General features: G+C 30.8%; 39 protein-coding genes and 1 CRISPR repeat array (2 of these 40 running past the window's edge). Of the genes, 14 read left to right on the forward strand and 25 right to left on the reverse strand.

The window, feature by feature from the left end:
* Positions 1–1278, forward strand: the 3' portion of a protein-coding gene (locus tag ACMHJW_RS04250; protein ID WP_413532177.1) for a hypothetical protein. The gene continues 2364 nt to the left of window position 1, outside the view; the window shows 1278 of its 3642 coding nt (coding positions 2365–3642); the start codon falls outside the window, past its left edge; its stop codon occupies positions 1276–1278.
* A gap of 227 nt (positions 1279–1505) precedes the next feature.
* Positions 1506–3287 carry an aminopeptidase P family protein gene (locus ACMHJW_RS04255; RefSeq protein WP_413532178.1) on the forward strand — a complete coding sequence of 594 codons (1782 nt, stop codon included), beginning with the start codon at positions 1506–1508 and terminating at the stop codon, positions 3285–3287.
* Between the two features lie 150 nt (positions 3288–3437).
* Here ACMHJW_RS04255 and ACMHJW_RS04260 read toward each other — a convergent pair whose 3' ends face one another.
* The gene (locus tag ACMHJW_RS04260) at positions 3438–4262 is read right to left on the reverse strand and encodes a mechanosensitive ion channel family protein (protein ID WP_413532179.1); all 825 of its coding nucleotides are present in this window, start codon (positions 4260–4262) and stop codon (positions 3438–3440) included.
* Between the two features lie 569 nt (positions 4263–4831).
* On the opposite strand from ACMHJW_RS04260, the gene ACMHJW_RS04265 reads away from it, so the two are divergent.
* Both ACMHJW_RS04265 and ACMHJW_RS04270 read left to right on the forward strand, forming a co-directional pair.
* Positions 4832–5749, forward strand: coding sequence for a bestrophin family protein (locus ACMHJW_RS04265; protein WP_413532180.1), 918 nt, complete (start codon positions 4832–4834; stop codon positions 5747–5749).
* 21 nt (positions 5750–5770) lie between these two features.
* The gene (locus tag ACMHJW_RS04270; protein ID WP_413532181.1) at positions 5771–6313 is read left to right on the forward strand and encodes a DUF488 family protein; all 543 of its coding nucleotides are present in this window, start codon (positions 5771–5773) and stop codon (positions 6311–6313) included.
* A gap of 25 nt (positions 6314–6338) precedes the next feature.
* On the opposite strand, the gene ACMHJW_RS04275 is transcribed toward ACMHJW_RS04270, so the two are convergent.
* On the reverse strand, positions 6339–6635 hold the full coding sequence (locus tag ACMHJW_RS04275; RefSeq protein ID WP_413532182.1) for a hypothetical protein: 297 nt from the start codon (positions 6633–6635) through the stop codon (positions 6339–6341).
* 116 nt (positions 6636–6751) lie between these two features.
* On the opposite strand from ACMHJW_RS04275, the gene ACMHJW_RS04280 reads away from it, so the two are divergent.
* The gene (locus ACMHJW_RS04280) at positions 6752–6964 is read left to right on the forward strand and encodes a DUF2945 domain-containing protein (protein ID WP_413532183.1); all 213 of its coding nucleotides are present in this window, start codon (positions 6752–6754) and stop codon (positions 6962–6964) included.
* Here ACMHJW_RS04280 and ACMHJW_RS04285 read toward each other — a convergent pair whose 3' ends face one another.
* The 5 genes from ACMHJW_RS04285 to ACMHJW_RS04305 form a co-directional block, all read right to left on the reverse strand.
* Entirely contained in the window at positions 6965–7675 is a 711-nt protein-coding gene (locus ACMHJW_RS04285) for an SMUG2 DNA glycosylase family protein (protein WP_413532222.1), read from the reverse strand.
* A 140-nt stretch (positions 7676–7815) separates the two neighbouring features.
* Positions 7816–8334, reverse strand: coding sequence for a hypothetical protein (locus ACMHJW_RS04290; RefSeq protein ID WP_413532184.1), 519 nt, complete (start codon positions 8332–8334; stop codon positions 7816–7818).
* The gene (locus ACMHJW_RS04295) at positions 8334–8759 is read right to left on the reverse strand and encodes a hypothetical protein (RefSeq protein WP_413532185.1); all 426 of its coding nucleotides are present in this window, start codon (positions 8757–8759) and stop codon (positions 8334–8336) included. Before ACMHJW_RS04295 ends, ACMHJW_RS04290 begins: the two co-directional genes overlap by 1 nt.
* A gap of 14 nt (positions 8760–8773) precedes the next feature.
* Complete coding sequence (locus ACMHJW_RS04300; RefSeq protein ID WP_413532186.1) at positions 8774–9943, reverse strand: sigma-54-dependent transcriptional regulator; 1170 nt, start codon at positions 9941–9943, stop codon at positions 8774–8776.
* 96 nt (positions 9944–10039) lie between these two features.
* Positions 10040–11680, reverse strand: coding sequence for an AMP-binding protein (locus ACMHJW_RS04305; RefSeq protein WP_413532187.1), 1641 nt, complete (start codon positions 11678–11680; stop codon positions 10040–10042).
* A gap of 216 nt (positions 11681–11896) precedes the next feature.
* Between ACMHJW_RS04305 and ACMHJW_RS04310 the strand changes: the two genes are divergently transcribed.
* Positions 11897–12388, forward strand: coding sequence for a DinB family protein (locus ACMHJW_RS04310; RefSeq protein WP_413532188.1), 492 nt, complete (start codon positions 11897–11899; stop codon positions 12386–12388).
* Between the two features lie 30 nt (positions 12389–12418).
* On the opposite strand, the gene ACMHJW_RS04315 is transcribed toward ACMHJW_RS04310, so the two are convergent.
* From ACMHJW_RS04315 to ACMHJW_RS04335, 5 genes are all read right to left on the reverse strand, one after another.
* Positions 12419–13948, reverse strand: a complete 1530-nt coding sequence (locus ACMHJW_RS04315) for a SulP family inorganic anion transporter (protein ID WP_413532189.1) — start codon at positions 13946–13948, stop codon at positions 12419–12421.
* Between the two features lie 9 nt (positions 13949–13957).
* On the reverse strand, positions 13958–15016 hold the full coding sequence (locus ACMHJW_RS04320) for a 3-oxoacyl-ACP synthase III family protein (RefSeq protein WP_413532190.1): 1059 nt from the start codon (positions 15014–15016) through the stop codon (positions 13958–13960).
* A gap of 658 nt (positions 15017–15674) precedes the next feature.
* Positions 15675–16475, reverse strand: coding sequence for a hypothetical protein (locus tag ACMHJW_RS04325; protein ID WP_413532191.1), 801 nt, complete (start codon positions 16473–16475; stop codon positions 15675–15677).
* 2 nt (positions 16476–16477) lie between these two features.
* A complete protein-coding gene (locus ACMHJW_RS04330) occupies positions 16478–17233 on the reverse strand; it encodes a hypothetical protein (protein ID WP_413532192.1) in 756 nt (251 codons plus the stop codon).
* Between the two features lie 5 nt (positions 17234–17238).
* Positions 17239–17958 carry a hypothetical protein gene (locus ACMHJW_RS04335; RefSeq protein ID WP_413532193.1) on the reverse strand — a complete coding sequence of 240 codons (720 nt, stop codon included), beginning with the start codon at positions 17956–17958 and terminating at the stop codon, positions 17239–17241.
* Between the two features lie 412 nt (positions 17959–18370).
* On the opposite strand from ACMHJW_RS04335, the gene ACMHJW_RS04340 reads away from it, so the two are divergent.
* Together ACMHJW_RS04340 and ACMHJW_RS04345 are read left to right on the forward strand one after the other, a co-directional pair.
* The gene (locus tag ACMHJW_RS04340) at positions 18371–18853 is read left to right on the forward strand and encodes a hypothetical protein (protein ID WP_413532194.1); all 483 of its coding nucleotides are present in this window, start codon (positions 18371–18373) and stop codon (positions 18851–18853) included.
* Positions 18796–22095: an Eco57I restriction-modification methylase domain-containing protein gene (locus tag ACMHJW_RS04345; RefSeq protein ID WP_413532195.1), complete on the forward strand. Its 3300-nt coding sequence runs from the start codon at positions 18796–18798 to the stop codon at positions 22093–22095. Before ACMHJW_RS04340 ends, ACMHJW_RS04345 begins: the two co-directional genes overlap by 58 nt.
* On the opposite strand, the gene ACMHJW_RS04350 is transcribed toward ACMHJW_RS04345, so the two are convergent.
* Complete coding sequence (locus ACMHJW_RS04350) at positions 22082–22720, reverse strand: TaqI-like C-terminal specificity domain-containing protein (RefSeq protein WP_413532223.1); 639 nt, start codon at positions 22718–22720, stop codon at positions 22082–22084. The genes ACMHJW_RS04345 and ACMHJW_RS04350 overlap by 14 nt on opposite strands.
* A 122-nt stretch (positions 22721–22842) precedes the next feature.
* On the opposite strand from ACMHJW_RS04350, the gene ACMHJW_RS04355 reads away from it, so the two are divergent.
* The 3 genes from ACMHJW_RS04355 to ACMHJW_RS04365 all read left to right on the forward strand — a co-directional run bounded on the left by ACMHJW_RS04355 (position 22843) and on the right by ACMHJW_RS04365 (position 26134).
* Positions 22843–23463 (forward strand): master DNA invertase Mpi family serine-type recombinase, encoded by a 621-nt coding sequence (locus ACMHJW_RS04355; protein WP_413532196.1) that lies wholly within the window; start codon positions 22843–22845, stop codon positions 23461–23463.
* Positions 23464–23796: 333 nt separating this feature from the next.
* A complete protein-coding gene (locus tag ACMHJW_RS04360; protein WP_413532197.1) occupies positions 23797–25113 on the forward strand; it encodes an erythromycin esterase family protein in 1317 nt (438 codons plus the stop codon).
* A 52-nt stretch (positions 25114–25165) separates the two neighbouring features.
* Positions 25166–26134, forward strand: coding sequence for a dimethylarginine dimethylaminohydrolase family protein (locus ACMHJW_RS04365; protein ID WP_413532198.1), 969 nt, complete (start codon positions 25166–25168; stop codon positions 26132–26134).
* A 1632-nt stretch (positions 26135–27766) separates the two neighbouring features.
* Here the strand turns inward: ACMHJW_RS04365 and ACMHJW_RS04370 are convergent.
* The 4 genes from ACMHJW_RS04370 to hmpA form a co-directional block, all read right to left on the reverse strand.
* Positions 27767–28369, reverse strand: coding sequence for a Crp/Fnr family transcriptional regulator (locus tag ACMHJW_RS04370; protein ID WP_413532199.1), 603 nt, complete (start codon positions 28367–28369; stop codon positions 27767–27769).
* An 18-nt stretch (positions 28370–28387) separates the two neighbouring features.
* Positions 28388–28975, reverse strand: coding sequence for a uracil-DNA glycosylase family protein (locus ACMHJW_RS04375; protein WP_413532200.1), 588 nt, complete (start codon positions 28973–28975; stop codon positions 28388–28390).
* Complete coding sequence (locus ACMHJW_RS04380; protein WP_413532201.1) at positions 28972–30231, reverse strand: chloride channel protein; 1260 nt, start codon at positions 30229–30231, stop codon at positions 28972–28974. Before ACMHJW_RS04380 ends, ACMHJW_RS04375 begins: the two co-directional genes overlap by 4 nt.
* 61 nt (positions 30232–30292) lie before the next feature.
* A complete protein-coding gene (gene hmpA / locus ACMHJW_RS04385; protein WP_413532202.1) occupies positions 30293–31522 on the reverse strand; it encodes an NO-inducible flavohemoprotein in 1230 nt (409 codons plus the stop codon).
* Positions 31523–33545: 2023 nt separating this feature from the next.
* On the opposite strand from hmpA, the gene ACMHJW_RS04390 reads away from it, so the two are divergent.
* Positions 33546–34883 carry a cytochrome ubiquinol oxidase subunit I gene (locus tag ACMHJW_RS04390; RefSeq protein ID WP_413532203.1) on the forward strand — a complete coding sequence of 446 codons (1338 nt, stop codon included), beginning with the start codon at positions 33546–33548 and terminating at the stop codon, positions 34881–34883.
* 6 nt (positions 34884–34889) lie between these two features.
* The gene (gene cydB / locus ACMHJW_RS04395; RefSeq protein ID WP_413532204.1) at positions 34890–35966 is read left to right on the forward strand and encodes a cytochrome d ubiquinol oxidase subunit II; all 1077 of its coding nucleotides are present in this window, start codon (positions 34890–34892) and stop codon (positions 35964–35966) included.
* A 248-nt stretch (positions 35967–36214) separates the two neighbouring features.
* Here cydB and ACMHJW_RS04400 read toward each other — a convergent pair whose 3' ends face one another.
* From ACMHJW_RS04400 to ACMHJW_RS04415, 4 genes are all read right to left on the reverse strand, one after another.
* Positions 36215–37147: a hypothetical protein gene (locus ACMHJW_RS04400; protein WP_413532205.1), complete on the reverse strand. Its 933-nt coding sequence runs from the start codon at positions 37145–37147 to the stop codon at positions 36215–36217.
* 579 nt (positions 37148–37726) lie between these two features.
* A complete protein-coding gene (locus tag ACMHJW_RS04405) occupies positions 37727–38629 on the reverse strand; it encodes a carbohydrate kinase family protein (protein ID WP_413532206.1) in 903 nt (300 codons plus the stop codon).
* A gap of 137 nt (positions 38630–38766) precedes the next feature.
* Positions 38767–40092 (reverse strand): MFS transporter, encoded by a 1326-nt coding sequence (locus tag ACMHJW_RS04410; protein ID WP_413532207.1) that lies wholly within the window; start codon positions 40090–40092, stop codon positions 38767–38769.
* A gap of 36 nt (positions 40093–40128) precedes the next feature.
* On the reverse strand, positions 40129–41562 hold the full coding sequence (locus ACMHJW_RS04415; RefSeq protein ID WP_413532208.1) for a mannitol dehydrogenase family protein: 1434 nt from the start codon (positions 41560–41562) through the stop codon (positions 40129–40131).
* A gap of 169 nt (positions 41563–41731) precedes the next feature.
* Between ACMHJW_RS04415 and ACMHJW_RS04420 the strand changes: the two genes are divergently transcribed.
* Positions 41732–42739 carry a LacI family DNA-binding transcriptional regulator gene (locus ACMHJW_RS04420; protein WP_413532209.1) on the forward strand — a complete coding sequence of 336 codons (1008 nt, stop codon included), beginning with the start codon at positions 41732–41734 and terminating at the stop codon, positions 42737–42739.
* A gap of 850 nt (positions 42740–43589) precedes the next feature.
* On the opposite strand, the gene ACMHJW_RS04425 is transcribed toward ACMHJW_RS04420, so the two are convergent.
* From ACMHJW_RS04425 to cas9, 4 genes are all read right to left on the reverse strand, one after another.
* Entirely contained in the window at positions 43590–44135 is a 546-nt protein-coding gene (locus tag ACMHJW_RS04425) for a DUF4303 domain-containing protein (protein ID WP_413532210.1), read from the reverse strand.
* Between the two features lie 656 nt (positions 44136–44791).
* Positions 44792–53342: a CRISPR direct-repeat array (repeat unit 48 nt; unit sequence GTTGTGAGTTCCTTTCACTTTTAGTAATTTTACGTAAGTAGTTACAAC).
* 116 nt (positions 53343–53458) lie between these two features.
* Positions 53459–53797 (reverse strand): CRISPR-associated endonuclease Cas2, encoded by a 339-nt coding sequence (gene cas2, locus ACMHJW_RS04430; protein ID WP_413532211.1) that lies wholly within the window; start codon positions 53795–53797, stop codon positions 53459–53461.
* Positions 53794–54684 carry a type II CRISPR-associated endonuclease Cas1 gene (gene cas1 / locus ACMHJW_RS04435; RefSeq protein WP_413532212.1) on the reverse strand — a complete coding sequence of 297 codons (891 nt, stop codon included), beginning with the start codon at positions 54682–54684 and terminating at the stop codon, positions 53794–53796. Before cas1 ends, cas2 begins: the two co-directional genes overlap by 4 nt.
* An 11-nt stretch (positions 54685–54695) precedes the next feature.
* Positions 54696–57671 carry the 3' portion of a type II CRISPR RNA-guided endonuclease Cas9 gene (cas9, locus tag ACMHJW_RS04440; protein ID WP_413532213.1) on the reverse strand. Its footprint extends 1278 nt past the window's final position, so only the last 2976 of its 4254 coding nucleotides appear in the window; its start codon lies beyond the right edge, outside the window; the stop codon is at positions 54696–54698.

The following is a 57671-nucleotide window of genomic DNA, read 5'->3' on the forward strand; positions in this document are numbered from 1 at the left end:
ACAATTTTAAATTCTTCTAATTCTGGAAGTTTTAAAGCTGTTAAAGGAGGTTTATTAGATTTATTAAAAGGTGATAATGTTTTCGAATTTTCTTTTACACCAAAAGATGGATCAGGAAAAGATGTAGAATTCAATGGAGTTCGTGTGCAATTAGGATCATTATTAGGAGTAGCGGATTTGGCAACTGTTTTTCATGCTTATATTGAAGAAGAAGAAAAAACAACAGATCCTAATTTTGTTCCTGGAGGTGATATTTTAGTAACTCCACCTTCTTCTCTTATATATCCAACAGTACAAACAGATGTTGATGGAACGAAGTTGACAGGAATTAAAAATGTTAATATAAAACTAAACGAATTTACGCATGATGTTACATGGGGAAATCGTACTGCAGTATTGAATGTAGCAACAAGTTTATCTTCTGTTGTTCATCCATATTATGCAGTTGATGACAATTATGATAGTTACACACTATTTAATGCCACTGCTGGCGTATTAAATAAACAATTTCTTCGTACTCATTTAAGACAGCAAGCTCGTCCAGGCGATCAAGTTCAAATCACATTGGCTTATCCAAATATGAATATTTTGAATCTTAGTTTATTACAACTTGGTAATTTTAAAATTGTCTATTATTTAGGAGATTCAAAAGTAGGTGAAGAACGATTAGAAAAATTTAGAGTATTAGATATTGGTTTATTTAATTTCAAAGATAAGCGCAGAGCTGTTATTTCAAGACCAATTACCATTCCTTTCGATTCGTTCGAAATAGAACAATTTAATACTGTAAATGTTAACTTAGGAGATGGTTTACATATTCATGATATTCGAATCGCGCCAATGATGTTATTCGAAGGACAAAATGATTCGAAAGATGTTACCACTATATGTGCAGCAGACTTTTTAGCAATCCAGAATCCAGATTATTGTACAACATATGATATTTCATTTGCCAAAGTAATCGAATATGGAGATGCATATAAAAATGAGGATGAAACACCATTGTTAGATGCAGATGGAAATCCAATAAAAACAATTACGAAAGTAGAAGATATTCCAAATTCTGCTCTTCAGTTCAGTCATTATGGTGCAAATTTAATGTATTATTCAATTGATAGATTATACACCGAATATGAAAACGAAGGAATAATCTTGGTCAAAGTACAAACAAAACGCCAAGGAACAAATTATGGAAATCCACAATATTTAAGAGTTAAATTAAAGAATTGTAATGCTGCAATTGTAAATCCGATTATTAAGCAATCTTCAGGTTTATAATTTCAATCTTAAAAATCCAGGTTATTCTCAACCTGGATTTTTTTTTTGTAATAAAAGAGTTTATTTTAAACACTTTATCATCAATCAACATTAATGAGATTAAATAATCAAGATCAATAATGAATAAAAATTATTAGAATATTTTTTAGTTTCTTTCTTCTCCTTCCCTTCTATTCTTCGTACCTTTCGGCTATTAAAGTTTAATTTTTTATAGAACTCGATATAAAATGGAAAAAATAACAGATCGCCTTTCAGCTTTGAGAGACGTAATGAAACAAAATGGTATTAGCGCAACAATTATTCCTGGAACAGATCCTCACGGAAGTGAATATTTACCTAATCGTTGGAAAGAACGTACTTGGATTTCAGGCTTTAATGGATCGGCTGGTACAGCAGTTGTAACATTAGAAAAAGCTGCACTTTGGACAGATTCACGCTATTTTATTCAAGCAGAAGATCAATTGAAGGATACAACTTTTGAATTGATGAAAATGAAAATGCCAGAAACACCTTCTATTAATGAATGGATTATTTCTCAATTGAAAGAAGGCGAAGTTGTTGGACTTAATCCTCAAATGTTTGCACATAATGCTTTTGTAGAGAATTTGAATGAATTTTCATTCAATCAGCTTTCTGTAAAAAGTATTGATTTAATTGATTTAGCTTGGCAAAATAGACCAGCTTTACCACAGAATCAATTCTATATTTATGATGTAAAGTTTGCTGGAAGATCTGCTTCAGAAAAAATTTCGGAAGTACGAAAAGAGATGAAAAAAGCAAAAACGAATGTTTATATCATGAATTCATTAGATGAAATTGCATGGTTATTTAATATTCGTGGAAATGATGTTAATTATAATCCATTAACAATTTCGTACGCTGCTGTAGATACTGAAAATGCCTATTTATTTATAGATGAAGCAAAAGTAACGGCAGAAACAAAAGCTGCTTTAGCAAACGAAGGAATTACGATTAAACCATATTTAGCAATAGATGATTATTTAAAAAATCTGAACGAAAAAGCACATGTTTTAGTTGATGGAAATCGAATTAATCAATCGCTCTATCAAGCTATTTCTCCTTTATCTACAATTCGTTTGGTTGCTTCTCCTGTTACAAATCTAAAATCAATTAAAAACGAAGTTGAGCAAGATGGAATTCGAAATGCAATGATAAAAGATGGTGTTGCATTGACGAAGTTTTTCATGTGGTTAGAAGAAAATATCGACAATAATATTAATGAAGTTACAGTTGATGAACAATTAAAACATTTCCGTTCTCAACAAGAAAATTGCAAAGGTGCAAGTTTCGGTACTATATGTGGCTATGCCGATCATGGAGCTATGAACCACTATTCTGCAACATCAGAATCTGCTTATACATTGGGAAGTAAAGAAATGCTGTTAATCGATTCTGGAGCTCAGTTTTTAGAAGGAACAACAGATATTACGCGTACATTAATGTTAGGTGAACCAACTGCTCAACAAAAAACAGATTATACATTAGTATTAAAAGGTAATATTAATTTGTCAACGGCTATTTTTCCTGTCGATTCTCGTGGATCTCAATTAGATATTTTGGCACGTAAAGCGCTTTGGGATAATGGATTCAATTACGGACATGGAACTGGACATGGAGTTGGTCATTTCTTGTGTGTGCACGAAGGACCACAAAATATTCGTCAAGACGAAAATTTAACTTCACTAAAACAAGGAATGGTACTTTCTAACGAACCAGGTTTGTATCGAGATGGAGAATACGGAATTCGAATTGAAAATTTAATGATTGTTCAACCAGCCTTGTCAACACAGTTTGGTGATTTCTTGAAATTTGAGATTATTACAATTTTTCCAATTGAGAAAAATTTGATAGATGTGAATTTAATGACAGACGAAGAAATTACTTGGTTTAATAATTATCATCAATTTGTTTTCGAAAAAATATCTCCTTTCATAGACGATAAAGAAACAGCTTGGTTAAAAGAAAAATGCGAAGCAATCTCTAAATAAAATAATGCTAAAAGTTGATTAATCATTAATCGACAAAATATTATTATTACAAATAAAAAATCTCATAGTTACTGCTTTTTTGAAATAAGTTAGTAACTGTGAGATTTTTCTATAAAAGCAAATCGTGCTTAAATAATATTTAGAATTTTCTTATCCTCCAGGTCCGTAATTACCTGCTGAAGTAACATCTGATTCATCTGAAATCCATTTCAATTCTACTAGAGAAATCTTCTCATCATATATACTTTTTCTTAATGTTTGAATGATATCACTTATCGTTTCTAGAAATGCTTCTTCAGTGGTAAAATTCAGCCAGAATCTACTTTCTACTGAAAAACCTCCATCAGAATTCAGTGACATTACATAAAAATCAATTTGCGATGCCTTCTCAAAATTCTCATGTTGCGTTATAGTGGTAGTTATCATTCCCTTTACATTTTCAGGTGGCGTATCTTTATCTATCACACCTTGAAAAATAACTCTTCTCGTATTATATTTCGAATAATTAATAAATACGCCACTATATGTAAGCTGATTTGATATATACACATCTTGTCCCGTTACACTTTTCAGAATAGTTGTTAGCCAACCTACTTTCTGCACCACGCCATAATGACCATCTATTTGTACCCAATCATTTGTTTGATATGGTTTCTCAAAGAACAAAAGCAATCCTGAAAAAGCATTAGAAGCAATATCTTTTAATGCAAATCCAGCTATAATACCAATTATTCCTGCACCTGCTAAAGCTTGTGTAAAGATTTTTTCTAATCCAAGGATTCGTAAAGCCAAATAAGTTCCTGATAGCAAAAAGAAAAAATAAATTCCAGCAGAGAAAACTTTTACAAAATCTGGATGTTTACTAAGAACTTTTAAATTTATTCTCAGCGTAATTATTTTTAATATACGACCGACAATAAAAAATATAAGAAAAACTCCAACTGCTAGTATAAGTTTTGGTGAAACACCCTGCATTTGTTCGCCCCAAGTATGGAGAATTTGTTCGAGTGATTCGAATATATTCATTGAGTTTTTCATTTCTAAAGATATTTTAATAAACTGTATCAGAATTGTTCTGTCTTTTCTACTGTTTCAACAAAAAAAAACAAGTGATCAAAAACGTAAAAACATCCTATTTCTGATTATCCAAAAATATTAAAATAATAATTCTAATTCTACATTTTATTCTCAGAATTACAATAACCAGACTATTTTTAATTTATATAAATACAGGATAATCTTATACTCTTTCTATAAAATTAGCTTAAAAATTAGTAATATTGTATCAAGAGAATTATACTATTATTTGAAGGATTATTGCATTATTTACCATTCAATCATCGATTTTTTTTAATGCTTGTAGAAGGTTTTGTAATACAACGGAAAAGATTAATTCGAAATATTATTTGATATTATATTTCAGACTAATTTTTAAGATTCTTTCAATTTTAATAAATATAATACTCAATAAATCTAAAAAAATTATAAGTAATCATTACTAAAAACTTAATAACACTATCTTTTAATTAACTATTACGCTTTAAATGATCATTAGAAAAAAAGAACATTGGTTCAGAATGTTGTTCGTATGGCACGGTTCGGTATTACCTGGTTTGGTACCAAGATTAATATTGTTGTTTCTATTATCTTTGTCTATCGTCTATTTTCACGGATTTATATTTTCGTTTAAAATCCCAATGAATCCTGCACCTTTAACCTTATTTGGTTTTGTACTTGCATTGTTTTTAGGTTTTAAGAATAATGTAAGTTATGAAAGGTTTTGGGAAGGAAGAAAACTTTGGGGAAATCTATTAAATGTTTCTCGATCATTAACAAGACAAGCTCTTACGTTGAAAAACAAAAAAAATGGCGAAATTATAATTAATGAGTTTATTGGATTAATGAGTTCTTTTGTTTTTGCATTAAAACATGAACTTAGAGGAACTGATGCTTATGCAGATTTAAAAGATCGCCTTTCAGACTCTAATCTACAAAGAGTTGCAATAGCAAAATACAAACCTTCAGTTATTCTCTTGCTTATGGCAGAATGTGTTCAGAAAGCGAAAGACGAAGGTTCGTTAGATTCTATACAACAGGCAAGATTTGATAGAAATTTTGATGAATTGGCACATATTGTAGGTGGTTGTGAAAGAATTATTTCTACGCCAATTCCTTACAGTTATAAAATTTTACTTCACCGAACTGTTTATACATATTGTTTCTTACTTCCATTTGGACTTGTAGATTCTTTAGGTTGGCTTACTCCATTTATCGTGGCATTTATCGCTTATACTTTTGTGGCTTTTGAAGCAATTGCTGATGAAATTGAAGAACCTTTTGGAACAGAGGCTAATGATCTTGCGCTGAATAGTATGTGTAACACTATAGAGGATACTATACATGAACTTGCAGGAGAAAAAATTCCTAATGCACAGAAAATAACCAAAAATATTATAGATTAATCAATCATTAAATCTAATATTATGGAAACCAATCATCAACCAATTATTTATACAATAGGACATTCTACACATTCTTTAGAAGAATTTTTAGAGATGTTGAATTCTTTTGAGATAAAAGTTTTGGTTGATATTCGTAGATTTCCAGGTTCTAGAAAGTATCCATGGTTTAATAAAGATAACTTAGAAAAAGTCCTAAAAGAAAACCAGATTAATTATATGCATATTGAAGATTTAGGAGGAAGAAGAAAGCCGAATCCAAATTCATTAAATACAGTTTGGAAAAATGAATCTTTTCGTGGATATGCAGATTATATGGAAACGACTGCATTTACAAAAGCAGTTACTGAACTGGAGAAAATAGCTAAAGCAGAAACGACTGCATTCATGTGCTCAGAAGCTGTATGGTGGCGCTGTCATCGTTCTATGGTTTCGGATTATCTGAAAGCAAAAGGTTGGAAAGTGATGCACATTATGGGCATTGGTAAAGAAGAAGAACATCCTTATACTTCACCAGCAAAAGTTGTAGGTGATTGTGTTTTCTATTCCGATAAAAACTCGGTCTAATTCGTGAAACTTATAATTTCTTGTTTTAATGTTCAAAAGCAGAAGGAATCAATTGTATGTTGTATTTCGATGCAACTTTTATTAATATTGGGAGTATAATAGAAGCTCCTGGAAGTAATATAAAAGGAATGTCAATTCCCACTATTTTTAATGTATCCAATAATTGTGTTTTTAAAATAACTTCTTCTTGTTCAGTTATTTTTCCATTTTTTATATATAATCGAATAATATGCAATGCATTTTTATCATCCGTGTATTCAATCTTCAACCCTTCTAAAAAGTGATGCGCATTTTCTTCGATAATTTCTTCAATATTAATCATTATTTCGTTTCGACTTTTTTTGTTTAAGAGTAATAATACATTTCAAATGTATAAAATATTGCTTTAATTTTATAGGAACAAAATTTTCATCCTTCGATGATTTATAAAAAAATAAGATGATAACAAATTTTAAAATTGGAGATAAAGTAAGTTGGAATTCTGAAGTTGGAAGAGTTTCTGGAACAATTATTAAAATCCATACACAAGATTTTGATTACAAAGGTTACACTCATCACGCAACAGAAAAAGATCCACAATATGAAATCAAAAGTGATAAATCCAATCATATTGCAGCACATAAAGGATCAGCGCTTACCAAAATAGGATAATTACATTTCTTTTTCTGAATCTTTGAATGCTAAAATATATTTGTCGATATAAAGTTCTTTTTCTTTTGATTTATATTGTTGTATAAATCTAGGATGTTCAAGAACAGTTAATTTATCAAAAAAGTGATATTCAGTGTTCAGCTTTTCAATAAAAGTCGCATTCTTTTTGCCCAATATAAAAGCCTCCGAAGTATCTAAACCCAACGTAATATTTTGTTTAATCGTTTCGATCATAAATGGTTTCACCGATTCGAACAATGTCGTATTTTCATAATAATTAGCGTTAAGCTGTTTGCCTTTTTGTTCGTGAATGATTGCTAAAGGAAAAGGTGAATTAATATAAAACTCTTGATAAAATTTTTCAGCTCCTCCAAATTCTGCAATCATATCATACATAAAAACCGATGAAATTTCGTGCGTATGTGCCGAATGCATTTTAATTCCACAAACACTTTCCAAACGTTTGGTATCGGTGAATGGAACTCCTGTAACTCCTGCTCCGTGTCGACTGGGATTAATTCCTATTATAAATTTTCGGGATTGGTAATCGTTGTAAAATTTTTCATAAAATTCTCGCATTACAACCATTGTTTCAGGATTATCTAAAAAAGGATTTAGAACTTGAAATCCTTTGGGTAAAGTCCCTGTGTAATTGAGATTTTTATTATAATCGATCACTTTTTCAGCGAATGTTTTTTTAGGATTTTTCATAATTGCTGTAGATATATTATATTGATCTTCATCAAAAATCGTTCTTATCACAACATCATCCGAAATTTATTCAATCGAAACATTTAAAACATTCGATTATAAATCAATTCTTATTTAAAAATAAGAATTGATTTATAGAATTATTGTTTATCTAATTTGATTTTGTCTTGGCTTTGCTGCAATTGATACAACTCAATAATATCTTCTATTGGATAATTAAACCAATCAACTTGTTTTTTGATTTTAGAATTTTTATCCAAATACAAATAAGTTGTAAACTTCATCGGAGGAAATTTTGTTCCATTGTAGGAATAAGCAGAAAATTCTCCGTTTGCAATAATCATCGAATCATTGGTAAATAATTCTTTTACTTTCAATAATTGATTGCCTTCATATTGCATTGTTTGATCGTTCCAACGAATAATCTCATTCAATAAATAGCGCGGATCGATTGTTGAAGAACCTGAATATTGTGCTACATTTTCGTAAACTAAACTATCATTATAAAAAGACAACATTTTTTTGTAATCTTTTCTTGAAGAATAGTTTTCGAAGAAACGTTTTCCTAATTCATCATTTTTAGTGGTAGAACTAGAATTGCAGCTTATTAAAAAAAGGATTGCAACGAGCGGTAAAATCCACGTAAATTTTATTTTCATTAGTCCGAAATTCTTGTTAAATAATTCTCTCCTTTATCATCAGCCATTCCATCTTCATTCAGAATCATAATTTCTGAATTGTCTGACCAACGTAAAAACTGAAAAGGTAATCTTTTCTTTTTGGGAGCGATTTCCATTAAAGATCCATCATCTTTTTTGAATAATTCTCCTTCAAAAGTTTGATTTTTGTATTCTATTGTAAATTTGTCTTCTGCTAATTTCATCACGATTTTATCACCAAAATATTTTCCTTCAAAAACACCTTTATAAACAAGCGTTTCGCTTGTAAATACTGAATTTTTTTCCAGAGATAAAACATCTTCATGCGACAAAGCATCAGAACTTCTATCTATCTCGATCTGTTCTTTTTTACAAGATAATAGTGAAAAATTAAAAATCAATAATAAAAGACAAATCCTTTTCATTGAGTTAGAACCGATTATTTTTTTACAAATTGCTCAACATCTTTTCCAGAAATTGGATCACCTCCTAAAATTAATAAACGTTCAACAACATTTCTCAATTCTCGAATATTTCCTGTCCAATCTAACTCTTTCAATGCATCGTAAGCCGATTTATCGAATGTTTTATTATTCGTAGAATCTGCTGTAAAATGCTCTACTAATGCTGGAATATCTTCTTTGCGATCATTAAGCGCTGGAACATGAATTATAATTACAGCTAAACGGTGATACAAATCTTCGCGAAAACGACCTTCTTCAATCTCTTTACGCAAATCTTTATTCGTTGCAGCAATTACGCGGACATTTACATTAATTTCTTTCTCAGAACCAACTGGCGATACTTTCCCTTCTTGTAAAGCGCGTAAAACTTTAGCTTGAGCAGAAAGACTCATATCCCCTATCTCGTCTAAGAATATCGTACCTTCATTTGCTAATTCAAACTTTCCTTGTTTGTCTTTTACTGCACCCGTGAAAGAACCTTTTACATGTCCAAATAGTTCACTTTCTATCAATTCTGCAGGAATAGCTGCACAGTTAACTTCTACTAAAGGTTTTATGCTTCTATCGCTTTTCTCGTGTAGATGATGTGCTACCAATTCTTTACCTGTTCCGTTTGGACCAAGAATAAGTACGCGCGCATCTGTAGCAGCTACTTTATCAATAATCTGTTTTACTTCTACAATTGCAGGAGCATCACCTATCATTTCATATTTTTTAGCAACTTTTTTCTTTAATGCTCTATTCTCTTTTTTTAATTCTTTGTTCGAAGAAATTAAAGATTTACGATCTAAAGCATTGCGTACTGTTGTCAATAATTTATTTAAATCTGGCGGTTTCGAAATAAAGTCATATGCGCCTTTTTTGATTGCATCTACAGCCAAATCCACATCGCCATGACCAGTAATCATTACAATTGTCAAATCTGGATTATATTCTATTGCTTCTGTTAAGACTTCCATACCATCTTTCAATGGCATTTTAATATCACTTATAATTAAGTCGTATTCTTTTTCTTTTATTTTTTCAAGACCAATTGCACCATTCTCTGCTTCATCAACATTCCATTTCGGATTTTCATCCATTAGAATGCTTTTTAAAACATTGCGAATTGCCTTTTCATCTTCTATTAGTAAGATATTTGACATTATAATATCGTTAGTTTTTGTAAAATTAAAATAGACTCAAAGATAATTTAATTTTATTATTTTCGAGCCTACTTTTCTTATATTTAAAATGCTTTTCTAAGAAGTTTTCACTTTTCGAGCATTTTCTAATCCTAATTCTTTAATTGAAACTTCTCGCATTTCAATTTTTCTAATTTTCCCTGAAATGGTCATTGGAAATTCTGTTACAAACTTCCAGTATTTTGGTCGTTTAAAATGAGCTATTGACAAACAAAAATCTTTTAATTCGTCTTCCGTAATAGTGATTCCTTCTTTTACTTTTACCCAAGCCATTACTTCTTCACCATATTTTATACTTGGAACACCTATAATCTGAACATCAGAAATTGCTTCATGTTCGTATAGAAAATCTTCTATCTCTTTTGGAGAAATATTCTCTCCTCCTCGTATAATAATATCTTTTATACGTCCCGTAATATTAATATATCCATCAACATCCATTGTCGCTAAATCGCCTGTATGCAACCAATTATTTTCATCAATAACTTGTGCAGTTGCTTCTGGATTATTCCAATATTTTTGCATCACAGAATAACCTCTTGTACAAAGTTCTCCGGCAATTCCTCTTGGTAAAATTTCGCCCGTTTGCGGATCTATAATTTTAATTTCTAAATGATCTTGAACTGTACCAACAGTTGAAACTTGTTTTTCAAAAGGAGTTCCAATAATCGTTTGAGTTGAAACTGGCGATGTCTCTGTCATTCCATAACAAATAGAAACTTCTTTCATATTCATTTTGGCTTGTACTTTTTTCATAATTTCTATTGGACAAGGCGATCCTGCCATTACACCCGTTCTCAAAGATGAAAGGTCGAAACGATCAAAATTTGGTAATTCTAATTCTGCAATAAACATTGTCGGAACACCATAAAGCGACGTACATTTTTCTAATTCGACAGCATTTAATGCTTTTTCTGGTTCAAAACTTTCAGACGGAATAACCATACAAGCACCATGAGAAGTACAAGCCAAATTTCCGATCACCATTCCAAAACAGTGATAAAAAGGAACTGGAATACAAACACGATCATTGTGCGTATAATTTAATCGCACGCCGATAAAAAAACCATTGTTTAATAAATTGTGATGTGTGAGTGTTACGCCTTTCGGAAAACCTGTTGTTCCTGAAGTATATTGGATATTAACGGCATCATCAAACTGTACAGATTGTTCTATACGATTGATTTCTGAAATTGTGATTTCTTCACCTTTTCTCAAAAAATCATCCCAATCTTCTTCAAATATTACGATATGTTCTAATGATAAAGCATGATGTTTTACATTATTCAACATTTCTTTATATTCACTTGTCTTGAATTTAAGAGAAGCAAAAACAGCTGATATTTCTGCTTGATTCAAAACAAATTCAAGTTCATTTTCTTTGTAAGCTGGATTTAAATTAACCAAAATCATTCCTATGCGAGCAGTTGCATATTGTAACAAAACCCATTCAGCTCGATTTGGTGACCAAATACCAACACGATCACCTTTTTGTAAACCAATTGCAATCAATGATTTCGCAACTTGTTCAGTTTGAGAGTAAAATTCTGTATATGTTGCACGATAATTTTGATTTACACATACCAATGCTTCTTGCTGTGGATATTTCCCTACTGTATTTCGTAAATTTTCGCCAATTGTTTCTCCTAAAAGAGGATATTGTGATGCTCCACTTGAGTATGATAAATTTGAAATCATATGCTTATTCTATCTTTTTATAATTAGTTTTCAACTCAAACTTAATAACGATTATTAGTAAAAGAAATTTATCGATTACAAGATTTTAAATTACTAAAAGAATCGCATTTTATTAGCAGAATTACAACTAATTTATAAAAAATAAAGGTTTAATTTTAATAATTACTTAAAATAATTCAATCAAATTATCCTTAAATTGTCAAAAATTACTGAAAAATGAATATAATAAACCATGACAATTATACTTCTATTTACAATGGAATTGAAGTTGTTGATGCTTTACAAACACGAATTGCTGATATCAAGAAAACATTAACTATTGTTACCGAATTAGATAAATGGAATTATGCCTATATGGAAGGCAAATGGACGATAAAAGAAGTGATACAACATTGTATAGATTGCGAACGTATTTTCTCTTATCGTGCACAGCATATTGCTAGAGAAGACAAACAAATTTTGAATTTCTTTGATGAGAATGTGTATGTATTGACTTCAGATGCAAAAGAAAGAAAACCAGAAGATTTGATAAAAGAATGGACGAATTTAATGAAAGCAACTTATTTTCAATTCGCTTCATATTCAGATGAAACATTAAATAGAATAGGTAAAGTTGGCGAGCTTGAATATTCTGTTGAAAAAATAGGTTATATCATGGCAGGACATTCTATTCATCATATGAATGTTATTAATGAAAGATATTTATAAAAAATCAGCTTTTAAAAGCTGATTTTTTTATCATTTGGACATGACATTATAAGTTGGATCTTTTTCTATGTCAACTTCAATGACACCTTTTGCTTTATCTAATAATCGAATAGAATCTTTGCTCAAATGTCGTAAGATTACTCTTTTATTTTTGTCTGTGTATTTAGAAGTTATAGTATTTAAAGCTTCAATTGCACTCATATCAACTACTCTACTCTCTTTCAAATCAATAACAATTTCTTCAGGATCATTAGTGTAATCAAATTTTTCTAAAAAAGTTGATGTAGATCCAAAGAAAAGTGGACCATATATTTCATAAATCTTTCGACCATTTTCATCAATTGATTTTCGAGAACGAATACGTTTTGCATTATCCCAAGCAAAAACTAATGCTGAAACAATTACACCAACAAAAACAGCTAATGCAAGATTATGAAGAAATACTGTAATCACAGCAACCAATATACTTACAAAAATATCAGATTTTGGCATTTTTGTTATTAATTTGAAAAATCCCCATTTAAAAGTAGAAATAGCAACCATCATCATTACACCTACTAAAGCTGCCATTGGAATTTTTTCAATAACTGGAGAACCAACTAGAATAATAACGAGGATCGTGATTGCTCCTATTGCCGGACCTATTCGAGAACGAGAACCCGCTTCTAAATTCACAAAAGTTTGAGCAATCATAGCACAACCACCCATTCCGCCAAAAAATCCATTTGCAATATTTGCAGTTCCTTGTGCTAAACATTCTTTATTCGAAGAACCTTTGGTTTGCGTAACCTCATCTACCAAAGTAAGTGTTAATAAAGATTCTATTAATCCAACCGATCCCATAATTATAGAATAAGGCAAAATGATCTTCAAGGTATCTAGATTGAAAGGAACACTTGGAATATGAAAACTTGGCAACTTTCCTTTTATACTGGCTATATCTCCAACTGTTTTGGTATCGATTTTAAAACTTATGACCAATAGAAAAACAACACAAATTGCGACTAATGACGATGGAACAACTTTGGTTATTTTCGGAAAGAAATAAACCACAAATATCGTTAATACTGTTAATCCAAGCATTGTGAACATTGGTGTTCCTGTTAACCAATGCGGAATATTTTCTGAAGTAGATTTGAATTGTTCTAATTGCGACATGAAAATGACAATCGCCAAACCGTTCAAAAAACCGTACATAACAGGTTGTGGAATAAGACGAACAAATCGCCCAAGCTTGAAAACACCGACTAAGATTTGAAAAATTCCTGCTAAAGCAATTGCTGCAAAAATATACTGTTCGCCATATGTTGCATTTAAAGCTATTAAAGTTATAACTGTTGCTCCAGCTCCTCCAGAAACCATTGCTGGTCTTCCGCCCAAAAAAGCCGTCACAATTCCCATAATAAAAGCACCATACAAACCTATTAGAGGAGAAAGACCTGCTAAAATAGCAAACGAAAGCGATTCAGGAATCATCGTCATTGCAACCGTTAAACCGGCTAATATTTCATTTTTTAAATTAAGTTTTTGATTAATGTTTAAATAAGAAAAAACGGACATTAAGTTTGATTAAAATTGATAAATAAACGTATTGATATTCATACCCGCACCAACGGATGCAAATATAACAACATCTCCTTCATTTATCTCATGATTTTCTATCTCATTATCCATAATCATTTTTAAAAGAATTGGGATTGTAGCCACACTACTATTACCCAATTTATAGATATTCATGGGCATAATATTTTTGGGAACATTTTGACCATACAAATTATAAAAACGCTTTACAATCGCTTCATCCATTTTTTCATTCGCTTGATGAATAATTATTTTACTGATATCCTCAAGTTCATACGAACTATCATCAATACATTTTTTCATCGCTAAAGGCACTTTTGAAAGTGCAAACTCATATATTTTACGTCCATACATTTTGATGTATTTTGTATTCGGACATTTTTCTGAATTATATGATTTTCCGAAGAATAGATAATCTTTTTCTTCATTCGCATACGAAGCAGATAAATGAGCTTTTATACCTTTATTTTCTGCAGAAGATTCTATTATCACAGCTCCTGCTCCATCTGCATAAATCATGGTATCTCTGTCATGCTGATCGACAACTCTAGAAAGTGTTTCTGCTCCAATTACTAAACATCGTTTTGCTAAACCAGCTTTTATAAAGGCATTTGCTTGTATCACTCCTTCTACCCAACCTGGACAACCAAAGATAACGTCATAAGCAACACAATATGGATTTTGAATTTTTAGAAGATTTTTCACTCTTGCAGCAAGACTTGGTACCATATCCGATTGTATCGTATCATTTTTTACGTCTCCAAAATTGTGCGCAAATATAATATAATCGAGTGTTTCGGCATCAATATTAGCATTAGTAATAGCAGAAGAAGCAGCCATATAGCCCAAATCCGATGTAACTTGGTCTTTTCTTGCATATCTACGCTCTTCTATTCCTGTTATTTGTTTTAATTTCTGCGATATAATGGCATTATTTTGATCTAAGATTATACCTTCTTCATTAAAAAATTGATGTTCTTCGAAAAAGTGATTTGATATTTTTTCTGTTGGAATGTATTTTCCTATTCCTATAAAGTGATTAGTCATGTGTATTAAAAAATAGAGTTAAAGCCTACTGTGCATACAATTTCAAAAAAAATAAATAATTAACAATATAATTTCAATTGTTTTAACTAAAATTTATACATATATTAAAAATCTTGTTAAAAAAGTATCAAAATAGTATTTTTAACTCTTCTAAAAACACTTAATTAGTATAGAAATGAGAATAGTAAATAAAGATAATTCAACGTTTCCATAATAAATTATAAGAATATTAATTAGCATTTTTTCTTAAAAGGGAGCTGTAACAGTCAAACTTGAAGAAGAATAAACTTCGAAAATATGAATTGCTTGTATCACGTTTAGTGATTTTCATATTTTTCCTCAACTAATCAAATAAAGAGTGCTGTGAATTGCATTCAATTTTTGGAATATTTTTAAGCAAAACAAGACAGTTGTTGACTTTTAAGTATGAATTATCTTCGATTTTTCTTATTATAATTTATTCAAAGAACTAAAGAATTATAGTGTATATGTGAAGTTGAATGATAGTAGTACATTCTTTCAAAAATTTTTAGAAGTAATTGAAAGAAATAGGAAGATTGTAGTAAAAAAGCAATACTTCAAAAAGTGAGTAACATTAACTTTTTTATAAATAATAAGTTGTTTTCATCACTTCCTGAAATATTGCTTGAAAGTTTATTTAAAAATTTCCTAGGTATCTTAATGTAAGATTTGATCTTGTATTAGGATCTGGAATAATACTTACCTCATCATCCGGAGTTACATCTCTATAGCTTCTTACAATACGCATAGAAATTCGATCATTTTGATTAAGTTTTAATAATCCTGCTGCATTCATAGCTATAGTTGCTATATTGGTTGGATAACTATTAGTTCCTTCTATATCAGAATTTGAGTTCGAATCAGATGCTTTGCTTCCATTTATAAATATTTTCATATCCAACTGATCTCTTCTTGTTGTATTTGTATTTTTCAAAATGAATGAAGCTGCTTGAACATAATAATATCCTGCTTTATTTATGACTAATTCACCATCGGAATTTATTGAAAAATTCGGTGTATCATTTGTTTCAATAGCAGCAAATTTCAATGTTCTATTATCTGTTTGAGAGCTCTTCGTCATCGCTCCTTCTTTGAAAGAGCTTTCAGCTCTAACAAACGTAATTGTTTTATTCTTTGTTATTTTACTTGTAGAAAGGAATGGATTCCATTTTGTTCCATCCCACCAATAAAATCCTCTTTGAGATATATCGAAAGAATTAAGAAAAACAAGTAATCCAATTTCTTTGTTATCCGTAATATTAAGAGAAGTTACTCTTGGAATGATAATTCCTGATATATTAGACGGATTTGCTTGATCATTTGCACGAACATCTAAAGTAGACAAAGGATCTAAGGTATTAATCCCGACTTGTGCTTGCGCAGTATATGTTTGAATTGAAGCAAATAAACTTACCCAAAATAAAAATCTTCTTTTCATAATTAATTCATGTTTATTAATGTTAACGTATAAGGAGTATCAACAATTATAACAGACTCTTTACCTGTTTTAGTTGTTCTAATCGTAATAATATCATCCTTTTTTAACTCCTTAGTTGCAGCAATATAGAATATTGCAGATCTTGGATCCTGAGCTCCTCCTGGTACTGAATTTACAGAAGTTAAATTACTATCAGCCTTACCATTAATTAAGATTTCAGTTTTAAAAACATATACCGTATTATCTGCAGATTTAGATACTCCTCCAGAAAATGAAAGATAATAATTAGAAGTTTTACCTACTTTTAGCCCTCCAGAATCTAACGTAAAACTAGGATCCAAACTATTGATAGAAGTTAAAGGAACAAGTCTACTATCTTCTCCTTCTTCTCCACCCAAATCATCTGGATTAAATTTATTTCCAGAAACAATTGTTTTAGATGTATCCAATCCCATTGATTTAAAATCAACTATATATTCCCAATGTTTTTCATATCCATCCCAGTAATAATATCCTTCTGCATTTGTATCATGGGTATTTCTTAAATAAACTAACATCCCATTTTGGAGATCTGTTGGATTATTTAGAGGAAATTGATCAATAATAGGAACACCTAAACCTACTCCAGATTCTGGATTTATAGCATTTTGTGCATCAATTTGAAGTGATACCATAGGATTTTTTGTATTAATTCCGACTTGCGAAAAAACAACTGATTCACTAAATAGACATAGTGCAAGAAATAGAATTTGTTTCATAGGATTTAATCTTGAATGAAAAATAACGTTAAATTATTGTTCCCGAAGGCTACATAATTATTAGGTCCTTGATTTGATTTTGTGATAGTTGCTTTCAACTTATCTCCAGCCTTTAATCTTTTCAAAAAACTAACTGTCGCACTTGTAGACGATACATCCTCTGCAGCAATAGAAGTATTAACAGCGTTCGCTAAATCATTATTAACAAGAACTGCATAAGAAAAATTAGCTTGAGCTAAGCCATCTCCAGGTTTTTTTGTGTTTGCAGTCAAAGAAATTAGATAAAGTCCACTCTTACCTACATTAATTTCATTGTTAGAAATAGAAAATCCATCAAGTTTAGCTTTTTTATATTTTGATAAATTTATCGTTCTCTTTAAATCGGATCCAGTATAACCTGAACCATCAAACACATAAATTGTTTCATCCACTGTTCTTTCAATTGATTCTGGAAAAGGAGTCCAATTTTTTCCATCCCAATAATAAAATCCATTTTTCAAAGTTCCATTGTCCTTTAAAAAAGCTAGTTGTCCTAATCTTTCAGGTTTCGTAGCAGGGAAATTCTTTATTCTTGGGATAAGAATTCCATCTTTTCCTGTTGATACTGAAGTTGATAAAGTTTCTACATGTAAAACTGCTTTGGGATTTTCTGTATTAATACCTACTTGGGAAAACAGAGAAATAGATGAAAATAAACTCATCAATATCATTAAATATTCTCTCATAAATTTGAATTATTAAGTAATTATTTTGTGAATAAATCTTCCTTTATTACTTTTTTACAAAGGTATTGTTTTCAAAAAAGTATTAGCTATTAAACGGAAGAATATTTATCATTTTTTAATATTTAATACATTTATTGTCAATAATATATAAGTGTAAAAACAGATATTCAACCTAAAGAATTTAAGGTATTAAACTACAGTCGATTTCAATTCATATCATTAAAACCTATTTTATTATTTTGTAATTAATATACTGTATCTATTAATTATGAATTTAGTAATCGTAATATTCAATTTAATAAATAGAATTCAAAAAATATCATTTATAAATAAGCTTCAATCAATAATTTTAAAATAAAATATATTTCTTTATAGTATTGTTGTTATATTTAACAATATAACTAATAAGGAAATGAAATCTATAATCAAAGCTTTAAATCCAGCTTATCGTCAATTTAAACCAATTCGTAAAAATGTTGATAATTTTAAATATGAATTATTGGCTTGCTTAGAATCTATTGAGATTAGTGATAGTAGAAATGAATCTGAAGAACATTTGAAAGAACCTATAAAAAAGTTTTTAACCAATACATTTTATCAGAAAAATTTAATCAATACGAAAGACCGAATTGATTTAGCTATCTATCTTGACGAGACTGCTAAAAGTGATGTAGGTGTTATTATAGAAGCCAAAAGACCGAGTAATAAAGCCGAATTTATTTCAACGAATAACATCAATAAAAAAGCACTACAAGAGGTTTTATTATACTATTTACGTGAACGCATCGATTATAAGAATAATAACATAAAGCAAATTATAGTTACTAACGGAATTGAATGGTTCTTTTTCAAAGGGAAGACTTTTACGATTATTTTTATAAAAATACAGAATTAATAAAAGAATATGCGCTTTTTAGAGATGGACTAAAGGACACTGCTAAAAACGAGCTTTTTTACAAAGAAATAGCTGCAATTTATATTGAGAAGGTAAAAGACAAACTTCCATATGTGCACATTAAATTAGATAAAAAGGAAATAACAAAATACAATGATACTAAAATCAGTAACTTATATAAATTATTTTCCGATACACATTTATTAGGCAAATCATTTGGTAATGATAGTAATAAGTTAAACAATGATTTCTACAAAGAGTTACTTCATATTATTGGTTTAGAAGAAATAAAAGAAAAAACAGGTTCTAAAAAGGTAATCGTTCGTAAAGAATTAAAAAACCGTGATTACGCTTCTATTTTAGAAAATACAATTTATACATTAGAAGATAAAGGTTATTTAGATCGTATAACAAATATCCCTAATTCTCCAGAGAAAGCATTTAATATAGGATTAGAGTTATGTATCAATTGGATCAACCGTATTCTATTTCTAAAATTACTAGAATCACAGTTAGTCAGTTATAACAAATCCAAAGAATACAAATTCCTAAATTTTGATTTTCTAAATGGTTATGATGCTCTAAACGATTTATTCTTTTCAGCATTAGCGAGACCATTGAATGAAAGACATGATAAAAATAAAGAACGTTTCAAGAATATCCCTTATCTAAACAGTAGTTTGTTTGAACATAGTGAAATGGAACGTTTAACATTTGATATTACTGCACTGAAAGACGAAAAAATGCAAGTTTTTTCAGGTACAATTTTAAAAGATAATAATGGTAAAAAATTAAATGGTAAATTAAATACGCTCGATTATATCTTCCGATTCTTAGATTCATACGATTTTTCGGCTGATGCCAAAACAGATATTGAAGATGAACAAAATGGAAAAACCTTAATTAATGCTTCGGTTTTGGGTCTAATCTTCGAAAAAATTAATGGATACAAAGACGGCTCATTCTATACACCTGGGTACATTACAATGTTTATGTGCAAAGAAGCGATTAGAGAGGCTGTGGTGGATAAATTCAAAGCAGAATACCATCATTCTATCGAAACTTTTGAAGATGTAAAAGCTTATTGTCAAAGTTTCTTTAAAAAAGAGGATAGAATCAAGTTAAATAATACCATCAATACTTTAAAAATATGTGATCCCGCTGTAGGCTCTGGGCATTTCTTAGTTTCTGCTTTAAATGAATTAATTGCTATAAAAAGTGAATTAGGAATCCTTTCTAATGAACAAGGTGAAAGAATACCGTGTGAAGTTTCAATTGAAAATGATGAGTTATATATTGCTTATAACGAGGGTGAATTATTCGAGTATAACCGACAAGATGTAAATAGTCTTCATATTCAAAAAACATTGTTTCATGAAAAACAAACCCTAATCGAGAATTGTTTATTTGGTGTAGACATCAATCCCAATTCAGTAAATATTTGTCGTTTACGCTTATGGATAGAGCTGTTAAAGAATGCATATTACACAACTGAAGGTGAATTGCAAACATTACCAAATATCGATATCAATATTAAATGTGGTAATTCGTTAGTTCATCGATTTAAGCTAGACGACAGTTTAAAACAAGCGTTTAAAAATAAAGAAGTTGAATATTCAATAAACGATTATAAAACTGCAGTTAGTGCGTACAAACACACGAATAGTAAAGCAAAAAAAGCTGAAGTAGAAACCATTATCCGAAATATAAAAAATAATTTTAGAACAACTTTAGATGCTAAAATCAAAGAAAAAATATCTAAAGTCGTGGGTGAATATGAAAACGAAAAATTACGTTTAGATAACTTAACATTATTCGGAGAAAAGATTAAAAAAGCAGATAGAGACAATTTAAAAAAATTGAAGCTAAAAGCAGAGAAATTAACCAAAGAGAAACAAGAAATTTTGGACAATGTCATGTTTCAGAATAGTTTCGAGTGGCGTTTTGAGTTTCCTGAAGTATTAGCAGATGATAGCTCTTACCAAGGGTTTGATGTAATTATTGGGAATCCTCCATATATACAATTACAAAAAATGAAAGAAGCGAGTAATATGCTTCAAAAATTAAATTATGATTTATTTGCAAAAACGGGAGACATCTATAGTTTGTTTTACGAGTTAGGGAATAATATTTTAAAACCAAACGGATGTTTAATGTTTATTACTTCTAATAAATGGATGCGTGCTGCCTACGGAGAGAGTTTAAGACAGTATTTTATTGAGCAAACAAATCCAAAAATGTTAATTGATTTTGGAGGGATTCAAATATTTGATTCTGCAACAGTTGACACCAATATTCTAATGTTTAAAAAACAACAGAGTCAATACCAAACGCATGCTTGTATCGTAAAAGAAAAAGTAATAAATAATTTGGGGGATTATTTTAGACAACATCAGACATTAACTAACTTCAATTCATCAGATAGTTGGTTAGTTTTATCACCAATTGAGCAAAGTATAAAAGCTAAAATAGAAGCAGTTGGAACGCCTTTAAAAGATTGGGACATTAGAATAAACAGAGGGATTCTTACAGGGTATAACGAAGCATTCATCATTGATGGTAAAAAGCGTGAAGAACTAATAACACAAGACCCAAAATCTGCTGAAATTATACGACCGTTACTACGTGGACGTGATATTAAACGTTATTCTTATGATTTTGCGGATTTGTACATTATAACAACTTTTCCTAGTTTAAAAATAGATATTGAGCAATATCCTGCTGTAAAACAGCATCTTTTAAGTTTTGGATACGATAGATTAAAACAAACTGGAGATAAAGGAAGCCGAAAAAAGACAAATAATAAGTGGTTTGAGACACAAGATAGTATAAGTTATTGGGACGATTTTTTTAGACCAAAAGTTATATATCCCAATATGACAAAATTTTTGCCATTTGTATTAGATTATAAATCTATGACTACAAACCAAAAATGCTATATAATCACAGGAGAAAATATTGAATTTTTAGCATCATTTTTAAATTCAAATTTATTTAAAGTCTGTTTTAAAAATAATTTTCCTGAATTATTAGGAGGAACAAGAGAATTAAGTAAAGTTTTTTTTGAAAAAATACCAGTTATTAAAATATCTTCTGCAATAAATGAAAATTTTAAATTACTATTTGAACAATTTTACAAAAATGAACTTAGTATTAATGAACTTGATTTATCAATAAACTCAATAATTTTAAGCTTATATGATTTAAAACAAGAAGAAATAGAATTTATTAACTCTCAATAAATTCTATTTCTTCACTATTTAAAGTTAGGATTTTGTAAAATATCTTATCTAATTGTTCTTCACTATTTTTATTTTTCTCAACACTTAAACCCTCTATAATGTTAATAATAAACATCTTGTGTTTGTTTGAAATCAATGGCACAGGAAATCTAGTAACGTATTGAGATAGCATTCTATATTGATTTTGCTGTAGTTGTAAAGTATATATTTTCACCAAAAATCTTCCAATTTTAGAATTTAAAAACCCTAAAATATATTTTAAATCATTTATATCTCCATTCATAATGTAACCAGTATTTAATATTACACTTTCGTTATAATCTAATGTAAAACAAGGAAATTCATATCCCATTTCTGGATTATCTGTCATAATTTCAATATATGCTATTTTCTGACTATTAAAATCGTCCATATAAGCACAGTTCCTCAAGTTATAAGGAGTATCACCTTTATCTGAGCGTTTTTCAAGTTGAGAATAAAATTGATCCAAATGTGCTTTAATTGCAGGGTAATTATTTATATCTATTGGTTTTATGCCCTTTTCTTTGATCCCATTGTGGGAAGTAATTAGCCATAAATCAGCAAAGTCATAACTGTATTTTTTGATGTCCCTGCCGCGTAAAATAGGTCGATTATTTTAATCAGTTTTTTATTGAATAATTAAAGTAGTTTCATTTATGTATAAAAAAATAGTCTTTATTTTTTTTAGACAATTTCTCATCATTTTTGCAAAAATTTTAATGAAGAATGATTTACGGATACATCAGAGTAAGCACAGACAAACAAACAGTAGAAAATCAACGATTCGAGATCAATCAGTTCTGCGATAATCAACAATTATTCGTAAGCAAATGGATAGAAGAAACCATATCAGGAGCCAAACAAGTAGAAGATCGTAAATTAGGTAAATTATTAAAAAAAATGAAACCTGGCGACATTTTAGTATGTTCAGAATTATCACGTTTAGGACGTAACCTGTTAATGATCATGGGGGTATTGAACGAATGTATGAATAGAGACATACAAGTATGGACTATTAAAGACAATTACAGATTAGGAAGCGACATTAATTCAAAAGTATTAGCCTTTGCTTTTGGTCTTTCTGCTGAGATAGAACGTAATTTAATTTCTCAACGCACTAAAGAAGCCTTAGCCCGCAAAAAAGCAGAAGGAATAATACTTGGACGTCCTAAAGGCAGAAAGTCGTCTAAAACAAAATTAACAGGGCAAGAAAAACAAATTAAAGAGTTATTAGAAAAAAATGTTTCATACAGCGCCATCGGTCGTATATTAGGTGTCCACAGATTAACAGTAACATCTTTTATAAAAAACAACCCAGAAGTGTTAGCTTCTAAATCAGATTTCTAGAAACTTAATTTTATCCCTATAATTTACACACAATCGTAACTTTAGGTTTTAGATATTATAAAACCTCATTCAAATTATTTAAATGAGGTTTTTAAATAGATTACTGTAGGATAATAAATATTTGGTTATAGATCTAACTTATTAGGAAAACTCTTTGTTTAGTCGATTTTATATGTCTTTTACTTCGGTAGAATATTATAATATTAAAAGAGTTAATATTTTGAAATCAACAAAATCATTTCATAGGAAAATTTATTCATATAGTCTATAGTGTTTCTATTTAGCGGTTGTATAAAATAGTATATATTTGACTCATAAATTAACACAGTAATTATGAAAAAAATAGTATTGGCTACATTATGTGTATTCATTAATCAGATCAATATTTATGCACAAGAAGATCAATATTTAATAAATGCTTATTACAATCAATTGCATACAAATAGTACAATACTACAAAATACAATTGATCATAGTATTGAACTAGATGCTTTAGGAAAACATATTGCTGATGCTAGAATAGTTTTATTAGGAGAACCTAGTCATGGTGATGGTGGTGCTATTCGTTATAAAACAGAATTAGTAAAATATTTATATAAAAATAAGAACTTTGATGTCTTACTTTTTGAAGCTGATTTCTATTCAATTCAAAAAGGGATTCAGGAGTCATCTAATAAAAATTTAAAAGAACAACTAGAAGCCAATATTTATACTTGTTGGTCAACTAGCCCAGTAAGTCAAGAATTATGGGATTTTTATAATCAAAACAGAAAATCCAAACGCCCATTGGTAATTGGAGGTTTTGATATAAGACATGCAGGAAATTATGCAAAAAATAATTTGGAAAAAGATTTACAAGAACTTTTTACTAAAATTCATTTCAATTTATCTCATGATTATAAAAATACTTTTTTTACCGATTTAAAATATGTACTTGATAATGAATTTAAAATTGACCGTCAGAAATTAAAAAACGAGAAAGGCTTATATGATGTTCTAAACAGCCTTCACGAAAAATTATCTTTTAGTGAGTTAAATTCTAAGGATCGTACGTTTTGGTTAATTGCTATTGAAAATCTCAAAGGAAATTTAGATGTTATGATTCATAATAAAAACAGAGATATCGCAATGGCAAAAACTTTTTTAGCAATAGCTAAGTATATGTATCCTGGAAAAAAAATTATGGTTTGGTCGCATAACAATCATAATGTTTTGGATGTACATACGTATTTAAATTCTGATGATAAAGCTGCTAAAGATTGGTATCAAAATAATACATACGAATCTTTTAGTTATTTCGGAGCAGAGTTGTATAGAGAACTTAAAAATGAAATATATTCATTGGCAATAACATCAGGAAAAGGTAACTATTCTCCTTATTTTTTTGGTACAGATTATTTTCATGCTGATCTTTCCAAACAAGCTAAAATTGTCCCTTCAGGAATAAATTCTTTAGAGGCTTTTTTGGAAACTAAAACCGATGACTCTCCCCTTTTCATACCTTTACCTAAAGCACAAGGAAAACCCTCTGGTTATCCTAAATTTGCGGCTCGTTTATTGGATTTAAATTATGAATTAAAATTAGATTATACTTCAGCTTTTAATGGAATTATTTATCTTCCCACAACAGTAGATCTTAAAAATAATTAAGCTCATCCATTCTAATATTTGTATATTATCTTTATCCAAGATTATAATAAAAATGATTTTTGTAGAAAATGAATACGCAACTTTAAGAAAAGTTGTTTTGGCAGAAAGTGAATTTGGGTTCCCTCAAGAACCACGATACGAAGATTTGTGCTTTTTAGATGAATCAGCAATAAAAGAAAATTTTGATCACAAAGGAAAAGATTATGCGGAAGCTTTTCCAGAATTACAGCAACAATGGGAACAAGAGCGTATAAATCTTGAAAAATTTTTGATTGAAAATAATGTAGAAGTTTTTCGTCCTCGAAAATTAAATCAAACTGAAAAAGAAGGTGCTGGCGTAAATGGATATGCTAATTTTTTTGTTCGTGATCCTTTTTTTACTGTAGGAAATAATGTTATCGAAAGTTCATTGCGTTTTTTACATCGAAGAAAAGAAATTTTTACTTTGCGTGATTTATTCAAACAAGAAATATATCCTAATGATTGCAATTATATCGCTGTTCCTCAACCAGAATTGGCAAGTATTGATGACTCTTCTTTAGGAAATGGTCCTTTTTTGGAAGGAGGTGATGTTCTTATTTTAGGTAAACATATTTTCGTTGGCCATTCGGGTTTAGCTTCTAATCTTCTTGGAATAGAATGGCTAAGAAAACTACTTAAACAGCAAGGTTACCAAGTGGAATCTGTTAAGTTACATCCAAACTTATTACATCTCGATTGTGCGCTTGGAATTATAAAAGAAGGATTAATGGTGATTTGCGAAGAAGCCTTTTTGGACGGAATTCCTGAAGTTTTAAAAAACTGGACGAAGATTAATGTTTCATTAAATGAAGCCATGAATTTAGCAACAAATGGATTACCTTTATCTCCAACACTTTATGTTACAGATCCTGCATTTCAACATATTGGAAAAAAAGTAGAAAAAGAAGGTGTAAATGTCGCCTATATCGATTTTAGTATTAGTCGTAGTTTCGGGGGGTCATTCCGTTGTAGTACGCAACCTTTATTAAGAGTGGATTAAAATAAGATTCTTCGACAAGCTAAGAATAATATAAAAAAAATAGAAACTTATGTTCCTATTGTGGTTAGAAATTGTCATCTCGAATGAAGTGACAACGGAATGAGAGATCTTTTTCTTAATAAAATTCAGTTTTCTCGATGCCTCGAAATGACAAGTAAAGGAGATTCTTCGAAGAGCTAAGAATAATATAAAAGCAAATAGAAACCTATGTTCCTATTGTGGTTATAAAGATTGGTAATCGTTGATTGAGCGTAGTCGAAATCATAAGTAGATGATGAGATTCTTCGACAAGCTCAGAATGACAAAATTCGTTATAAAAAGTGAATCTGAATATTGAAAAAGGATTAGAAGAATGGCATTAAAAATCTCACGTTAAGAAAATGGTTGAATGCAGCGTTAAAAAGATTTTAGCCCGTAGGGTTTGTAAAATCTTTAGTGAAATGAGAACATTTTTAGTAGAGAGGTTTACAGCCAAGTCTTTTTTCGTTAGTTTTTTTGACGAAAAAAAGTGACAAAAGATTCTGCCTTTCTATAACTTCAAATACATCAGTATCAGCACCTAAATAATCATACTAAATTCTTACTTTCATTTTTTATTCATAGTCTTTATTATTTTATGAATATTGAATTCATATGCCCTTCAGGGAAGCTCATCCAAAAAAAAATTTGAAATTAAAAATTTGAAATTAAAAGGAGAAGCTCCAGTGGAGCTTAGGTAATACTTATTTCTTACTTTCATTTTTTTACTCATCTAAAAAAACATTTGAAATTAAAAATTTGATATTAAGAGGAGAAGCTCCAGCGGAGCTTAGGTAATACTTATTTCTTACTTTCATTTTTTTGCTCATCCAAAAAAAGGAAACAAAAAAAGATGCCGACAGTAGACTCTCAATGATTCAACTAACTAAATTATTTCCATAAAGTTGGCAACTCGCTGCGCTCAAACACTCCAACTTTTATATTCCAATAATTTAGAGTTGAATTGCATCTCGATTCTAAATCGTCGGATTTTAAATTCGTTGTTAAAAGTGAATATTAATAAGAATAAAAACGTAGAACTTAACACATATCACGTAGAACTTAACACATATCACGTAGAACTTAACACATATCACGTATAACTTAAAAAACGTAAAAAACAAAACCTATGTTCCTATTGTGGTTATAAAGATTGGTAATCGTTGATTGAGCGTAGTAGAAATCATAAGTAGATGATGAGATTCTTCGATAAACTCAAAATAATAAAATCCTTTGTTACAAGTGAATTTGAAATTAAAAAAGAAGAAAATTAGTAGTTTATTATTTTATTACGTTCATTTTTATTCATGAGTTCTTATTGTTTTTAAATGAATTCATATGCCCTTCGGGGAAGTCTTGACACAAAAACGAACCAAAAAGATCAAGTCTGTGCTTCCAAGTCGGTCAATAATGCCTATTCACTAAATGTTTTAAATCATTCGCATATGAAATGCGAACAGTAAACCATTTTTAACGCTCACTACGCCGAATTGACACTCGACTTTTCAGCAATGACGGTTTTTAGAATCTATTTTTAAAAAGTGAATCTGAATATTGAAAAAGGATTAGAAAAATGACAGAATAATTAAAACATTATTAGGCTTATTGAGAGTTTTAATCTTTAGAAATTAAGATTATTTTACCATTTCTTATTTCAAGTTCACCTTTTTTTTCTAAGATTTTAATCGTTCGGATAACAGTTTCCACTCGTAATCCTGTTAAATCACCTAGCTGTTGTCTTGAGAAATTAATCAAATATTCAGCTTCATTATTTTGATCATGTGCACGCAAATAATATAATAATTTAATTAATCTCCTTTCGGGTGTTTGAGAGGAGATTTCTGGTGCCATTATAGATTTATAATATAAACGACGAGCCAGACTTTTGTTTACAATTAAAGATACTTCGGGATGTGATTTTAATAATTCAAAAAAAGATGTTTTAGGAATTTGAATTACCTTCCCTTTGGTTACTGCGATTGCATTCGCAGGATAAGGTTCGTCTACAAACAAAGGCGGCTCACCAAAACTTTGACCTTCGATAAAAATATTCTGTATAAATTCTTTTCCTTCTTCAGAAAAATTATTCATTTTAACCTTCCCTTCCACAATTTGATAATAATAAGATGGATAATGTCCCACTTCAAAAAAGACCTCTTTCTTTTTGAAATCTCTTATTTCTCCACCAAATTCTATTAACAGTTCTTCATTAATCATGTTAAAATAAATTACGATTTATTTAGATAAAATATTTTCCACTAAAGTAGTTAAATTCGGAAGTATATTTTCTTTAAACCAAGGGTTTTTATTCATCCATATAAAATTGCGTGGCGATGGATGCGGAAGAGGAAAATAATGAGGTAAATAGTCTTTAAAATGAATAATATTCTCGGTAATATTTTTATGATTATTATCTTTCAAATAATATTTTTGTGCGTATTGACCAATCAACAAAATAAGTTCTACTTCTTTCATTTCGTCTAATAAACGATGATGCCACAAAGGAGCGCATTCTTTTCTTGGTGGCAAATCGCCTGACTTTCCTTTCCCAGGATAACAAAAGCCTATAGGCAATAAGGCAAAAAACTTGGGATTATAAAACTCTTCTGTTGTCACGTTTAACCATTTACGTAATTCATTTCCACTCGCATCATCCCATGGAATCCCAGTTTGATGCACTCTTAAACCCGGAGCTTGTCCTACAATCACAATTTTAGATTCTGGATGCGCCTGTACAATAGGATTAGCGCCTAAAGGTAAAAATGGTTCACAAACTTTACATGCACGAACCTCCTGTAATAAATTATCGAATTTATTTGTCATTTCTTCAGTGCTAGCGTATAAACTGTAAAGGGATACATTTTTTTTGATAAACCATAACTTATGAATGTGAATAAAGCTAAAGGTAGCCATAAAGCATATGAATTAAAAATTCCGAATGTTAAAAAAATAGCTGTGAATGGTGCATGCAACGTTGCAGCAACAGTAAAAGCTACTCCTAAAATTATAAAATTCAAAATAATAATATCAGGTGAAAAATATGTTTTCGCTAAAATTCCAACTATTAAACCTAAGCATGCTCCAGAAAAAATACTTGGTGCAAAAACTCCTCCGTCACCTCCTAGTTTTAATGTAAGTCCCGTTGTAAATGGTTTGATAAGAATTAGAATTAAAGTAAGAATTGCAAAACCTACCACATAATTTTTCTCTTTTGTTAATTGAATAATTGTATGATAACCAGAACCATATAATTCAGGTAAAAGATATAAAACACTTCCTAATAAAATAGAACCTGTTGCTAATTGTACAATTGGATGATTTTCTAAAAATGAAACATTCTTTGAAAAGCTTACAATTTTCGTCATATAAACGCCATAAAAACTTGCTAATCCACTCAAAATAATAAAGAAAGGGACAGCTGTATAATTCCATTCTTTCACTTCATCACCAAGATTTAGTAAAGGATGTACATCCATTAAAAATAGGATGATCGTAGAAAAAACTACACTGAGAATATGCGCGATCCAAAAAACTTTACTTTTTTGTTTTCCTATCGTTTCATACGAAAAAAATAAACCTGCCAACGGACTACAAAATAAGATCGTCACACCACTCGCAATAGCTGCTCCCATAAATTCTTTACGGTATTTTTTAAAAATAACATCCTTTCGTGAAGCCATATCTCCCAAAGTTGCCGTTGCTACAACTGTGGAAACCTCAATCCCAGTTGTTCCACCAAAAATAACGGTTAGAAAGCCATTGAAAAAATGAGAAAGAACTTTATTTGGAGGAATTCTTTTCTGTGAACGAATAGCCACTAACACTTCGGAGATTCCTTTGTTTTTCTTTTTATCAAACACAAATTGACGCAAAAAATAAATCAGCGTCAATCCAATAAAAGGAAAAATTAGAAAGAATAATTTAAAATTTTTCGCTTTATTTAGAAGTAAATGTTCATACTGTTCTACCAAATTTTTGAACATTAAAGTTATTAATCCTACCGAAATTCCTACCAATACAGAACAAAGTATTATTCTGCTCCATTTTATCCATCGATAGTTTTTTCGAGATACATGCATTTTATATTTCATCAATAAAAAAGGAGAAGCTTAGCTCCTCCACTATTTTGTTAATATTTGATTATAGCGATTTTGGACCAAATTCTTCAAAGAAAATTTGTTCTTCCTTCACTTGATTTGTTTTAAGATTATCAACCATTTTTTCAATAAAAATGCGAGGTCCACAAACATAATATTCAGCATCTTTATCAAATTTCCAATCTGCTATTTTTGTAAAATCAATATGACCTTGCAAAATACTAGGATCTGCAATTGTTTCTTCTACATTATCATAAAATTGGTATTTGCTCAATTTAGAATGATTGCTTTCTATATGTTTTATTTTATCTGCAAATGCATGTACTTCTTTGTTTCGACAAGCATGTATCCAAACAACATCATGTTCTACTTTTTCGTTCAAGTCTAATGTTTCTAACATAGATAATAAAGGTGTTTGTCCTATTCCTCCACTTATAAATACTTTTTTATTTTCATTTTCTTGTAAGACAAAATTTCCAGCAGGCGAAGACAATTCTACTTCGCTTCCTTCAAAAATATAATCGTGTAAATAATTACTAATCATTCCTTCTACTTGAATATGTGCACCACGTTCACGCTTTACCGAAATACGATAATATTCACCATTTGGTGCAGAAGAAATACTATATTGACGAATCTGTTCTAAATTTAGTTCAGGCAAAAACACTTTAATGCTTAAATATTGACCTGGTTTATGTTCTGGTATTGTCTGTCCGTCTTTAGGTTTTAAATAAAACGACGTAATTTCAGAAGATTCTTCTACTTTACTTTTTACAATAAATGAACGCCAACCTAACCAATTTCCTTTTTCTTCTTTTTTAGTATCGTATATTTTTTGTTCGTGACCAATCATAATATCAGCCAACTGATTGTAAGCTGCAGACCACGCTTCAAGTATTTCATCGGTAGCTGCTTCTTGCAAAACTTCTTTAATAGAAGCTAACAAATGTGTTCCCACAATATTATATTGTTCTGGTTGTATATTCAAGCTCGTATGTTTTTGACCAATCATATCAATTACTGGCATTAAAACCCCTGGATTAGAAATGTTTTCAGCATAAGATAATACAGCCATTGCCAATGCTGTCTGTTGTTTACCGGAATTTTGATTTCCCATATTAAACAAATTCTTCAATTCTGGATGATGCGTAAACATACGTGTATAAAAATGTTTTGTAAGTGTAACACCGTTTTCTTTTAATACAGGAACGGTTGCTAAGATGATTTCTTTATGTTGTTGTGTAAGCATAACTATTTTTTTTATTCTTGACAAAACTACATCACGACCATATTACATACTTATGCTTGCAATCATAAGTTTTGAATAATGACCGATATCATTGTATAGAAAAGTAAAAATCTATGTTTCTATTGTTTATAAAGATAGGTAATCGTTGATTGAGCGTAGTCGAAATCATAAGTAGATGATAAGATTCTTCGGCAAGCTCAGAATGACAAAATCCGTTATAAAAAGTGAATTTGAATATTAATAAAAATAAAAACGTAGAACTTAATACATATCACGAAGAACTTAAAAAAACGTAAAAAACAAAATCTATGTTCCTATTGTGGTTATAAAGATTGGTAATCGTTGATTGAGCGTAGTCGAAATCATAAGTAGATGATGAGATTCTTCGGCAAGCTCAGAATGACAAAACCCGTGATTAAAAGTGAATTTGAATATTGAAAAAGGATTAGAGAAATGGCATTAAAAATCTCACGTTAAGATGCGAGACGCGAAATTCGAAATTCGAAGTGTGAGTTTTGAGTTTTGAGGTGGGAAGTGCGAGATGTGAGTATTGAGAAATGTAGAAAGTTGCTATTGTAGTTTGAAAAAATTGTCATCTCGAATGAAGTGTGAACGATATGAGAGATCTTTTACTTAATAAAATTCAGATTTCTCGATGCCTCGAAATGACAAGTAAAGGAGATTCTTCGACAAGCTAAGAATAATATAAAAGCAAATAGAAACCTATGTTCCTATTGTGGTTAGTAAAGATTGGTAATCGTTGATTGAGCGTAGTCGAAATCATAAGTAGATGATGAGATTCTTCGGCAAGCTCAGAATGACAAAACCCCTGATTAAAAGTGAATCTGAATATTGAAAAAGGATTAGAAAATGGCATTAAAAATCTCACGTTAAGAAAATGGTTGAATGGAGCGTTAAAAAGATTTTAGCCCGTAGGGTTTGTAAAATCTTTAGTGAAATGAGAACATTTTTAGTAGAGAGGTTTACAGCCAAGTCTTTTTTCGTTAGTTTTTTTGACGAAAAAAAGTGACAAAAGATTCTGCCTTTCTATAACTTCAAATTCATATGTCCTTCAGGGAAGCTTATCCAAAAAACATTTGAAATTAAGAGGAGAAGTTTCAGTGGAGCTTAGGTAATACTTATTTCTTCTTTTTCATTTTTTTATTCATAGTCTTTATTATTTTATGAATATTGAATTCATATACCCTTCAGGGAAGCTCATCCAAAAAAACATTTGAAATTAAAAATTTGAAATTAAGAGGAGAAGTTCCAGTGGAGCTTAGGTAATATTTGTTTATTACTTTCATTTTTTATTCATAGTCTTTATTATTTATGAATATTGAATTCATTTGCCCTTCGGGGAAGCTCATCCAAAAAAACATTTGAAATTAAAAGGAGGAGCCACGGAGTGGCTCAGGTAATTCAACTTACTAAATTATTTCCATAAAGTTGGCAACTCGCTGCTCTCAGACACTCCAACTTTTATATTCCAATAATTTCGAGTTGAATAGCATCTCGATTCTAAATCGTCGGATTTTAAATTCAATATTAAAAGTAAATTTGAATATTGAAAAAGGATTAGAAAATGGCATTAAAACTCTCACGTTAAGATGCGAGACGCGAAATTCGAGATGCGAAGTGCGAGGTGCGAGGTGCGGAATTCGAAATTCGAAGTGTGAGATGTAAGTTTTGAGTTTTGAGGTGGGAAGTGCGAGATGTGAGTTTTGAGAAATGTAGAAAGTTGCTATTATAGTTTGAAAAAATGTCATCTCGAAAGAGTGATAACGATATGAGAGATCTATTAATCCTTTTATAAATCTTTAGATTTCTCGATGCGTCAAAATGACAAGGAAATAAAAATTACAATCAGATTAGATAATTTAACTCTTTAGACTGAGTTTAATCTACATTTAACTCCCAAAACTTCTAAATTTTATTTGGATATTCAGTAATTTAGAAATACATTTAAGAGATGCATATTATAAGTGAATAGCTCTGCTAAAACTACTCATGATATCATAAACTTTAAAATTTTAAAATATTGCCTATGGAAGACATGATCCTTTACAATCGGCTTCAGTTTGCGTTTACGATTACCTTTCACTATTTGTTCCCTCAACTCACAATGGGACTCTCGCTAATGATTGTTTATTTTAAATGGAAATTTCTAAGAACAAAAAATGAAGATTATAACAATGCTTCTAAATTCTGGATGAAGATTTTCGCCCTAAACTTCGCAATGGGTGTGGTTACAGGTATCCCAATGGAGTTTCAGTTTGGTACCAATTGGGCTAAGTTCTCGGAACTAACAGGTGGTATCATTGGACAAACATTAGCTATGGAAGGTATGTTCTCCTTCTTTTTAGAATCTTCTTTTTTGGGGATGTTTCTTTTTGGTGAAAAGCTACTTGGACAAAAATTACACTTTCTTTCGGGCCTAATGGTCTTTATTGGTTCTTGGGCTAGTGGTTTTCTTATTATTGCCACACATTCTTGGATGCAGCATCCTGTAGGATATGAAATATTAGAAAACGGAAAGTTTGTTTTAAACAACTTTAGTTCATTGTTTTCTAATCCATGGTTATGGCCATCTTATTTCCACAATCAAGCCGCATCGCTTATTACGAGTTCTTTCTTCGTTACAGCAGTTGGTGCTTTTTATTTGCTGAATAATAAGCATAGTCGCTTCGGTAAACTATTTGTTAAAAGTGGTGTTATTTTCGGTGTCATTTCTTCTCTTGTAGTTGCATTCCCTACTGGAGATTTAACAGCTAAAAATGTCGTTAAATACCAACCAGCAACTTTTGCTGCAATGGAAGGTATTTTTGAAACAGAAAAAGGAGGTTCGGAAATCGTATTAATTGGACAGCCCGATATGGTAAATAAAAAGCTGGATAATAAAATAGCGGTGCCTTATATCCTTAGTTTTCTAACTTATCAAAGATGGGATGCAGAAATCAAAGGATTGAATAATTTTGACGAATCTATTCACCCAACCAATGTACCTGGTTTATATTATGCTTATCATATTATGGCAGGTTTAGGAACTATTTTCATTGGTATTATGTTACTCGCATCATTTTTACTTTGGCGAAATAAATTGTTTCAAACAAAATGGTTGTTATGGATATTAATGTTTATGATACCTTTTCCATATATCGCAAATACAGCTGGTTGGTACACGGCAGAATTAGGAAGACAACCTTGGTTGGTTTATAATTTGATGCGTATGGTAGACGGTGTCTCTCCTACTGTATCTTCAGGAAATACTTTATTCACTTTATTAGGTTTTGTAGGCCTTTATTTATTGCTTGGTTTACTCTTTTTATTATTGGTCTTTAAGATTATTAGAAAAGGTCCCGAAACTAAAATCTCACTTAAATAACTAGTTATGGAAATATTTTGGTTTATCGTATTAATGACGATGTTAGGGATTTATGTCATCCTTGACGGATATGATTTTGGAGCAGGAATCGTCCATCTATTCTTTGCTAAAACAGAAGAAGAAAAGAAAGCTGTAACCAATGCGATTGGTCCATTTTGGGATGCCAACGAAGTATGGCTTATCGCAGCCGGTGGAGTATTATTCTTTGCTTTCCCTACACTATATGCTTCCGCCTTCAGTGGTTTCTATTTACCACTAATGTTCGTTTTATGGCTACTGATATTCAGAGCTATCGGATTAGAATTAAGAGGACAAGTACACAATAGTATTTGGGAAGCTATTTGGGATAAAGCATTTGGTATCGCAAGTTTATTATTAGCACTTTTCTTTGGTGCTGCTTTAGGAAATGTTGTTCGCGGTGTAAACCTTGGGATGGTAGAAAATGGTGTTTCAACACAAGAATCTCACTATTTCTTTTTACAACTTTGGAACCCTACCCTTGATCCACTTGCCGAAGTTCATGGAGTTATAGATTGGTTTACTTTATTGTTAGGTATTGTAGCGGTAGTTACACTAACCATTCATGGTGCAAACTGGGTAATACTAAAAACGTCTTCCGAGCTAAATCAAAGGCTTAAAAAGATTATTTTTAGACTGAACTTTGTTTTATTGATATTGGTTATTGCATCAGCTTGTTTATGGAATTATGTAAGACCATTTCCGCTGACTAATTTTCAAACTCATTACTGGCTTTGGATATTCCCTATTATTGGAGCAATAGGATTATTCGGGTTATTCCGAATCAATAAATTCAAAAAGGATAGTACTGGTTTTCTATTTTCTTCGTTGTTTATATTTGGAAGTTTTGCTACAACCGTTGCTTCCATGTTCCCTATTTTATTGCCTTCAACGAATAGTGTGAATCCATCTTTAACTGTTCAAAATGCTGCGGCTCACGAATATGGACTATCGGTAGGACTTGGATGGTTTGCTGTTGCTGCTATTTTAGTTATTTTATATTTTGTTATTCAGTTCAGAGTATTCAAAGGTAAAATGGATGATATGGGATATGGTGAACATTAAAAATCAATATTTTGATCAACAAGATTTTATTCATAAAATGAAATTTTCACATTAATCATTTTAATATAGTTCAATAAAAAATCCTCGTATTTAGAGTTCTAAATACGAGGATTTTTTTCTGGTTCTTCGATTGAAACTATTTTAAGACATAAAAAATGTTATCTCGAAAGAGTGACATGAGAATTCTCTTAGTTTTCATCATAAAATTTCAGATTTCTCGATGCCTCGAAATAACAAAGGTGATGTTGTTATTTCATTCTTGATAGTGCTTTTGAATTTCTTAATAAAAATACATATTGAAAATAATCCGTTGTAAAAGTTCCTGCTTTCGGCACTATATTTTCACCAAATATTCTAGATTTTACATGGATTAAATACTGAGATTTTTGATAAGGAGAATGTTGAGAATTTAACTTAAAAAGCGTGATTGCATTAGGCTTACTTAATTCTTTAAGATCATTTATTCCTTTTACTAATTGTAAAGGACCATCTGCATTTATCCAATCTATTTTTTCATTTTCTGGAGTAGGAAATTGTGAATTTTTAGGTAAATACACTTCACTATCTAAAGTATAACTCACAAAACTTGTGGTTTTAATGTTTAATTTTTTTAATCCTTTTGCAAATGTTTCTTTCCCGTTATCCGTAACTTCTTGTAAAACGTGAAAATAACCAAAAAGACCATAGAATTTTTCATTCTCTAGTTTTAATCTTTCAATTGCATTCTTAAAATTATTCACCATTGCTAAATCTCTTGAAACTTCCGAGTTGTCATCAAAATTTTTATCAATCCCAATTACTTTTATTTTTAACGAATCTTTTAATTTTTGGTTATAATCATAGATTTCAATCCATTTATCAAATAATTCTTGACTAGATTGTTGTGGAATTCTTTTATTAATTGCTAGTACGACCTCTTTTAAGGTCTGTTTATTTTTCAAGCTATCGCTTAAAAAATTATTCAATTTTTTAGCAGTTATACTATCCATTTCTGCTATATAGTATTTCACACCTAGCTTTCTATTTAAGAAAAGAAGTAGCTCCTTATCTAATTTTTGATTGTCTGCATATCCATGAATTTCACCTAAAAGAAAAACCTTAGATCTGTAAAAATCAGCATCAAACAGTTTATCGTCAATTGAATTTGTAACATCTAGTTTGTTATTTTTCAAATATGCCAAATAACTCTCATTTTTTGATTCTAAAAACAATCTATTGCTAACAAAAAAGTAAATAAAGACTAGTATTAAAATACTTAAAATTGAAATCATTATAAGCTTAATGATATGTAGAAATCTTCTCATTGTTAATTGTATTTGTGTTAATTATGAATTCAAAACTACAATCAAGGGAAATGATGTTCAAAAATTAAGGGATGAACTGTTATTTTTTTAGGATGAACTGTCGTGAATTATTAATGAGAGATCTTTCATTATTACAGACAAAATCTAGCAATTACAAGGAAGAAGTAGATGCAGAAAATGAAGAGTTATAGGAGGCTAAATTTTATAACATAGAAATTAAATCACTATGTTTTCAGTTTAGTAAATTATATCATTTCTTAAAAGAAAATGCTAGAAAGAATATGTTGTTATGAGGATTAGAAAAAGTTAGGATAAAGATGCTTTGACGAACTCAGAATGAAAATACACAGAAAAAAAAGTTGTTCATTTAGAATATTATTAATAAAATCAATAAATTGATTTTCAACTAAATGAACAACTTTATTTATACAATAACTTAAGATCTATCTTTTAATCTCAAATTTTATGAGATTCTGAAAACTTTTCAAAATCCTTAAAATTATATTCTGGACAAGCACCTAATTTTGTGGTAATAAAAGCACCAAGTTCTACGGCACGTTGCATAATAATTTGTGGCGCTGCTTTTATAATACGTTTAGATATAAATCCTGCCAAAAAAGCATCACCACTCCCTACAGTATCACCTACTTCTATATGAAGTGCTTCTGCAAAATAATCTTGATTTCCATCATAATATAAAGCACCTTTACTACCTTTTGATATAAGAACTTCGCTCACTTTATAATGATCTTGAAAAAATCGTACAGAATCGTATTCGCTTTCATAAGAAACATTTATATGCGCCAATACACTTCTTAGCTCGGCTTTATTCATCTTCACGATATCTGATTTATGCAATAATTGTTCAATGACCTTAAAATCACAATAAGGTTCTCTCAAATTGACATCAAAAATTTTAAGATTTGATGCTTCTAATGCTTCAAATAAAGAGTTTGCAGATACTGAATGGCGAGATATAAGACTACCAAAAACAAATGCTTCAGAATTGCTAATTTCCTCTTTTATGGTATTATTTATTTCTATAAAATCATAAGCTACAGGATAGATAATATCGTATTTCGCTTCTCCTCTTTCGTCAAAGTCAGCAATTACGGTTCCTGTATTATGGTTAGGATCTTCCTGAACATACTGATCATCCAATCCCCAATTTTTAATTTGTTTTCTCAAAGAGATGCCTAAATCATCTTGACCAACGCGAGTGAGTATTTTGGGTTCAACACCCATTTTTTTAAGGTTATATGCAACATTGAAAGGAGCGCCACCTACTTTTGCTCCACTAGGGAATATATCCCATAAAACTTCTCCAAAGCAAAAAACAGTATTTGATAGATTACTCATCGTAGTATAAAAATATTTGAATTAAATTTATTTTGAATTTTAATTGTAGATTACTGTAACGTTTTAACTATCAGCATCTAGTTCGTTTTCTAAAGATAAAAACTATTTATAAATTATTGGTATCTGCTTGTATAAAACTACTTAGCCAAATTAATATCAGATGGTCTAATTTTATACCCAAACAATGCATAATAGAGAATGAAAAGCTCGCAGCCTACTGCTAAAAACCAAGTATATCTCCAAGAACCTAACACATCAGCCAAAAGTCCTTGTCCAATTGTAAATACAGCACCTCCAAAAACAGCAGAAATAAAAATACCTGAAGCTTTCGATGTATATTTATTAAGATCTTTTGTTGCTAAAGAAAAGATACAACTCCACATTGTAGAATGCAATAAACCAATCCCCACTAAAAACCATAAATTTTGTGTGCTTATGGCAACAATCAATAATATGGTTGCCAGTATAGAAGAGGTTATCAACTGCGTACGAGCCGATACAGAACTTAGAAAACTAAAAACCAAACGTCCTACAAGAAAACCTCCCCAGTACAAAGTTGAAAGCAAAGCATGAATTCCTAAATCCATTCCGCCTATAATGATATCCGATTTGCCCAAAAATGTCATTGCTAATCCATTATCCATCAACTCGAAAGCATGTAGATTGATATTAGCACCAATCGCAACTTCGGTTCCTACATAGCAAAATATAGCAGCAACACCTAATGCAAAATGTCTAAATGACCAAATACTTCGCGTAGCCTTTTCTCCATTCGCTAATCTTGTGTTGGCAATATCTGGTAGATTGATTTTTTTTGTGATCAATGCAACAGATAAGACACATAACGACAATATAATTAATGGGACAAATAACTGATTAATTGTTACATCTTGCATTGAAATCCCTCCAAACATAAGAATTGTCACAAAAAAGGGAGCAGATGTTGTTCCTATGGAATTAATTGCGGTAGTGATATTAAGGCGCTGTACTCTGTGAGTACCTGGTAATTCATACGATGCGACATACGGATTTACAACTACTTGAATAATTGCTGCCGCAGTTCCCATAAGATAAGATCCTGTGATGAAAATAAAAAATCCAAATGGTATGATCGCATCAAAAATCTTTACAGATAAATCAGGAAAATAGTAACCTAAGAGAACAGATGACAAATAAGTCAATAATCCTATAAACATAAAGGTAATTCCTCTTACTAAAGTTGTTTTATAACCAAAGGAGTCTACCCATTTACTCGCTCGTCTTCCATTCAGTAAATAACCTAAGAAAAAAAAGAACGATATAAGTGTTGTAAACGTATTTTTTAAACTTCCTGCATGATTAAGAAACGTAAATTTCATCGGAGCTTGTAGTTGTTCATTTACTGTTGTAAGAAATCCTACAATAAAATAAATAAACGTAATAACTACAAAGGGAAATAGCTGAGCTTGTTTTTGAGTTTTCATATATTCTAAGGGTTTTGAGCACTATTATTTTGTGGTTTAAATAATTGATTTTAAAACTTCCTCTACTCCATTCTCTTGTATCTTTTCGACAAAATCTTTATAAAGTTTTACAAAAGATTCAGAGCTTTTGAAATCTATTGACTTAAAAGGTGATAACGTCAAGAAATCTTCTTCAACATTACTCGCTATTAATTTCTTATCATCATCTGTCATCCAAGGTTCTTCAACAGTATAAGCTACACCTTTATCATCTTCTTTATATTTAAGATAATGTCTATATACCGCGACAAGAAAAGCTATACGCGTCATATCTTTTCCATCTTGTAGCATTTTTTTTGCATTTGGGATGATGTATACAGGAAACTTAGATATTCCATCATAACACAACCTTGCCAATTGATCACTAACGGCTGAGTTTGAAAATCTATCAACCAATGTTTGTTTATAAGAATCCAAATCTATTCCTTCTGGAGACGGAACATAAGGCGTTACATCTACATCCATAAACAACTTTACAAAATCTAAAATATCAGCATCATTCATTGCTTTATCCACCGCTCTATAACCTTTTACAAAAGAAGGATAAGATAGTAAGGTATGTGAGGCATTTAAAAGACTTAATTTCATATTCTCATAAGCCGATACATCATCTGTAAATTGTACGCCAACTTCTTCCCAAGAAGGTCTCCCTGCAATAAAATTATCTTCTATTACCCATTGAATGAATTTTTCAGAATAAACAGGTGCGCCATCATTCACTCCACTTTTACTATTCAATCGTTCTTTATCAGCTTCAGAAGTTCCTGGTGTAATACGATCTACCATACTATTTGGAAAGCTAACATTAGTCTCTGCCCAATTAGCAAGATCTTCATCATACGCCTTCATAAACGACATAAACGATTTTTCAGCCACATTTCCATTATGTTGTAGATTATCACAAGAAAGTATTGTTAAACCTCCGTTAGAATTGTTCTTTCTCTTTTCTAAACCTCTTGCTACAAACCCAAAAATGGTTGTTGGTTCGTTTTCTTTTACTAAATCATTGCTGATTTTTTTATCATCAAAATTAAATTCATTCGTAATTTTATCCAGATTATATCCTCCTTCTGTAATCGTCATTGATATAATTTTGATGTCAGGATCGGCAATTTTATCTATAACTGCTTTTGGGTTTTCTAAACCTGAAATTAACTCATTAATAGCACCAATAGAAAAAACTTCTTCTGTACCATCACTACTAAAAGTGGATAAGGTATAATCTAAATTTTGAGCTTCTAGCGCGTTAGTAACCTTCTTATCAGAAGCCATTAAACTAACTCCACAAATTCCCCAATGATTATGATTACCCAAATTTAAAAGTTGATTGGTATAAAACGCTTGATGCGCTCTATGAAAATTCCCTACACCAAAATGTAGTATACCAGATTTAATATCTTCTTTTTTGTATTTATATTCTATAACATCCATTTGATTGTCGTTTATACAGAAAAATCATTAATAACTCAAACATAATATAAATAAGTTTTTTGAATCTTAATTTTTGTTAAATACATGAATTGGGAACGTTCCCAATTTACTGGGAACGTTCCCGTTAAAATATGAATTATTTTAATTATTTTTGAAAAAACAGATCCTAATGAAGCGTACCACTATAAAAGATCTTTCTAAATACTTATCCTTATCAACCTCTACAATTTCTAGAGCTCTTTTAGATCATAAGGATATAAAAGATAGTACAAAAAAAAGAGTTTTGGATGCTGCAAAAAAATTAAAATATAAACCAGACTCCACAGCAATTAGCTTACGATATGGCAAAACTAAAAGTATAGGATTGGTTGTCCCAGAAATGCTTACACCCTTCTCTGCTAATATTCTCAAAGGAATACAAAAAGTAACGGAACAAAAGAATTATAAGGTTATCATCTTACAATCGGATGAAAATTCTGAAAGAGAAAAAGAGAATCTACTTTTGTTAGAATCTTTTAAGGTTGATGGAATTATTATAAACATCTGTGATCAGAATGCGAATAGTGAGCTGTATCAAGAAATCATTTCAAGAGGTACACCCATGGTTTTTATAGATAGAATCCCGAATAAGAACCTCGATGTTTCAAAAATTATTGTAGATGATAATAACAAATCAGCATTAATGGTCGAATATTTAGTAGGAAAAGGATACTGCAAAATTGCTCATATTATGGGACCCAATACAATAAAGAATTCTCGTGATCGTGCGGATGGATACACAAGAATTATGTCCAAGCATAAGCTATTTGATCCTGAATTAATTGTTGAAGCCAAAGGCTTATCCTTTAAGGATGGTAGAGATGCTATAGAACAACTGAAAAAGAAGGATATTAAATTCGATGCTGTATTTGCTTTCACGGATACTCTTGCAATAGGTGCAATGAATTATCTGCACGAACATAATATTGCAATTCCATCTCAAGTTGCCATTGCTAGTTTCTCTGGAACAGAACTTTCACAACATGTCTTTCCTCAAATATCAAGTGTAGAGCAACCGCTCGACTTAATGGGAGAATCAGCAGCAACTCATATTTTAGAAAAAATAAATGACAACACTCTTCCAAACGAAACTATAGTACTAAGTGCCAATATTGTTTACAGAGGCTCTACTCCTTAGAAGTTATTTTATATTTTACAATTGTTAGGTACGAAATTCGAAGTGCGAGGTGCGGAATGTGAGTGGTGAGTGATGAGTTTTGAGTTTTGAGTTTTGAGTTTTGAGTTTTGAGTTTTGAGTAGTAAGTATTATGTACAAATTAGATTCGAGAAGCGAAATTCGAAGTACGGGATGCGAAGTGCGGAATGAGTGATGAGTTTTGAGTTTTGAGTATTATGTACAAATTAGATTCGAGAAGCGAAATTCGAAATTCGAAGTACGAGACGCGAAGTGAGAAGTGAGAGGTGCGGAATGAGTGGTGAGTGATGAGTTTTGAGTTTTGAGTGATGAGTTTTGGGTTTTGAGTGATGAGTTTTGGGTTTTAGGTATTATGTATTATGTACAAATTAGATGTGAGATTTGAGATTCGAGACGCGGGATTCGAAATTCGAAGTGCGAGGTGCGGAGTGCGGAATGTGAGTGGTGAGTGATGAGTTTTGAGTTTTGAGTTTTGAGTAGTAAGTAATATGTACAAATTAGATGTGAGATTCGAGACGCGAAGAGCGAAGTGAGAAGTGCGAAATGAGAGAATTTAAATGATAACGAGTTTGAATATAAACGTAGAACTTAATACGTATCACGTAGAACTTAAAAAAAACTATGTTCCTATTGTCGTTATAAAGATTGGTAATCGTTGATTGAGCGGAGTCGAAATCATAAGATTCCAGATTTTTCGATACCTCGAAATGACAAAATCAAGTTGTTAAATAAATAGGAAGGAATTTAAATTCTTTTTCAATAACAATCCATAGAAGTCAATTATTAATCAAAATAATGTCGTTTAATACAAATTAGAATTAAACCTCTAAGTTTAATTACGCCAAGTTTTCATCCAATCGAGATATTCTTGTTGATAGACATTATCATTCAATGAAATAATCATCTCTTTAAGCTTGTCTCGGTCATATTCATAATCTGTAACAGAGAACATTAAGAAAATATCTTTTCCTATAAGATTTCTAAAAAAGTTTTCTTTTTTTAATTTTAATAATACCTGAATACAAGTTTGATATAATTCTTGTTGAAATGCTTCAAACACTTCATCATCTTCATTTTCCAATTCTACCTCAGTTATATCATATAGTTGAGTGCTTATCTTAGAAAATTCGTCCTCTGCCCCATCACCTTCGTACTGCCACTCAGCAGGTTCAAATTTATAATAAGTAAGATCTTCCTGATCATTTGTTGCTAAAAAATCTTCTGTATTTGTCGATGGACATACTGTCATTGCCCCTTCGTCACTGTACAATGCAAAAGCATATATCTTTTCGCTAGCATGATTAGCTACAATCTCTTGAAAAGCTTTTCGTGTTGCTTCTTCTATTTCTTTTTCTAATTTTTTAAAATCAAATTTCATTCTTTCTATCAATTATTTATGATTCAATCACTTCAAAAGATGCTCCCAAGTTTTCTTAATTCTTTTGTTATACTCTTTTTTCAGTTGATATTCTGTAACCAAGTCTTCATTTAAAAGCCTCCATAGCGGTTACTTAAGTGATTTCAATACCGTTTAAAATCATTTCAAACTATTAGAATTAAAGATAATACAAATCAATCAATAAGAATATCCCTGAAAATAGCGGTTTTCTACTAACATTTCATAAATGTATTAAAAGCGGGATGTGGAATGCGAAATTCGAAGTGCGAAGTGCGAAGTGCGGAATGAGTAGTGAGTTTTGAGTTTTGAGTATTAAGTAGTATGTAAAAATTAGATGTGAGATTCGAGAAGCGAAATTCGAAATTCGAGGTGCGGAATTAGAAGTGCGAAGTGAATGATGAGTTTTGAGAAATGTAGAAAGCTACTATTGTGTTTATAAAAAATGTCATCTCGAAAAGAGTGATAACGGTATGAGAGATCTTTTACTTAATAAAATTCAGATTTCTCGATGCCTCGAGATGACAAAATATTTGTTATTAGTAAAAAGAGGAATGAATGATGAATGATGCTTGAAATTAAAAAAAAGGAACTATAGTGCTTACAACTATTTTTCTACCTAGAATTTCTGTTGTTTCATTGTGAGTTCCCTTCACTTTTAGTAATTTTACGTAACTAGTTGCAACAAAAGAATTTGGACAAATTTCATTGTTATAGTTGTGAGTTCCTTTCGCTTTTAGTAATTTTACGTAAGTAGTTACAACAAAACTATAATGAAAGTATATAAACCCAAAGTTGTGAGTTCCTTTCACTTTTAGTAATTTTACGTAAGTAGTTACAACTTTGACTCAACGCTTCCTTCTGCATATCTTGTTGTGAGTTCCTTTCACTTTTAGTAATTTTACGTAAGTAGTTACAACCAAAGAGGAGTTAATTAATAACTATTTGCTGTTGTGAGTTCCTTTCACTTTTAGTAATTTTACGTAAGTAGTTACAACGGTTTGGGTTTCATTAAACCAAACGTTAACGTTGTGAGTTCCTTTCACTTTTAGTAATTTTACGTAAGTAGTTACAACTTATAATTACATTCCGTATCTAAATAAACTGTTGTGAGTTCCTTTCACTTTTAGTAATTTTACGTAAGTAGTTACAACTTCTTGTGTACCTTGTCTTAAAGCTGTTTCGTTGTGAGTTCCTTTCACTTTTAGTAATTTTACGTAAGTAGTTACAACGGTTTGGGTTTCATTAAACCAAACGTTAACGTTGTGAGTTCCTTTCACTTTTAGTAATTTTACGTAAGTAGTTACAACATTATGTTCACATTGCTTATGCAGAACCTAGTTGTGAGTTCCTTTCACTTTTAGTAATTTTACGTAAGTAGTTACAACGTTCGTTCGTAGAGGTTCCAATACCGACGGGTTGTGAGTTCCTTTCACTTTTAGTAATTTTACGTAAGTAGTTACAACATTAATTCCTTTTTGTTGTGATGATGTTTTGTTGTGAGTTCCTTTCACTTTTAGTAATTTTACGTAAGTAGTTACAACGAACTCAAATTTCAAAAGAATGGAGAGAATGTTGTGAGTTCCTTTCACTTTTAGTAATTTTACGTAAGTAGTTACAACATTAATTCCTTTTTGTTGTGATGATGTTTTGTTGTGAGTTCCTTTCACTTTTAGTAATTTTACGTAAGTAGTTACAACTGGTATACTCATATAAATAACAATAATAGTGTTGTGAGTTCCTTTCACTTTTAGTAATTTTACGTAAGTAGTTACAACAGAATCAGCCAAATGGTGATTATTTAGCTAGTTGTGAGTTCCTTTCACTTTTAGTAATTTTACGTAAGTAGTTACAACATATCGCGAATAACTGTAGGCAAATCGTTGGTTGTGAGTTCCTTTCACTTTTAGTAATTTTACGTAAGTAGTTACAACTTGTGTTGAAAATTTAAGCATGTCTTCGAAGTTGTGAGTTCCTTTCACTTTTAGTAATTTTACGTAAGTAGTTACAACGGTAGTTTACAAATAGATCCAGTAAGACATGTTGTGAGTTCCTTTCACTTTTAGTAATTTTACGTAAGTAGTTACAACTTCAATATCTACTCTAAATTTATCATCATCGTTGTGAGTTCCTTTCACTTTTAGTAATTTTACGTAAGTAGTTACAACGATGAGAACCGTCTAAGTTAACAACCTCACGTTGTGAGTTCCTTTCACTTTTAGTAATTTTACGTAAGTAGTTACAACAATAACATCATAGAAATACCTAATGAAACAGTTGTGAGTTCCTTTCACTTTTAGTAATTTTACGTAAGTAGTTACAACATAATTTCATTTGGTTTACAAAGTCCTTTTGTTGTGAGTTCCTTTCACTTTTAGTAATTTTACGTAAGTAGTTACAACCAAAGGTATTGGATTTGTAGATAACATGAAGTTGTGAGTTCCTTTCACTTTTAGTAATTTTACGTAAGTAGTTACAACTAAAAACGTGTTTGCCATTGTTACTACGTTGTTGTGAGTTCCTTTCACTTTTAGTAATTTTACGTAAGTAGTTACAACTCCCAAATCATGTTGATTGCTTGTAATTAAGTTGTGAGTTCCTTTCACTTTTAGTAATTTTACGTAAGTAGTTACAACCGGCTGTAAAAATAGATTGTAGATAATACCGTTGTGAGTTCCTTTCACTTTTAGTAATTTTACGTAAGTAGTTACAACGTATCAATGTAGAAGTACACAAAGAAATTGGTTGTGAGTTCCTTTCACTTTTAGTAATTTTACGTAAGTAGTTACAACTGTTTTTTCGCCTAATTTACCATCAGGCACGTTGTGAGTTCCTTTCACTTTTAGTAATTTTACGTAAGTAGTTACAACTACCATAGCCGTAGGACTTGCTAATGTTGAGTTGTGAGTTCCTTTCACTTTTAGTAATTTTACGTAAGTAGTTACAACAATGTTATCCAAAGCAAAAAGCAGTTCTTCGTTGTGAGTTCCTTTCACTTTTAGTAATTTTACGTAAGTAGTTACAACCACCGGGCATCGTTTTACAAGCCTTAGCGAGTTGTGAGTTCCTTTCACTTTTAGTAATTTTACGTAAGTAGTTACAACTATCACCTTCGGAAACACTTTCGTACATTGGTTGTGAGTTCCTTTCACTTTTAGTAATTTTACGTAAGTAGTTACAACTAGTTGTCATCAAGGCTCCATGTATCTATAGTTGTGAGTTCCTTTCACTTTTAGTAATTTTACGTAAGTAGTTACAACTGATGTTTTTCGTTCAAACATGTACATACAGTTGTGAGTTCCTTTCACTTTTAGTAATTTTACGTAAGTAGTTACAACTAATATCTTTTAAAGGCGTTGCGTCTGCTTGTTGTGAGTTCCTTTCACTTTTAGTAATTTTACGTAAGTAGTTACAACGATAAACTTCAAAACCATTATAACCTATGGGTTGTGAGTTCCTTTCACTTTTAGTAATTTTACGTAAGTAGTTACAACAGATCTTAAATCCTCTATTACTTCACCATTGTTGTGAGTTCCTTTCACTTTTAGTAATTTTACGTAAGTAGTTACAACTACGGAGCAAAAATTAAAGAGGTTTACGACGTTGTGAGTTCCTTTCACTTTTAGTAATTTTACGTAAGTAGTTACAACTCGGCTATCTTCTTAGCTATTACCTTTTCCGTTGTGAGTTCCTTTCACTTTTAGTAATTTTACGTAAGTAGTTACAACTTTTTCTTGTCGCTGTCGTCCACCGTCCAAGTTGTGAGTTCCTTTCACTTTTAGTAATTTTACGTAAGTAGTTACAACCGTGCGTACGGTATGCACGACGCGTTAGCCGTTGTGAGTTCCTTTCACTTTTAGTAATTTTACGTAAGTAGTTACAACTAAAAGGCAATTATTTAACCGAACTTTGGAGTTGTGAGTTCCTTTCACTTTTAGTAATTTTACGTAAGTAGTTACAACTTAATTGCTGTTTTTGTGTATACCCATTAAGTTGTGAGTTCCTTTCACTTTTAGTAATTTTACGTAAGTAGTTACAACGTTATCGAATGTACGAAATTAAACTACTTAGTTGTGAGTTCCTTTCACTTTTAGTAATTTTACGTAAGTAGTTACAACGGAATTTTTGGAATATTACAAAGGGGTTTGGTTGTGAGTTCCTTTCACTTTTAGTAATTTTACGTAAGTAGTTACAACGGCAATAGTGGCATTTATTGGGACATTTTAGTTGTGAGTTCCTTTCACTTTTAGTAATTTTACGTAAGTAGTTACAACTAATACTCTTCTGCATAATCTTCAAATGCAGTTGTGAGTTCCTTTCACTTTTAGTAATTTTACGTAAGTAGTTACAACCGCGTCTTTTGTTGTTATAGTTCCAGTTTTGTTGTGAGTTCCTTTCACTTTTAGTAATTTTACGTAAGTAGTTACAACCATAAGGCTTAGATAAGAAAATCAATTTTGGTTGTGAGTTCCTTTCACTTTTAGTAATTTTACGTAAGTAGTTACAACGTACCTTGCTGTATTAACGTCCAGCCTATCGTTGTGAGTTCCTTTCACTTTTAGTAATTTTACGTAAGTAGTTACAACACGCGTTAGACACACGTACGAAGGCCTTTAGTTGTGAGTTCCTTTCACTTTTAGTAATTTTACGTAAGTAGTTACAACCCCAAAGCACGACAATAGACGAAGCGCCCTGTTGTGAGTTCCTTTCACTTTTAGTAATTTTACGTAAGTAGTTACAACAATTTCCGCGGCGTTACCCGATAAGTTACCGTTGTGAGTTCCTTTCACTTTTAGTAATTTTACGTAAGTAGTTACAACACCAAAAACCAAATTTTCCTATAATTCCTAGTTGTGAGTTCCTTTCACTTTTAGTAATTTTACGTAAGTAGTTACAACATCGTTTTCGTCGAATTGAAAAGACCAGGCGTTGTGAGTTCCTTTCACTTTTAGTAATTTTACGTAAGTAGTTACAACGAGAAGCATTAATTCGAGCGTTTTCCTGATGTTGTGAGTTCCTTTCACTTTTAGTAATTTTACGTAAGTAGTTACAACAGATCATTACAACACCATACACCCAACACAGTTGTGAGTTCCTTTCACTTTTAGTAATTTTACGTAAGTAGTTACAACATTATTGGTATTGTTGGATTTTCCCTTTACGTTGTGAGTTCCTTTCACTTTTAGTAATTTTACGTAAGTAGTTACAACTTGGGGACAAATGGGAAATTACACCATATAGTTGTGAGTTCCTTTCACTTTTAGTAATTTTACGTAAGTAGTTACAACTGTACCATTTTGCGAAATCCTCCCGGTATAGTTGTGAGTTCCTTTCACTTTTAGTAATTTTACGTAAGTAGTTACAACTTTCAACAAAACGCCAAAGTACACCAAAGAGTTGTGAGTTCCTTTCACTTTTAGTAATTTTACGTAAGTAGTTACAACCGAAATAATGAAAAATCAAAACGAATTACAGTTGTGAGTTCCTTTCACTTTTAGTAATTTTACGTAAGTAGTTACAACTCGTCGTACCCGAATAAATAATTGGGCGTAGTTGTGAGTTCCTTTCACTTTTAGTAATTTTACGTAAGTAGTTACAACGCCCGGAAAATGTAAAAGCATACATTGAGGGTTGTGAGTTCCTTTCACTTTTAGTAATTTTACGTAAGTAGTTACAACAATAGGAGCAGAACATACCTATCAACACGCGTTGTGAGTTCCTTTCACTTTTAGTAATTTTACGTAAGTAGTTACAACAATTTTAAAAAAGCCTTTATCGGTTCTTATGTTGTGAGTTCCTTTCACTTTTAGTAATTTTACGTAAGTAGTTACAACACATTCAATTCCATTATCTAAAGCTTGCTTGTTGTGAGTTCCTTTCACTTTTAGTAATTTTACGTAAGTAGTTACAACCTTATTCTAAATCTTTAGATTCCCAGATAAGTTGTGAGTTCCTTTCACTTTTAGTAATTTTACGTAAGTAGTTACAACAGCGATAGGCGATACGGCTACTTACATAGAGTTGTGAGTTCCTTTCACTTTTAGTAATTTTACGTAAGTAGTTACAACCGGGTAAACAATTTACCAGTAGAATAGATAGTTGTGAGTTCCTTTCACTTTTAGTAATTTTACGTAAGTAGTTACAACGTTATGAAGCTGGCGCGACTTTGACTTATCGTTGTGAGTTCCTTTCACTTTTAGTAATTTTACGTAAGTAGTTACAACGCATTAAGTAATACGCCCACGGAAGTAATAGTTGTGAGTTCCTTTCACTTTTAGTAATTTTACGTAAGTAGTTACAACGTATAGACCCGACGCGGTTAAACTCGAACTGTTGTGAGTTCCTTTCACTTTTAGTAATTTTACGTAAGTAGTTACAACCGCGGGCTACGCTGGTATCGAAGTAATAGCGTTGTGAGTTCCTTTCACTTTTAGTAATTTTACGTAAGTAGTTACAACTGTTTACGTTTGTTCAATACCAGCGCGATAGTTGTGAGTTCCTTTCACTTTTAGTAATTTTACGTAAGTAGTTACAACGCTTTCACTAATTTTAGATTGAGTTTCAGAGTTGTGAGTTCCTTTCACTTTTAGTAATTTTACGTAAGTAGTTACAACATTATGGAAGAAAAACCGCAAGCCTTTAACGTTGTGAGTTCCTTTCACTTTTAGTAATTTTACGTAAGTAGTTACAACCGTTTAACGAAAAAATGGCGGCCGTGTTAAGTTGTGAGTTCCTTTCACTTTTAGTAATTTTACGTAAGTAGTTACAACAATCGTAAGTATAGGTACGCGAAGGACAAGGTTGTGAGTTCCTTTCACTTTTAGTAATTTTACGTAAGTAGTTACAACCAGTGTTCTAAGTTCCAAGTAGGGCAAGTCGTTGTGAGTTCCTTTCACTTTTAGTAATTTTACGTAAGTAGTTACAACGTTTTTGAATCGTTACGCATCCAATCAACAGTTGTGAGTTCCTTTCACTTTTAGTAATTTTACGTAAGTAGTTACAACCGCGGTAAATTCGTCGGTAGACATTAACAAGTTGTGAGTTCCTTTCACTTTTAGTAATTTTACGTAAGTAGTTACAACCTAACCGAATGTATGAAATTAAGTTACTTAGTTGTGAGTTCCTTTCACTTTTAGTAATTTTACGTAAGTAGTTACAACCACCGCGGAAATAGAAATAGACTTATATACGTTGTGAGTTCCTTTCACTTTTAGTAATTTTACGTAAGTAGTTACAACGAATACATAATAGTCGAAGACTTCGAGTTAGTTGTGAGTTCCTTTCACTTTTAGTAATTTTACGTAAGTAGTTACAACGAAGTTACCGACGCTATTTTAGACCAAGTTGTTGTGAGTTCCTTTCACTTTTAGTAATTTTACGTAAGTAGTTACAACTTGCGAGTGCGGGGCGAATTACCCACTTTGGTTGTGAGTTCCTTTCACTTTTAGTAATTTTACGTAAGTAGTTACAACTTGCGTGATTTGAATAATGAATTTCATAAAGTTGTGAGTTCCTTTCACTTTTAGTAATTTTACGTAAGTAGTTACAACAAAATAATGCTTCTCGAGAACCTTTGTAAGGTTGTGAGTTCCTTTCACTTTTAGTAATTTTACGTAAGTAGTTACAACTTAATTGTTCAATTAATGTCATTATATCAGGTTGTGAGTTCCTTTCACTTTTAGTAATTTTACGTAAGTAGTTACAACTTTTTATACTTGAAAGTAAATCACCTACAGGTTGTGAGTTCCTTTCACTTTTAGTAATTTTACGTAAGTAGTTACAACCGAATTCGTCAGCCTTAGATCTAACTCCAAGTTGTGAGTTCCTTTCACTTTTAGTAATTTTACGTAAGTAGTTACAACAACTTAGTCTTCATTGCTTTTTTCAATAGAGTTGTGAGTTCCTTTCACTTTTAGTAATTTTACGTAAGTAGTTACAACGTGCCTTACGTGGCGACTTGGAAGCGACCAGTTGTGAGTTCCTTTCACTTTTAGTAATTTTACGTAAGTAGTTACAACTTAACGCTATCGCTGGTTATGCAGACATCGGTTGTGAGTTCCTTTCACTTTTAGTAATTTTACGTAAGTAGTTACAACTGTAACCAAATTTTTTGTAAATGCTTTTTGGTTGTGAGTTCCTTTCACTTTTAGTAATTTTACGTAAGTAGTTACAACACTTAAAGGCGAGATAGCCGCGAAGCTGGGGTTGTGAGTTCCTTTCACTTTTAGTAATTTTACGTAAGTAGTTACAACAAAAGTAGTTGAAAAAACAATTGAACCGATGTTGTGAGTTCCTTTCACTTTTAGTAATTTTACGTAAGTAGTTACAACTAATGAGATTTTAGAAGTTGATTATTCTTGGTTGTGAGTTCCTTTCACTTTTAGTAATTTTACGTAAGTAGTTACAACCTACTTCAAATCGTTTAAATCCTACTTAACGTTGTGAGTTCCTTTCACTTTTAGTAATTTTACGTAAGTAGTTACAACAATGAATTAATGTGTTTAGCTGTAGTCATAGGTTGTGAGTTCCTTTCACTTTTAGTAATTTTACGTAAGTAGTTACAACTAGTAGTCAATTTATTGCAAAACATATTAAGTTGTGAGTTCCTTTCACTTTTAGTAATTTTACGTAAGTAGTTACAACTCTAACATCTTTAAAAGTTGGGGGAGGGTGGTTGTGAGTTCCTTTCACTTTTAGTAATTTTACGTAAGTAGTTACAACCTAAATGAAGAAAATAAAATAGTTTTCTTCGTTGTGAGTTCCTTTCACTTTTAGTAATTTTACGTAAGTAGTTACAACACCCTTTGGGATGTCTTTACGAAGAAATTAGTTGTGAGTTCCTTTCACTTTTAGTAATTTTACGTAAGTAGTTACAACATCTTTGTCGTAATTATTAATAGCGTAATTGTTGTGAGTTCCTTTCACTTTTAGTAATTTTACGTAAGTAGTTACAACAGAGCTGCATTAATTTGTGCTTCTACTTTTGTTGTGAGTTCCTTTCACTTTTAGTAATTTTACGTAAGTAGTTACAACCTTACTCCAATCAATCACAACATCAAATGTGTTGTGAGTTCCTTTCACTTTTAGTAATTTTACGTAAGTAGTTACAACCTAAATATCGCATTCATTTTGGTTGTTACAGTTGTGAGTTCCTTTCACTTTTAGTAATTTTACGTAAGTAGTTACAACCTCATTTTAAAAATCCTTTATAGAAAAGGATTTAAGAAGAAATTTAGAAATGAGAAAAAAAGCAAAATCCGATAGAAGTTATGTTTTCTATCGGATTTTTTTATTCCTACTAATTTTTAAAATAATTCTAATTGTTGTGGACCTGTTGGTAAATCAGTTTCTTTTTTGGAAAAAAATATTTCCATTTGCCCGAATTGTTTATCTGTAATACAAATTATGCCAACTTTACCAAATTCTGGTAATTTATTTTTCACTCGTTTTATGTGCACTTCTGCATTTTCTTTACTTGGACAATGTCTCAAATAAATAGAAAATTGAAACATCGTAAAACCATCATCAATTAACTCTTTTCTAAAACGGGTTGCTTGACTCCTTTGTTTTTTTGTTTCCGTTGGTAAATCAAACAAAACTAAAACCCACATAATACGATAAGCATTATAACGACTAAAACTCATGTCATTTCAGGAAAACGAATCACACGTTGCTCCCCTATCATACACTTATACAAAGAACTTGTTGTAGAACTTATTGCTACCAACAAAGGTCTTTTTAATCCATCTATTTTCACATCTTTTGTCGCAATTTTTAATAAATGTGCTTTTGCTTCCTTATTCATTTCTGTTGGTCGAAAAGGCTTATTCATCCATTCAAGCACCAATTCATCTACATAAGGGCGATAAGGTTCCATTATATCATCTGCCAAACAATATGGATTATATTTGTTTCGATGAAAAATACCAATTGTAGGATTTAATCCAGAGCTCACTAAAGCTCTTGCAACCATACTTCGAAGAATAGCATATCCAAAATTCAGAAAATTATTAGGAGCATCACCATCTCGTTCTCGCGTAAAATTATCAAATAATTGTTTCCAATAATATTGTGCAGCAATTCCTTCCATATTTGTAGAATCTCCAGATTTAACATTCGTTAAATAATTTTGCATTGGTTCTTCTACAAATCCAAATTTACTCAACAATACTTTCTGTTGATAAATCTTAGCTTCTATTGTTTGTTTCCATAACTGCTTGCGCAAAGGTTCCGATACGTTAATTTGATGTTTCAATCGTTCACTATGCTCCACGTGTCCATTCATCGGCAACATCAATCCCAGAGGCATATGACTTTCGTCGCAACTAATAATTGCTACATTATTTTGTTGTAACATAACCATAAGTTGATGACTAATGGTTATTTGATAATGGTCTAATACCAAAAAACCTAAATCTTCAATAGGTACAGAACCTTTTGTTTCCTTGCTTGTTGCATCTTCTATTTTCAATTGATTATCTTTCAATTTCAAATATGACGGATTACCGATGTAAATGGTACGTTTTAGCATAAGCTTACATTTTAATATTCTCCAATATGAATAATTTCTCCCAAATGGTTTGTTCTAACTTTTATAATGTTAGAAATTGAACTAGGATTTCTTTTTCTTATAAAAGTTATATTATTTAATGTATTTAAATCAATTATTTGCGATTCTAAATGATGTCTAAACCAATAGTCTTTCTCAGAGAACTTCTGAACTCTAAACAAATGTTTACTTATCAAAGCCTGATTTTTTCTATCTAACAAATCAATTTCATTTGGATTAAAATCTTCTGAAGGAAAAACAAACATTTCATTTTGCTTCATCGTAAATTTAAATGTCCAACTTAAGTGATGATTGTAAGCTTTATCTACAATTGATAAACCTTGGTTTACTCGAGCAACAGCTTCATAAAATGATACTACTTTTTCGTGGAGATTTCCTTTCTCATCTTCATAAATAGAGACATGATGATTGTTTCCTGTACTCACAAAATCGACTGGAATTTTATTTCCGTTTTCATCAAAAATATCTTGTCCTAAATGGTCTTTTTTGGTATGTAATGCTTCTGCATTTTTAACTCCTGAAATCGTAACTCGTTTTATTGCAATCCCTTTTTCTTCGTTTAACCAAATTGGATTTCGATCTAAATCTGAAAATGCTTTTTTTGCATCACCATTAAATTCATTTAATCGAGTTTGTAAAATTCGCTTTACACCTTCATCAATCACTTTATCAATTTTTAAGTCTGGTCCAATATCTTTGCGAATCGTATAATCATCTTCTAACCATATTATTTTTACTTTTTCAGGTAATTCTGTTCCATCTTTTAATAAAATTGGATTTTTAGCTAATGTATTTTTACCTGTAAAAGCTTTTTTGGGATCATTCCCATTCTCAACTAAACGCTGTAATAAAAGAGATCTATATTGTGGATTCGAAACCATTGCAATAGTCGTCTCATCAAATTTTCCAGAAACTTTTTCTTCTTTAAATGCATATTGTTTTATTTTTCCATAAACAGTTTCCTTGTGCATTTGTCCGCGAGGCGTTAAAGCAATCTGAACTTTTTCGCTTCCTTTTATTTTATTGATATTTCGAGTTACAACTTTATTTTTTGCTTTATGCGATACTAAAACAGCTTCCAAATGTTGTTTCGCTAGTTTTCTGAAATTTGGAATAGGCTCATTGAAAACACGTTTATAATTTCCTTTCCCATCTTTTATTTTATGCGTTTCTTTTTCTTCAATTCCTAATGCATCTTTACTCGATATTCTTAAGCTATTTGTTTCAATAGCCTTTTTATTTTTTGCATTTGAAATACTATCATATTCGTCATTTCTACGCGCATTTAAATTATTTAAATACTGAATAAAACTACGTTTGGTAAATGCAACTGTTAGTGCATCCATAGCATGATGACGGTGATCGTTACGCTTTGTCCAATCTTTGATGATTTCTTTCTGATTACCATCTTTTGTAGTTTGCATTTCTGTTAAGCCAGCCAAACGATATTTCTCCAAATTCAACTCTTTCATTACATTAATCAAATCCCAATCGTCACGCAAACGATCTGTAACTGAACCAGAAGTTGAAAGCACCGATTTAGTAATTTGAAACAAGATTTCTTTCGCTTTTCTAGCAATATATTGTGAATCACGTAAATCTCTTTGAATAAAACCTTCACCAATTTCAGAACCTTTCATTGTTAGTTTCTTGTATTTAGCTTTTGAAATTCCCTCATCATTTAAATCAAACAAAGCTTTTGAACGTATCAAAAATTCATTTAATTTATCTTGTCCAAAGGCATCAAAAATATAATCGTAAGCCGTTTTATTTCCTTTATCTAAATTAATTTGGCGCGGAACTAAAGTTTTATTTGAAAAACTATCATCAAACAAACGTGATTGAGGAATAATATGTTCGATGTCGTATTTTTTCGTAAAAATATCTTTCCGTTCGATATATTGATTGGTGTACAAATCTTTATAACCATTATTTTTTAGTTCTTGATACAACTTATAACGAATTATGTCATTGCGCGTTGGAAATTTAATTCCATCTTCGACTTGAAGAATCTTAATAATTTTCTCGTGTTCAATTTTTCCTGCATTTATAGCTTTGGTCATTTCCTCACGCTCTTTTGCATTCTTCTTCAGTTCACGTGCTAATTCAATACGAATTTCATCAAATTGAAAATTTCTTTCCATTCCAGCTTTTTCCAATTTATCATTTTCTGTATCAATGATTGTATTCACTACATTTACCATCTGATTCAGAATCTTCTCAACTACAGGATTTCTTAAACTATTTTTTGGAAGAATATCTAAGCGAGATTTTAATTCACGATTTTCTAATTCTTCTTTGGTTAAAGAGTTTTTAGAATGGCGATATCCAGCTAAATCACAAGCAACAGAATATTCATTTTCTTTTATAAAAGGAAATATTTTACGAATTGCTTTACTACTTAAACTTCCATAATCATCTTGAAAAGAAACACTACCAATTACTTTCGTTTGCTCCTTATTAAAACCGAATTTTTGTTCCAATAATCTGTATAAAGTATCCATTCCAGTTGCTGAATTGTCTTCTTCATAAGCATATAACAAATGCCACAATTGAAATGATAATTGCTCTTCAAAAGCTTTTCCTTCTAACTCTGCATTGAAATCTAAAATTTCAGATTTAATTCCTAAATGATTAAAAATAGCTCGTACCATTTCCTTAATCTCAATTGCAGGTTTATCTATATCAGCTAATGTAATTTCATCTTTATTTAATTTTAATTTCAACTCTTCGCGAACATCATAACCTTCATTATCAAGAATTGTTAAATAAGCATTGTAAAGTGCCTGATTGGTACGATTTCCTTCTAAATTGTTATAATTTATTTCCCAATCCTTAGGTTTATCTACTAATAATTTCAAAACTTGAGAAGCTGTTAAATTTCCTTTTAGATCTAATTCTTCAAATAAAAAACTTTTATCATGTTCATTTAAAAGCACAACATCATT

This window comes from Empedobacter brevis, assembly GCF_965118635.1.
GTDB lineage: Bacteria > Bacteroidota > Bacteroidia > Flavobacteriales > Weeksellaceae > Empedobacter > Empedobacter brevis_A.

Bases quoted from the DNA above. Each gene is read 5' to 3' on its own strand.
- ACMHJW_RS04255 (WP_413532178.1), top strand. From the start codon at position 1,506: ATGGAAAAAATAACAGATCGCCTTTCAGCTTTGAGAGACGTAATGAAA.
- ACMHJW_RS04260 (WP_413532179.1), bottom strand. From the start codon at position 4,262: ATGCAGGGTGTTTCACCAAAACTTATACTAGCAGTTGGAGTTTTTCTT.
- ACMHJW_RS04265 (WP_413532180.1), top strand. From the start codon at position 4,832: ATGATCATTAGAAAAAAAGAACATTGGTTCAGAATGTTGTTCGTATGG.
- ACMHJW_RS04270 (WP_413532181.1), top strand. From the start codon at position 5,771: ATGGAAACCAATCATCAACCAATTATTTATACAATAGGACATTCTACA.
- ACMHJW_RS04275 (WP_413532182.1), bottom strand. From the start codon at position 6,635: ATGATTAATATTGAAGAAATTATCGAAGAAAATGCGCATCACTTTTTA.
- ACMHJW_RS04280 (WP_413532183.1), top strand. From the start codon at position 6,752: ATGATAACAAATTTTAAAATTGGAGATAAAGTAAGTTGGAATTCTGAA.
- ACMHJW_RS04285 (WP_413532222.1), bottom strand. From the start codon at position 7,675: ATGAAAAATCCTAAAAAAACATTCGCTGAAAAAGTGATCGATTATAAT.
- ACMHJW_RS04290 (WP_413532184.1), bottom strand. From the start codon at position 8,334: ATGAAAATAAAATTTACGTGGATTTTACCGCTCGTTGCAATCCTTTTT.
- ACMHJW_RS04295 (WP_413532185.1), bottom strand. From the start codon at position 8,759: ATGAAAAGGATTTGTCTTTTATTATTGATTTTTAATTTTTCACTATTA.
- ACMHJW_RS04300 (WP_413532186.1), bottom strand. From the start codon at position 9,943: ATGTCAAATATCTTACTAATAGAAGATGAAAAGGCAATTCGCAATGTT.
- ACMHJW_RS04305 (WP_413532187.1), bottom strand. From the start codon at position 11,680: ATGATTTCAAATTTATCATACTCAAGTGGAGCATCACAATATCCTCTT.
- ACMHJW_RS04310 (WP_413532188.1), top strand. From the start codon at position 11,897: ATGAATATAATAAACCATGACAATTATACTTCTATTTACAATGGAATT.
- ACMHJW_RS04315 (WP_413532189.1), bottom strand. From the start codon at position 13,948: ATGTCCGTTTTTTCTTATTTAAACATTAATCAAAAACTTAATTTAAAA.
- ACMHJW_RS04320 (WP_413532190.1), bottom strand. From the start codon at position 15,016: ATGACTAATCACTTTATAGGAATAGGAAAATACATTCCAACAGAAAAA.
- ACMHJW_RS04325 (WP_413532191.1), bottom strand. From the start codon at position 16,475: ATGAAAAGAAGATTTTTATTTTGGGTAAGTTTATTTGCTTCAATTCAA.
- ACMHJW_RS04330 (WP_413532192.1), bottom strand. From the start codon at position 17,233: ATGAAACAAATTCTATTTCTTGCACTATGTCTATTTAGTGAATCAGTT.
- ACMHJW_RS04335 (WP_413532193.1), bottom strand. From the start codon at position 17,958: ATGAGAGAATATTTAATGATATTGATGAGTTTATTTTCATCTATTTCT.
- ACMHJW_RS04340 (WP_413532194.1), top strand. From the start codon at position 18,371: ATGAAATCTATAATCAAAGCTTTAAATCCAGCTTATCGTCAATTTAAA.
- ACMHJW_RS04345 (WP_413532195.1), top strand. From the start codon at position 18,796: ATGGTTCTTTTTCAAAGGGAAGACTTTTACGATTATTTTTATAAAAAT.
- ACMHJW_RS04355 (WP_413532196.1), top strand. From the start codon at position 22,843: ATGATTTACGGATACATCAGAGTAAGCACAGACAAACAAACAGTAGAA.
- ACMHJW_RS04360 (WP_413532197.1), top strand. From the start codon at position 23,797: ATGAAAAAAATAGTATTGGCTACATTATGTGTATTCATTAATCAGATC.
- ACMHJW_RS04365 (WP_413532198.1), top strand. From the start codon at position 25,166: ATGATTTTTGTAGAAAATGAATACGCAACTTTAAGAAAAGTTGTTTTG.
- ACMHJW_RS04370 (WP_413532199.1), bottom strand. From the start codon at position 28,369: ATGATTAATGAAGAACTGTTAATAGAATTTGGTGGAGAAATAAGAGAT.
- ACMHJW_RS04375 (WP_413532200.1), bottom strand. From the start codon at position 28,975: ATGACAAATAAATTCGATAATTTATTACAGGAGGTTCGTGCATGTAAA.
- ACMHJW_RS04380 (WP_413532201.1), bottom strand. From the start codon at position 30,231: ATGCATGTATCTCGAAAAAACTATCGATGGATAAAATGGAGCAGAATA.
- ACMHJW_RS04390 (WP_413532203.1), top strand. From the start codon at position 33,546: ATGGAAGACATGATCCTTTACAATCGGCTTCAGTTTGCGTTTACGATT.
- cydB (WP_413532204.1), top strand. From the start codon at position 34,890: ATGGAAATATTTTGGTTTATCGTATTAATGACGATGTTAGGGATTTAT.
- ACMHJW_RS04405 (WP_413532206.1), bottom strand. From the start codon at position 38,629: ATGAGTAATCTATCAAATACTGTTTTTTGCTTTGGAGAAGTTTTATGG.
- ACMHJW_RS04410 (WP_413532207.1), bottom strand. From the start codon at position 40,092: ATGAAAACTCAAAAACAAGCTCAGCTATTTCCCTTTGTAGTTATTACG.
- ACMHJW_RS04415 (WP_413532208.1), bottom strand. From the start codon at position 41,562: ATGGATGTTATAGAATATAAATACAAAAAAGAAGATATTAAATCTGGT.
- ACMHJW_RS04420 (WP_413532209.1), top strand. From the start codon at position 41,732: ATGAAGCGTACCACTATAAAAGATCTTTCTAAATACTTATCCTTATCA.
- ACMHJW_RS04425 (WP_413532210.1), bottom strand. From the start codon at position 44,135: ATGAAATTTGATTTTAAAAAATTAGAAAAAGAAATAGAAGAAGCAACA.
- cas2 (WP_413532211.1), bottom strand. From the start codon at position 53,797: ATGAGTTTTAGTCGTTATAATGCTTATCGTATTATGTGGGTTTTAGTT.
- cas1 (WP_413532212.1), bottom strand. From the start codon at position 54,684: ATGCTAAAACGTACCATTTACATCGGTAATCCGTCATATTTGAAATTG.